This is a genomic window from Paenibacillus beijingensis (genome assembly GCF_000961095.1).
Classification (GTDB): domain Bacteria; phylum Bacillota; class Bacilli; order Paenibacillales; family Paenibacillaceae; genus Paenibacillus_O; species Paenibacillus_O beijingensis.
On record NZ_CP011058.1, the window covers coordinates 707,501 to 765,171 of the forward strand.

General features: G+C 52.0%; 54 protein-coding genes and 1 riboswitch (2 of these 55 running past the window's edge). Of the genes, 5 read left to right on the forward strand and 49 right to left on the reverse strand.

Annotated features, from left to right (window positions below):
- Positions 1–239, forward strand: the 3' portion of a protein-coding gene (locus tag VN24_RS03380; RefSeq protein WP_045669267.1) for a YgzB family protein. 160 nt of this gene lie to the left of the window's left edge; only the last 239 of its 399 coding nucleotides appear in the window; its start codon lies beyond the left edge, outside the window; the stop codon is at positions 237–239.
- A gap of 117 nt (positions 240–356) precedes the next feature.
- Here the strand turns inward: VN24_RS03380 and VN24_RS28025 are convergent, their stop codons facing one another.
- The 18 genes from VN24_RS28025 to VN24_RS27585 all read right to left on the reverse strand — a co-directional run bounded on the left by VN24_RS28025 (position 357) and on the right by VN24_RS27585 (position 18,253).
- Entirely contained in the window at positions 357–1,061 is a 705-nt protein-coding gene (locus tag VN24_RS28025; RefSeq protein WP_420798623.1) for a glycosyl hydrolase family 18 protein, read from the reverse strand.
- A gap of 245 nt (positions 1,062–1,306) precedes the next feature.
- Positions 1,307–2,086 (reverse strand): stalk domain-containing protein, encoded by a 780-nt coding sequence (locus tag VN24_RS28030; RefSeq protein ID WP_238590816.1) that lies wholly within the window; start codon positions 2,084–2,086, stop codon positions 1,307–1,309.
- 149 nt (positions 2,087–2,235) lie between these two features.
- Entirely contained in the window at positions 2,236–2,667 is a 432-nt protein-coding gene (gene perR / locus VN24_RS03390) for a peroxide-responsive transcriptional repressor PerR (protein ID WP_045669268.1), read from the reverse strand.
- Positions 2,668–2,776: 109 nt separating this feature from the next.
- Positions 2,777–4,279, reverse strand: coding sequence for a DUF4097 family beta strand repeat-containing protein (locus VN24_RS03395; protein WP_045669269.1), 1,503 nt, complete (start codon positions 4,277–4,279; stop codon positions 2,777–2,779).
- Positions 4,279–4,764 carry a DUF6677 family protein gene (locus VN24_RS26135; protein WP_052702758.1) on the reverse strand — a complete coding sequence of 162 codons (486 nt, stop codon included), beginning with the start codon at positions 4,762–4,764 and terminating at the stop codon, positions 4,279–4,281. Before VN24_RS26135 ends, VN24_RS03395 begins: the two co-directional genes overlap by 1 nt.
- Entirely contained in the window at positions 4,761–5,498 is a 738-nt protein-coding gene (locus VN24_RS03405; protein ID WP_045669270.1) for an MgtC/SapB family protein, read from the reverse strand. Before VN24_RS03405 ends, VN24_RS26135 begins: the two co-directional genes overlap by 4 nt.
- Before the next feature lie 202 nt (positions 5,499–5,700).
- Positions 5,701–7,143, reverse strand: a complete 1,443-nt coding sequence (gatB, locus tag VN24_RS03410) for an Asp-tRNA(Asn)/Glu-tRNA(Gln) amidotransferase subunit GatB (protein WP_045669271.1) — start codon at positions 7,141–7,143, stop codon at positions 5,701–5,703.
- 27 nt (positions 7,144–7,170) lie between these two features.
- Positions 7,171–8,628 carry an Asp-tRNA(Asn)/Glu-tRNA(Gln) amidotransferase subunit GatA gene (gatA, locus tag VN24_RS03415; RefSeq protein ID WP_045669272.1) on the reverse strand — a complete coding sequence of 486 codons (1,458 nt, stop codon included), beginning with the start codon at positions 8,626–8,628 and terminating at the stop codon, positions 7,171–7,173.
- Positions 8,629–8,657: 29 nt separating this feature from the next.
- Positions 8,658–8,945: an Asp-tRNA(Asn)/Glu-tRNA(Gln) amidotransferase subunit GatC gene (gene gatC / locus VN24_RS03420; protein ID WP_045669273.1), complete on the reverse strand. Its 288-nt coding sequence runs from the start codon at positions 8,943–8,945 to the stop codon at positions 8,658–8,660.
- A 221-nt stretch (positions 8,946–9,166) separates the two neighbouring features.
- Complete coding sequence (locus VN24_RS03425; RefSeq protein WP_045669274.1) at positions 9,167–9,880, reverse strand: metal-dependent hydrolase; 714 nt, start codon at positions 9,878–9,880, stop codon at positions 9,167–9,169.
- Positions 9,881–9,926: 46 nt separating this feature from the next.
- A complete protein-coding gene (locus VN24_RS03430) occupies positions 9,927–10,781 on the reverse strand; it encodes an energy-coupling factor ABC transporter ATP-binding protein (protein ID WP_045672918.1) in 855 nt (284 codons plus the stop codon).
- Between the two features lie 25 nt (positions 10,782–10,806).
- Entirely contained in the window at positions 10,807–11,589 is a 783-nt protein-coding gene (gene cbiQ, locus VN24_RS03435; RefSeq protein ID WP_045669275.1) for a cobalt ECF transporter T component CbiQ, read from the reverse strand.
- Positions 11,586–11,879 carry an energy-coupling factor ABC transporter substrate-binding protein gene (locus tag VN24_RS03440; RefSeq protein WP_045669276.1) on the reverse strand — a complete coding sequence of 98 codons (294 nt, stop codon included), beginning with the start codon at positions 11,877–11,879 and terminating at the stop codon, positions 11,586–11,588. The genes cbiQ and VN24_RS03440 overlap by 4 nt, the downstream gene beginning before the upstream one ends.
- Positions 11,876–12,637: an energy-coupling factor ABC transporter permease gene (locus tag VN24_RS03445; protein ID WP_238590817.1), complete on the reverse strand. Its 762-nt coding sequence runs from the start codon at positions 12,635–12,637 to the stop codon at positions 11,876–11,878. Before VN24_RS03445 ends, VN24_RS03440 begins: the two co-directional genes overlap by 4 nt.
- A gap of 147 nt (positions 12,638–12,784) precedes the next feature.
- Positions 12,785–12,971: riboswitch (cobalamin riboswitch) on the reverse strand.
- Positions 12,972–13,122: 151 nt separating this feature from the next.
- Positions 13,123–13,506 (reverse strand): hypothetical protein, encoded by a 384-nt coding sequence (locus tag VN24_RS03450; RefSeq protein ID WP_045669278.1) that lies wholly within the window; start codon positions 13,504–13,506, stop codon positions 13,123–13,125.
- Between the two features lie 186 nt (positions 13,507–13,692).
- On the reverse strand, positions 13,693–14,946 hold the full coding sequence (locus tag VN24_RS03455; protein ID WP_045669279.1) for a M24 family metallopeptidase: 1,254 nt from the start codon (positions 14,944–14,946) through the stop codon (positions 13,693–13,695).
- Between the two features lie 101 nt (positions 14,947–15,047).
- Entirely contained in the window at positions 15,048–16,019 is a 972-nt protein-coding gene (locus tag VN24_RS03460) for an aldolase catalytic domain-containing protein (protein ID WP_045669280.1), read from the reverse strand.
- A 53-nt stretch (positions 16,020–16,072) separates the two neighbouring features.
- Complete coding sequence (locus VN24_RS27585; RefSeq protein WP_082083596.1) at positions 16,073–18,253, reverse strand: CotS family spore coat protein; 2,181 nt, start codon at positions 18,251–18,253, stop codon at positions 16,073–16,075.
- Positions 18,254–18,571: 318 nt separating this feature from the next.
- Here VN24_RS27585 and VN24_RS03470 point away from each other — a divergent pair, with 318 nt between their 5' ends.
- The 3 genes from VN24_RS03470 to VN24_RS03480 are packed head-to-tail and all read left to right on the forward strand — an operon-like array spanning position 18,572 to position 20,434.
- Positions 18,572–19,093 (forward strand): hypothetical protein, encoded by a 522-nt coding sequence (locus tag VN24_RS03470; protein ID WP_045669281.1) that lies wholly within the window; start codon positions 18,572–18,574, stop codon positions 19,091–19,093.
- 49 nt (positions 19,094–19,142) lie between these two features.
- Entirely contained in the window at positions 19,143–20,030 is an 888-nt protein-coding gene (locus tag VN24_RS03475; RefSeq protein WP_052702760.1) for a hypothetical protein, read from the forward strand.
- A 23-nt stretch (positions 20,031–20,053) separates the two neighbouring features.
- Positions 20,054–20,434, forward strand: a complete 381-nt coding sequence (locus tag VN24_RS03480; RefSeq protein WP_052702761.1) for a hypothetical protein — start codon at positions 20,054–20,056, stop codon at positions 20,432–20,434.
- A 221-nt stretch (positions 20,435–20,655) separates the two neighbouring features.
- Here the strand turns inward: VN24_RS03480 and VN24_RS03485 are convergent, their stop codons facing one another.
- The 5 genes from VN24_RS03485 to aroC all read right to left on the reverse strand — a co-directional run bounded on the left by VN24_RS03485 (position 20,656) and on the right by aroC (position 27,533).
- A complete protein-coding gene (locus tag VN24_RS03485; protein WP_238590818.1) occupies positions 20,656–21,270 on the reverse strand; it encodes a 4-hydroxybenzoate synthetase in 615 nt (204 codons plus the stop codon).
- 14 nt (positions 21,271–21,284) lie between these two features.
- Complete coding sequence (locus VN24_RS03490; RefSeq protein WP_045669282.1) at positions 21,285–22,793, reverse strand: class I adenylate-forming enzyme family protein; 1,509 nt, start codon at positions 22,791–22,793, stop codon at positions 21,285–21,287.
- Between the two features lie 44 nt (positions 22,794–22,837).
- On the reverse strand, positions 22,838–24,595 hold the full coding sequence (locus tag VN24_RS03495; protein WP_082083597.1) for an AMP-binding protein: 1,758 nt from the start codon (positions 24,593–24,595) through the stop codon (positions 22,838–22,840).
- Between the two features lie 31 nt (positions 24,596–24,626).
- Positions 24,627–25,973, reverse strand: a complete 1,347-nt coding sequence (locus VN24_RS03500) for a phenylacetate--CoA ligase family protein (RefSeq protein WP_045669283.1) — start codon at positions 25,971–25,973, stop codon at positions 24,627–24,629.
- A gap of 390 nt (positions 25,974–26,363) precedes the next feature.
- Entirely contained in the window at positions 26,364–27,533 is a 1,170-nt protein-coding gene (gene aroC / locus VN24_RS03505; RefSeq protein WP_045669284.1) for a chorismate synthase, read from the reverse strand.
- Between the two features lie 919 nt (positions 27,534–28,452).
- Between aroC and VN24_RS03515 the strand changes: the two genes are divergently transcribed.
- Complete coding sequence (locus VN24_RS03515) at positions 28,453–28,683, forward strand: helix-turn-helix transcriptional regulator (RefSeq protein ID WP_045669286.1); 231 nt, start codon at positions 28,453–28,455, stop codon at positions 28,681–28,683.
- 386 nt (positions 28,684–29,069) lie between these two features.
- Here the strand turns inward: VN24_RS03515 and VN24_RS03520 are convergent, their stop codons facing one another.
- From VN24_RS03520 to VN24_RS03630, 26 genes are all read right to left on the reverse strand, one after another.
- The gene (locus VN24_RS03520) at positions 29,070–29,474 is read right to left on the reverse strand and encodes a DUF4279 domain-containing protein (protein WP_082083598.1); all 405 of its coding nucleotides are present in this window, start codon (positions 29,472–29,474) and stop codon (positions 29,070–29,072) included.
- Entirely contained in the window at positions 29,471–29,563 is a 93-nt protein-coding gene (locus VN24_RS28665; RefSeq protein WP_082083599.1) for a hypothetical protein, read from the reverse strand. Before VN24_RS28665 ends, VN24_RS03520 begins: the two co-directional genes overlap by 4 nt.
- Before the next feature lie 112 nt (positions 29,564–29,675).
- A complete protein-coding gene (locus tag VN24_RS03525; protein ID WP_045669288.1) occupies positions 29,676–30,008 on the reverse strand; it encodes a hypothetical protein in 333 nt (110 codons plus the stop codon).
- Positions 30,009–30,024: 16 nt separating this feature from the next.
- On the reverse strand, positions 30,025–35,307 hold the full coding sequence (locus VN24_RS26145) for an RHS repeat-associated core domain-containing protein (RefSeq protein ID WP_052702762.1): 5,283 nt from the start codon (positions 35,305–35,307) through the stop codon (positions 30,025–30,027).
- Positions 35,308–35,372: 65 nt separating this feature from the next.
- The gene (locus VN24_RS03535; RefSeq protein WP_045669289.1) at positions 35,373–38,273 is read right to left on the reverse strand and encodes a DNRLRE domain-containing protein; all 2,901 of its coding nucleotides are present in this window, start codon (positions 38,271–38,273) and stop codon (positions 35,373–35,375) included.
- A 613-nt stretch (positions 38,274–38,886) separates the two neighbouring features.
- Positions 38,887–39,372 carry a hypothetical protein gene (locus VN24_RS03540; RefSeq protein ID WP_045669290.1) on the reverse strand — a complete coding sequence of 162 codons (486 nt, stop codon included), beginning with the start codon at positions 39,370–39,372 and terminating at the stop codon, positions 38,887–38,889.
- Positions 39,373–39,405: 33 nt separating this feature from the next.
- On the reverse strand, positions 39,406–39,831 hold the full coding sequence (locus VN24_RS03545; RefSeq protein ID WP_045669291.1) for a hypothetical protein: 426 nt from the start codon (positions 39,829–39,831) through the stop codon (positions 39,406–39,408).
- Entirely contained in the window at positions 39,828–39,974 is a 147-nt protein-coding gene (locus VN24_RS27590) for a hypothetical protein (RefSeq protein ID WP_158453639.1), read from the reverse strand. The genes VN24_RS03545 and VN24_RS27590 overlap by 4 nt, the downstream gene beginning before the upstream one ends.
- 93 nt (positions 39,975–40,067) lie before the next feature.
- Positions 40,068–40,217, reverse strand: coding sequence for a hypothetical protein (locus tag VN24_RS27795; RefSeq protein WP_169751041.1), 150 nt, complete (start codon positions 40,215–40,217; stop codon positions 40,068–40,070).
- 187 nt (positions 40,218–40,404) lie between these two features.
- On the reverse strand, positions 40,405–41,304 hold the full coding sequence (locus VN24_RS03550; protein WP_052702763.1) for a hypothetical protein: 900 nt from the start codon (positions 41,302–41,304) through the stop codon (positions 40,405–40,407).
- Between the two features lie 18 nt (positions 41,305–41,322).
- Positions 41,323–42,258, reverse strand: a complete 936-nt coding sequence (locus tag VN24_RS03555; protein WP_045669292.1) for a hypothetical protein — start codon at positions 42,256–42,258, stop codon at positions 41,323–41,325.
- Positions 42,259–42,261: 3 nt separating this feature from the next.
- Positions 42,262–43,680, reverse strand: a complete 1,419-nt coding sequence (locus VN24_RS03560; RefSeq protein WP_045669293.1) for an ATPase, T2SS/T4P/T4SS family — start codon at positions 43,678–43,680, stop codon at positions 42,262–42,264.
- Positions 43,677–44,519 (reverse strand): CpaE/TadZ family protein, encoded by an 843-nt coding sequence (locus tag VN24_RS03565; RefSeq protein ID WP_045669294.1) that lies wholly within the window; start codon positions 44,517–44,519, stop codon positions 43,677–43,679. The genes VN24_RS03560 and VN24_RS03565 overlap by 4 nt, the downstream gene beginning before the upstream one ends.
- Complete coding sequence (locus VN24_RS03570; protein ID WP_045669295.1) at positions 44,516–45,241, reverse strand: SAF domain-containing protein; 726 nt, start codon at positions 45,239–45,241, stop codon at positions 44,516–44,518. The genes VN24_RS03565 and VN24_RS03570 overlap by 4 nt, the downstream gene beginning before the upstream one ends.
- A gap of 195 nt (positions 45,242–45,436) precedes the next feature.
- On the reverse strand, positions 45,437–46,033 hold the full coding sequence (locus tag VN24_RS03575) for a TetR family transcriptional regulator (protein ID WP_052702764.1): 597 nt from the start codon (positions 46,031–46,033) through the stop codon (positions 45,437–45,439).
- 31 nt (positions 46,034–46,064) lie between these two features.
- Positions 46,065–47,228, reverse strand: a complete 1,164-nt coding sequence (locus VN24_RS03580) for a YhgE/Pip domain-containing protein (RefSeq protein WP_045669296.1) — start codon at positions 47,226–47,228, stop codon at positions 46,065–46,067.
- Positions 47,229–47,635: 407 nt separating this feature from the next.
- Positions 47,636–48,025 carry a DUF350 domain-containing protein gene (locus VN24_RS03585; protein ID WP_045669297.1) on the reverse strand — a complete coding sequence of 130 codons (390 nt, stop codon included), beginning with the start codon at positions 48,023–48,025 and terminating at the stop codon, positions 47,636–47,638.
- A complete protein-coding gene (locus VN24_RS03590; RefSeq protein WP_045669298.1) occupies positions 48,022–48,750 on the reverse strand; it encodes a hypothetical protein in 729 nt (242 codons plus the stop codon). The genes VN24_RS03585 and VN24_RS03590 overlap by 4 nt, the downstream gene beginning before the upstream one ends.
- On the reverse strand, positions 48,751–49,947 hold the full coding sequence (locus VN24_RS03595) for a glutathionylspermidine synthase family protein (protein ID WP_045669299.1): 1,197 nt from the start codon (positions 49,945–49,947) through the stop codon (positions 48,751–48,753).
- A complete protein-coding gene (locus VN24_RS03600) occupies positions 49,944–50,717 on the reverse strand; it encodes a hypothetical protein (RefSeq protein WP_045669300.1) in 774 nt (257 codons plus the stop codon). The genes VN24_RS03595 and VN24_RS03600 overlap by 4 nt, the downstream gene beginning before the upstream one ends.
- A gap of 27 nt (positions 50,718–50,744) precedes the next feature.
- Positions 50,745–50,969, reverse strand: a complete 225-nt coding sequence (locus VN24_RS03605) for a hypothetical protein (protein WP_052702765.1) — start codon at positions 50,967–50,969, stop codon at positions 50,745–50,747.
- Positions 50,970–51,575: 606 nt separating this feature from the next.
- On the reverse strand, positions 51,576–51,926 hold the full coding sequence (locus tag VN24_RS03610) for a type II toxin-antitoxin system PemK/MazF family toxin (protein WP_045669301.1): 351 nt from the start codon (positions 51,924–51,926) through the stop codon (positions 51,576–51,578).
- A gap of 3 nt (positions 51,927–51,929) precedes the next feature.
- The gene (locus VN24_RS03615) at positions 51,930–52,211 is read right to left on the reverse strand and encodes a CopG family ribbon-helix-helix protein (RefSeq protein WP_045672928.1); all 282 of its coding nucleotides are present in this window, start codon (positions 52,209–52,211) and stop codon (positions 51,930–51,932) included.
- A gap of 199 nt (positions 52,212–52,410) precedes the next feature.
- Positions 52,411–53,598: an alanine racemase gene (gene alr / locus VN24_RS03620; protein ID WP_148505336.1), complete on the reverse strand. Its 1,188-nt coding sequence runs from the start codon at positions 53,596–53,598 to the stop codon at positions 52,411–52,413.
- 279 nt (positions 53,599–53,877) lie between these two features.
- Positions 53,878–55,302, reverse strand: coding sequence for a DUF4367 domain-containing protein (locus VN24_RS03625; RefSeq protein WP_045669302.1), 1,425 nt, complete (start codon positions 55,300–55,302; stop codon positions 53,878–53,880).
- A 285-nt stretch (positions 55,303–55,587) separates the two neighbouring features.
- Positions 55,588–57,671, reverse strand: partial view of a GH32 C-terminal domain-containing protein gene (locus tag VN24_RS03630; RefSeq protein WP_052702766.1) — the 3' portion only. It continues 1,735 nt past the right edge of the window; 2,084 of the gene's 3,819 nt are visible here — the last part of the coding sequence; its start codon lies off the right edge, out of view; the stop codon is at positions 55,588–55,590.

The following is a 57,671-nucleotide window of genomic DNA, read 5'->3' on the forward strand; positions in this document are numbered from 1 at the left end:
CGTTATTGCTCAGCGTAGGCATCTATTTCTGGGCAGGAATGCTGTCCACAAGCGCCGTCATCCTTGCCTGTCCCGAATGCGGCCGGCAGACGAAAATACTCGGGAAAACGGACCGGTGCATGTTTTGCAAAACGATGTTAACGTTCGACCCATCCCAAGCAACCGATGGCGCAGACAACGACATTAAATCTGAAAACGCTTCAACAGAATTGAAAAATGAATCTCTTCCTAAAATGTGAGAAAGAGCTTAAACTTTGCGATAAGTAAAACAAGCCGACCGACGGCAAATTCGCGCATTCACCCGCTGCGTAAATCCGTCGATCGGCTCTTCATAGTGTTCGGCGATCAAAGCTGCTTCAGGATCTTTTATTCAGCGCTCCTTCAATAACGCTCCAAATATCGTCGCTTTGAAAGGACCGGTTCCAGGTGGCAACGCCGGCGAGCCCGTACCGGTTGGCCAGATCCACCCGCGCTTTAATCGAAAGCGCGTCTTCGATCCATATCCGGTTAAGCGCCCCGTTCTCGGAATATTCCACATAATTTTGACCGGTTGCGGCATCATAAACAGGAGCAAGCTTTTTAGCCGCGATGATTTCACGGACCCGGTCCATTCCGACCGCTTTGGAAGAGACCTTCCTTTTTCCGTTTTGCCCGATCGTCTCGGTCCAAATTCTTGTGTAGAGGGGCATGCCAAGAATAAGCTTCGCCGGCGGTATTCCATCCTCCTCCACAAGGCGGTCCACCGCTCTTTTCACCCACGGCATCGAAGCGACCGATCCGGAATTCGGACTCGAAGCCCAGTGTTCATCGTAAGCCATGAGCATCATATAATCCACGCTCTGGATGAGCGCCGGCCGGTCGAGAAACAGCGACCACAGCTCGCTGTTGGATTTTGGCGTGACATCGATCGATACGACGAGATTTTGCTCGTGCAGCATCGGAGTCAGCTCGCGCACAAACTGGACAAGATTTGCTTTGTCGGCCGTTCTTACATTTTCAAAATCGATATTGATTCCTTGCAGCCGGTACATCTTCGCGTACGCGAGAAGCTGCTGGATCATATAAAACCGCGTTTCGACCGTAGAAAGCGCCTGGGTCGTCCGTTTCGGCTCAAATCCGTTGCTGAATACCGCCCACAGCTGAATGCCGCGGTTTCGCGCCCAATTGACATAATGACTGTCGGCCTTGCTGCGGATTTGGCCGCTTCCGTCAAGAAGCTCAAACCAGGTCGGACTGATTACATTGACTCCCGTCAGCTCCGAAAACCCGGACGGATCGGGATCTTTTTTGTAGACGGCTTCCCATGTTAAATTAATTTTACTGCCGATTGTTTTCCAAGCGATAAAAGGCGGCTCGTCAGGAAGGGACTCGAACTGCCGCACCTTGCCGAGGATGAGATCGGATTTGCGTGCATAGCCCGCATAACCGCCCGGTCCCTGCACGTAATACCAGCCGTCCCGCTCCCCCATACCCGTATGTTGTCATCTGCATCCTTGGGCGCTTCATCGACGATCGGAGCGCGGATCGTAGCCTTTTCGCGGATCAACAGGTTGTCCTTTTTTACCGCCGCCTGCTGAACGGCGTCGCCGGCTTTGAACAACGTTACCGCGCCAGTGGAAGCGGACACCGATGCTTGAATGCCGTAAAGCTCCTGCAGCGGCGTCAAAGGGATATACAGCGTGCCGTCCACGCTCTCCGGGGCAAAAGCAAGCTTGATCGTCTTGCTGTTCATTTTTGCCGTAAGAGCATCTGTCTGCATCCGCATCACTTTAGTGGTAGTCGTCAAAATAACCGATTCAGAGTCCGGTTCATATCTGATTTCCTCGTCTCCCGCCAAATCCTGCACCGCTTCAAGCGGCAGCTTCACGGAATCTTCCCGCACGAGTGCGCCTTGTTTCAAAAACTCCCCTTTATAAAATAAAGGGTGCTTTGTCCCGTAGTCGGGAACGATATGCTTATTGTTCGGAATAAACCGCAGATAACCGGCCCATGCGCCGGCAACCGCTGCAAGCAAAAAACAAATCAGTACAAACAGCCGAAATCCTCCGCCGCGGCGGCGTCTTACCCTTACCGATAGGTTTTCCATTATTTAGTAGACACTCCTTCTGCTCCCATCCTTTGTTAATACGAAAGATTAGGGCAAAAAGTTGCTCTTCAGCGACCAATAAAAAAAAGTGCAATGCTGGAAGAATCACCTTCCATCACTGCACTTTTGTAAAACAAATAATTGCCTCATTAATGTTTGCCGGTGTTGCAGTTTGTGCAAACGCCGTATATTTCCATCCGATGGCCTTCAACTGTAAATCCGGTCTCACGCGACGCCGCCCGTTCAACCGACAGCAGAGGAGGGTGATCAAAATCGACGATGTCTCCGCACACTCTGCATATCGCATGGTAATGGTCGGATAAATCCGCATCAAAGCGGCTGGAATCGTCGCCGTACTTCAGCTCCCTCACGAGCCCGGCTTCCACAAATAACCGCAGATTATTATATATTGTCGCCACGCTCATACTTGGAAAATTAGGTGATAAAGCCTTATAAATCACATCCGCGGTAGGATGAGACATGGAATTCATCAGATAACTTAATATTGCGTGACGCTGCGGGGTCATGCGGACGCCATTCATCTTCAGCTGTTCCAAAGCTTGTTCAACATTGGCTCCCATACCCTTCACGCCTTTCCTAAGTTGTTGTAAACTATTTTACGCGCTTTCTTCCGATATTGTCAATGAAATGGGAATAGAAACGCCGATCTTAGGCCGGTCTAGCCCCGATTTACCCGGATGGTGACGTGTAACGGTTAATTGCAATATCGCTGTTGGCATCGACATTGATTCGGTACGTTCCGAGACCGATGGTTCCCTCAATCGTTTTGCTGTCGTTTGCGAGCGGAAGATCCGATGAAATCGAACCGAACGTAACGGAGCCGTAAACCGAGTAATCGCCGGACTCCGGAAGCCGGATATGAATATCGCCGATCGAACTGTCGACATCCCAGGAGCCTTCCACAACCGCGCTGGCAAGATCAATTTCACCGTTTAACGTATCGGCTTGGACGTTGCCCCGCACTTCATTGATCGAGATTTTCCCGTTCTTCGTTCCGGCCTCCGTATTTCCGTCAATCTGAGACAGTTCCAAACTTCCGTTGGAAGTGGACGCAGACAGATTGCCTCCAATGCCTTTGGCATACACATTGCCGTCCTTGGCCGAGAGCTTCGCATCGCCCGTTATGGCATTCGCCGTAATGTCTCCATATATAGTATGTGCGGATACAGATCCGGTAATGTCACGAATATTTATGAGGCCGTTCACATTGTTCACCGTCAGGCCGGCTGCCAGCCGAAAGCCGCTGATTGTTACGGGCCCGTTGCCAGCGTTCACTTTCATCTCGACGTCGTCCCTCTCCTGCCCGCTGCCGGAAGGTGAGGATGAACCGGTGCCGTTAAGGACATTACCGGCATCACTGATGCCGCTCCCCTCGATCTCATTATCTCCTTGGAGCGCTCCGCCGCCAAGGTTGCCTCCGCTTGGATGGTCCGGGACACCGTCCGGGACACCGCTTTCGGGCGATACGCCGCCGGGAGCTTCTCCGAGGGACACCGTTTCGACCGCCGCGGTATTTTCCGGCAGCAAAACGGTTATATTCATGCGCGGCTTACGCTCTCCGTTCGCTCCGTACGGCTTGCCCTTCGCCTCGATGACCATCTGCTCGCCGGATGCAATCTTCACTTCCGATTCGCCGGCGATTTTGTCCGCTTCCTGCTTGTTCTCGAGATCGATCCAAACGACCGTTTTGACAACGACCGAGCTGCCGCTTCCGCGCATCACCTTTATTTCTCCGTTCGGGTTATCGATGACCACTGTTTTAACCTTTTGCTCGGGCACCGCGGTTACGTCGTTCTTCGTATATTCATAGCCCTTCTCTTCGCCAAGATTGCCGATTCCGGCAATGCCGGTGTTCCACTGATCCAGCCAGCGGAATGGCAGTCCACCGTATTGCGTGATGACAAATGCGGTGGAAGCGATAAGAAAAGCGACAAACACGCCGGCCACATCGAATAGAAGCCGGCGATGGCGGCGGCGCGTCATGAGGCTGTATGCCGTCACTTCCAGCCCGATAATGATCAGAAGGGCCGGCCACCATTCGCCCAGCAGCGAAATGTCGTTGCGGCCCTTCACTTGATCCCATAGAAGAACGGCTCCGACAAAAACGACGAGAGCCGCCGCCGACCACCGGCCGAGAAGAAAGGCGCTGCTGCGGCTTCCCCACATCAACATCAGCAATCCGATGACAAGCAGACCCGCTCCGGAAGCATAGTCGCCGATCCAGTCGAGCCTCGGTTGAACGGCTGCAGGGGACGGATCAAAAACAGCAGCAGCGCGCCGGCGCCCATAAGCGCAGCGCCTTGAACGAATGTAATTGCGCTCTTGGCCGATGCCCCCGATTCCGAATGGGACAGTTCCGCCGGATGAGCGGAAGCTTTTTGCAGCGCATCAAATACGCTGACGAAATAAAGCACGGGCAGCGCAAGCCCCAAATAGACGAGCAGCAGAGCGCGGCTTCCTCCCGTAGAGTCGGAAAACCGGATCAGCGCCGAAATATCGAGAAAAACCGCTGCTAACAGCAGCAGCCCCCGCGTGTAATAACCGGCATAAATATGTCCCGCTCCGGGAACGATAAAGGCAAGCAAGCCCGCGAGCCATCTTTTCTTAGGTGATTTCGGTGAAATCGGCGAGTTCTCTCTCTCGATGCGGTCCTTCATTCCGTACTCACGGCATGTACACCTTCCAATCGTTTAATTTCGTCTAAAAGAACGATGATATTACCCGAATTTGGATATGAGACATTCAGCTTCAACATTACCCTCGGTTCTTCCAGCTCGACGTCGCCGTATTCCTGGAGCGTAATTTTCCGGATCGTAATTTCTCGCTCCAGCATCAACGCGCTGATCGCCTGGAACAACGTTGTACGCTCGTCGGCTACGATGGACAGGTGATGTTCTTTTTTTCCTGCGATATATTTTTTCTCCAGCTTGTTCAAAAACCAGAGAATAAGAAGCACCATTATCGTTGCGGATGCTGCAGCGAACAGAAAGCCCGCCCCAACCGCAAGTCCGATCGCCGAGACCACCCAAAGCGACGCCGCCGTCGTTAAACCCGTGATCGATTTGCCGGTAAAAAGGATCGTACCCGCTCCTAAGAAACCGATTCCTGTTATAACCTGAGCCGCCAGACGGGCGGGGTCCAGCCGTACGTTCGGTTCATTGACAAATTCGGCAAAGCCGTGTTCGGACAAAAGCATGAGCAGACACGAGCCGAGACAGACGAGCGCATTCGTACGCAGTCCGGCCGCATGATTCGATTGTTCCCTCTCAAAACCGATTAATCCTCCAAGCACCAATGCCAGCACCATTCGCAGCAGAATCTCCCATTCGCTAATGAACCATGGATTATGGCTTGTTGCTTGAATTGCTGTATTGACGGCCACTTTCCGCATCACAACCTTTCCAAGTGCATATCCGCAAAAAGGATAACGATTATATAGCATACTGCATACGTACGCCAGAGCATGTTTTTACTGCAGCGAACCTAGCATCTCCTTGAGTAATTGTAACACCTTATCCGCTTCTGTAAACGCAAAAAAAGCCGCCCCCGGCGCCGTATGGCGTAATGGGGACGGCATGGTCGATCGGCCGGGGTTACTTGTTCAGCCGCTCTGCGAGCAGCTTGTTCACAAGTCCGGGGTTCGCTTTGCCCTTTGATTCTTTCATCACTTGGCCGACGAGGAATCCGATCGCTTTTTGCTTGCCGGCTTTATAATCTTCCACGGATTGCGGGTTGGCTTCCACAATGCGGTCGACGATGGCAAGAATCGCTCCTTCGTCGCTGATCTGCACCAAACCTTGCTCTTCGACGATCTGCTGCGGCAGCTTGCCCGTCTCCAGCATCGATTTAAATACCGTCTTGGCGATTTTGCTGCTGATCGTGCCCTTCTCGAGCAAACCGATCATTTCGCCCAATCCTTGGCCGGTCACTTTAACGCCGTCAATGTCTAGATTGTTCGAGTTCAAGTAGCCGAGCAAATCGCCCATAATCCAGTTGGCGACCGCTTTGGCGTCCTTCGTGTAGCGCAGGCTTTCTTCAAAGAAGTCGGCCAGTTTTTTGGAAGACGTAATAACGCCCGCATCGTAAGATGGAAGGTCGTATTCCGCTGCATAACGCGCCTGACGGGCATCCGGCAGCTCCGGAATGGTAGCGCGGACGCGCTCCTTCCATTCGGCGTCGATATGGAGACGGACCAGATCCGGATCGGGAAAATAGCGGTAGTCATGCGATTCTTCCTTGCCGCGCATCGAAAATGTCTTGCCCTGGGAATCGTCCCAGCGCCGCGTTTCCTGCACAACTTGACCGCCGCCTTCCAAAATGTCCGCCTGGCGCCACTGCTCATATTCGAGTCCGCGCTGTACGCCGCGGAACGAGTTCATGTTCTTCAGCTCGGCGCGCGTGCCGAACTTTTCCTGTCCCCATGGACGAAGGCTGATGTTAGCGTCACAGCGCAGGCTTCCTTCTTCCATTTTGACGTCGGACACATCGCAGTATTGCATGATCGCTTTCAATTTCTCGAGATAAGCTTTCGCTTCCTCCGGCGTGCGGATGTCCGGCTCGGAGACGATTTCCACCAGCGGCGTGCCGACACGGTTAAAGTCGACCAGCGAAGCGAAGCCGCCGTCCACGTGCGTCAGCTTGCCCGCATCCTCCTCCAGATGAAGGCGGGTAATGCCGATCCGCTTTGTTTCCCCGCCCACTTCGATGTCGATCCAGCCATGCTCGCCGATCGGCTGATCATACTGGGAAATCTGGTACGCTTTCGGAGAATCGGGATAAAAATAGTTTTTGCGGTCGAACTTGCTGACGTCGGCAATGGTGCAGTTCAGCGCCATCGCCGCCTTCATCGCATATTCGACAGCCTGCCGGTTCAGCACCGGCAGCACACCGGGATGCCCGAGACAGATCGGGCACGTATGGCTATTCGGCGGAGCCCCGAACGACGTGGAGCATCCGCAAAAAATTTTGCTGTTCGTATGCAGCTCCACGTGCACTTCAAGGCCGATGACCGTTTCATATCGAGTCGCTTCAGACACTGCTATCGTTCCTCCTGCTTCTAAAAATTACAGCTGCGGGCGCTGTTTATGGAAATCCGTATGCTGCTCGAAGGCATAAGCCGCGCGCAGCATCGTCCGTTCGTCGAACGCCTTGCCGATAATTTGCAGGCCGACAGGCAATCCGTCCGCAAATCCGCACGGAATGCTCATGGCCGGAACGCCTGCCAGGCTGACCGGAACCGTACAAATATCGTTCATATACATCGTCAGCGGGTCGCCGACTTGTTCCCCGATCTTGAACGCCGTCGTCGGAGCCGTCGGCCCGATCAACACGTCGTACTTTTTAAACGCCTCGTCGAAATCGCGCTTGATGAGCGTTCTTACCTTTTGCGCCTTCAAATAATAGGCGTCATAGTAGCCGGAGCTTAGCGCGTAGGTGCCGAGCATAATCCGGCGCTTCACTTCCGGCCCGAAGCCCTGGCTGCGCGACTTGCGGTACAAATCGAGCAGATTATCCGGGTTGTCGGCGCGCACGCCGTAACGGACGCCGTCGAAACGGGCCAGGTTGGAGGACGCTTCCGAAGAAGCGAGCAGATAGTAGGTCGCGATCGCATATTCCGTATGCGGCATCGACACTTCCTCCCATGTCGCGCCGAGGCTTTCGTAAACTTTCAGCGCGGCCAGCACCGCTTCCTTCACTTTCGGGTCGATTCCTTCGCCCATATATTCCTTCGGAACGCCGATGCGCAGACCTTTCACGTCCCCGGACAATGCGCTGACATAGTCGGGAATGTCGACGTTGGCCGAAGTTGAATCCATTGCGTCGTAACCTGCAATCGCCTGCAGCACATATGCGGAATCTTCAACGTTTTTCGTCAGCGGACCGATCTGGTCGAGCGAAGAAGCGAACGCGACAAGCCCGAACCGCGATACGAGGCCGTAAGTCGGTTTCAGTCCGACGATGCCGCAGTAGGCGGCAGGCTGGCGGATCGAACCGCCCGTGTCGGAGCCGAGCGCAAAATAAACTTGTCCTGCCGCCACGGAAGCGGCGGAGCCGCCGCTGGAGCCGCCCGGAACATATTCGGTATTCCACGGGTTGCGGACCGGATAATAGCTGGAATTCTCGTTTGAACCGCCCATCGCAAACTCGTCCATATTCAGCTTGCCGACGGTGACGGAACCGGCCGTCTTCAGCTTGCTTACGACCGTTGCGTCGTAAATCGGGTTATAATTGCTTAAGAATTGACTGCCGCACGTCGTCAGCAGTCCTTCCGTTACGATGTTGTCCTTCACTCCGGCCGGCAGCGCGAACAGCAGCCCGCGTTCGGAGCCGTCCTTCAGTTTGTTGTCGAGATCCGCGGCGCCGGTGCGGGCGCGTTCTTCATCAAGCGTTATAAACGCCTTGATTTTCGGCTCCGTTTCGGCAATGCGCTTGTAAGACGCATCGGTCAGCTCTGCTGCGGAAATTTCTCCGCCTTTCAGCTTGTCATGCACTTCCTGCAGGCGTAAATCAAAAATGGCCAACAGTGGCCCCCCTTTCAATCGATGCAATATTAGTCCAGCACGGCCGGCACCTTAAACTGGCCGTCTTCATCGTCGGGCGCGTTCAGCAGCGCTTTCTCCACGTCAATGGACGGCTTTACTTCGTCTTCCCGCATCACATTGGCGATCGGAAGCACATGGCTGGTCGGCTCTATGCCGTCGGTATCCAGCTCGCTGAGCTTTTCCACATATTTTAAGATCGCATTCAATTGTCCTGTGAAAATATCTTTTTCCTCTTCGCTCAAATCAAGCCGGGCGAGGCCCGCCACGTGTTCGACGTCCTGAAGCGTTATGCTCATGCAGTCATGTCCTCCTTGGAATCATTCTTTCCATTATAGCGTATATCGGGCCGCCAACTCAATGAAAACAGAGCATAACGCATCACACATTAGCATCGCTGCCGGCCTGCCTAAGGTCACTTAACGACGACAAAGCGGAAACCCGCCCGATTCTCAAGGGTCTCCGCTTTATCGGTCACGCTGCTGGAACTTCGAAAGAACAAGCGGTCGTCCGCCTCTATCTAGTCGCGGACCTCGCCTCTTACACGGATATCGAGCTTTCCGCCGGGAGCCAGCACCTGCCCTTTCATGCCGCGCTCCGTCAGCTCCCGCACGAAATCTTCGGCGTCCTGGCGAATCGGCGCAAACGTGTCGTAGTGCACCGGAACGACCAGCTTCGCGCCGAACCATTCCGCTGCCTGGAGGGCGTCCTTCGGCCCCATCGTGTACCGGTCGCCGATCGGAATGAAAGCGACGTCGAAATGATTCCGCTCGCCGATCAGCTTCATGTCGGAATACAAGGAGGTGTCGCCGGCATGAAGAATGCTGCTTCCTTCCGCACGGACAATAAAACCGGCCGGCATGCCGGCATAGATGATGCGCTGCTCGTCCGGCAGAACGATGCCGGAGCTGTGGAACGCCTGGATCATCGTCACTTGGGCAAAGCCAAGGTCAAGCGTGCCGCCGATGTTCATATCGACCGTTTTGAGCCCTTTCCAAGACATGTATGTAGCGAGCTCATGGATGGCGACAACCGTTGCGTCGTTCGCTTTGGCGATCGCTTCGGCATCCAAAATATGATCCGTATGCGCATGAGTGAGCAGTACGTAATCGGTTTTAATCTCCTCCGGCTTCGTAACCGCCAGCTCGTTCCCTCTCAAAAACGGATCAATCAGCAGCGACTTGCCTTCCGATACGATTTGCACGCAGGAATGCCCATGATAAATAAGTTCCATTCGCGCATAACCTCCTGATTCGGATATGTAGTCTAACTCTCATTATTTACCCTTCCTGGCTGTTTGTACACAAGAAAGTACGATAATTTCGTTTCAGCTCTTCTACATTCCGCGGTGCGGGACGTCCATTGCGGATCGACTCAGGCAGCGCGTTCCATACTTCGACCAGCATCGGCAGCTCGAGCCCGAGCATGTGCATCAATGCGGCGTCCTTGAATACCTGCTCCGGCGTGCCTTCCGTGACGCACCGTCCCTTCTCCAGCACAAGCACCCAGTCCGCCCAAGCGTAGACAAGATTCATATCGTGGGTTGCCATAACCGTTGTCATGCCCCGGTTATGAATACGGTCCAGCTCGGCGATAAGCCGCTTCTCCGAGCTGCGGTCCAAATAGGCGGTCGGCTCGTCCAGCAGCAGCAGCTCCGGTTCCAGCACGAGCACCCCCGCCAGTGCGACCCGTTTTTTTTGCCCCAGACTTAAATGATGAATCGGCGTATCGGCAAGCGCCCCTAGCTCCAGCAGCTCCAGCATGGCATAGGTCCGCTCATGAATGTCCGCTTCGGCCATTCCGGCATTGCGCAGCCCGTACGAAACATCCTCATACGGCGTATTCAAAATAAGCTGCTGCTCGGGATCCTGAAACACAAGGCCGATCTGCCGGCGCAGCCGCTTCAGCTCCTTCGGCTTATAAGTCAGCGGCTCGCCCTTCCAGCGAAGCGTGCCTCCGTCCGGGCGGCAAATGCCGATAGACTGCAGAAACAGCGTCGACTTTCCCGAGCCGTTATGACCGCATATCGCCGTTTTTTTTCCTTCCGGTATGGAGAGGTTCAATTCACGCAAAGCCTGGGCGGCCGATCCGGGATAAGTATAGCTGAGCCGCTCGGTTTGTAAAATCGGTTTGATGATGAGAGCCTCCTTCCTAAAGCCGTCAAAACAGCAGTTCCAGTGCCAGCAGCACGGCGATGCCCGCACAGCCTTCCGCCTTGTACCGAAACGGAATGCGTCCGCTTTTGTATGGCGCCAAATGAATTTCGTTGACAAAACCTCTGGAAATGAGTCCGTTCGACAGCCCCTTGTACCGCTGCATCGCTTTGCCGAACAGCCGGACCACCAGGATGGCAATATCGCGGATCGTTCCGGCAAAGCCGTTGTGCCCGCCGCGCGAACGCTGCGCGACCGACATCCCGTAGGCGGTATCCGCCAGCACGAACAGGAACCGGTACGTCAGCAGCATGAGCTCCACGACGAGATGCGGCAGCCGCAGCCGCTTTAACACTTGCAGCAGCTCGGGCACCGGCGTCGTGAAAATGACAAAAAACAAACACGCGGAGCATGCCGCAATCCGGTCAAACGCAAGCGCGGAAGCCTGCACGGAAGCATACGGCACGTACAGGCTCCAGCCGAAGGCTTCGGCAAGAAGCCAGGCATCACCCGCGCCGCTTAAGCCGCCGCGCGTTATTTCAAGCAGCATCGCCGGCAGGCTCATCATAAAAAAGAGGCACGTCGAGCCGAATAGAACAAAATAAAAGCGGATCGGAATTCCGGCATAATAAACGGTCCAAATCGTCATCCACGCCCAAATCGCCGCTTGCACGAGCGGGTGGGTCCAATACGACAGCACAACCATCACGGCGGCAAAGCCGGTCTTCCACATCGGCGACACGGATCTGAACCGGTTGCCATACGACAGCGTATCGATGCTTTTGATCATCGCTTGTCCTTGTTCGACGACTTGGACGATCTGCCTTTAAACAAGCCGATCACATAACCGATAAAACCGGCTCCGATGGCGGCCTGCAGCGCAAACAGCATGCTTTCCGTTTCCGCGGGCGGCTCAAGCAGCGGCGTGAACCACGGCTCGAAGGAAGGATTAATCTCCCTGATCATCTCCTCGGCAGCTCCATCCGCTCCTGTGAACTCTCCATTCACAAGCAGCAGCGGCAAAACGCCCAGCAAAATAACCGCAGCCACGATTAACCCGTTTTTGACCTTATTGTTCATTTGCTGCCAGCTCCTTTCATTTTGCGCTGCAGTAACGAAAGCTCATTTCCGCTGTACGATTGCAGCCAGTTCCAAACCAGCACCGTCAGCAAACCTTCACTAACGGCAAGCGGAATTTGAGTCAGGGCAAAGATGCCGCCGAACTTCGCAAACGAAGCGATAAAACCGCCGTCCGCGGACGGAAAAGCGGCTGCCAGTTGAATCGACGTCACGACGTAAGTCGACAAATCGGCGAGCGCCGCAGCGGTGAAGATCGACAGCTTTTGCTTGCCGGTCGATTTCATGATCAACGTATATACCGCATATCCGACCATCGGCCCCGCCACCGCCATCGAGAACGCGTTTGCTCCCAGCGTCGTCAAACCGCCGTGAGCAAGCAGCGTCGCCTGGAAAAAAAGCACGATCGAGCCGAGCACGCTCATCGGCAGCGGACCGAACATGACGGCGCCAAGCCCGGTACCGGTCGGATGCGAGCTGCTGCCCGTAACCGACGGAATCTTCAGCGCCGAAAGCACAAAGGTGAATGCGCCGGCCAGACCCAGCATCAGCTTCAGCTCCGGCGCTTCTTTCGTTAATTTGATGAGCGAGCGCACGCCCAACATAAAAAACGGAATAAATACGGCCCACCAGAACATCGCCCATGCCGGAGGCAAAAACCCTTCCATAATGTGCATCGCATAAGCGGACCGGGGCTCATTGACCCATAAATAACAAACAAAACCCGCGATCAGCAATACAGCCGATTTGTTAACCTTCACAACCATTCCTCCTCTTTATATTCACACAAAAAAAACCAATCCCGGCTTATGCAGGATTGGTTTGGGCACGCATGAACAGACGACAAAAAGAAGTTCCCGGTCGTCGGCAGCAACAAACGTACACCAATTCCTTTCCGCGAAGGTCAATATGGCGATACAAACTAGGTAGGTCTCCTGGCTTCAGATCGACGTTTTCTTTTGTCTTCCCCGGTTTTACCCAAGTGACGTTCGAAAAGAAAACTCCCTGTATACAGTGGCGGGACCGCTCGGGATTTGCACCCGATTCCCTGTTACCCTTTGCATCCGCAAAGGCACCTAGTTTATTGGAATATGATTAGCTTTTAATTAAAACTATCATTTCCCGTCGTTGACTGTCAATTGAGATTTCGAAAGAGAGACAAGCCGAAACGGCGATCGCGGTCTCAAAGGGCGTACCATTAAAAAAAACCCTGAGGATAACCTCAGGGTTATGAGTGCGGCAAATATTAAATCCAGGCTTTCAAATTGACCTGCTTGATGAAGTCTTCGCGGCTTTGCACTTCTTTCGACCCCGCATCGGCGGTCTCTTCGTCCGAAGACTTGACGTTCATAATGCGGTTGAACAGCTCCTCGTTGCGAGTGGCAAGCGCAAAGTCGATCAGCGCCTCGCGTTCAACCCGGTCGACTTCCTGTTGAATCAGTGCAGCCTCAAGCTCCACATCTTCGCCCGGCAGCAGAAAACTCCGGTTCGCAGACGGCACGCGCACAACATATTCAAATATGCTGTCCGCATTGCGGTCATAAGCGATAATATATCCGTACTCCCCGATCGGAAGGTTCTGTTCGAAATGATCGGCCACAATGACGACCTTTTCACCCAGCTTCAGCATCGTCTTCGCCCCCTATCCTTTAGCCGTTCAACGTCTGTCCAATCTTCAACAGTTATGATGGCTTCTATTAAATTTTACTAGAAAAACGGAGGGCAAGCAAATAACTCTTTACTTTTTTTTAAAACTACCTAAAAAACGACTCCCCGCGGCTATTCAAAGGGGAGCGGAACCAATACGAGACACGGTTTACGGCAATTTAATCAGACCGCGGGCAAGGCTCGTGAGCCGCTTCGGTTCCGAGGCTGTGACCAGCACCGTATCCTCAATTCCGACGACGCCTCTTCCCGGAAATGTAAATTTCGGCTCGATCGCAATGACCATCCCGGCCTCCAGCGGCTCATTAAAGCCGCGTGCCAATACCGGCCATTCATCCACTTCCAGCCCGATGCCATGGCCGAGAAATTTCGCCTGGTCTCTCCCGTATCCCATGAAATGATCCGTTAGTCCGGCTGCTTCCGCGCATTGAAGCGACGCGGCGTAAATATCGGAGGGGAGCGCTCCCGGACGCATTTGGCCAAGCGCCATGTCCAATATCGTTTCCGTGACACCGTAAGCTTCCGTTAAGTCATCGGCCAGTTCGCCAATAACGGCCGTTCTCGTCTGATCGATTACGTAACCGTCGATGCAGCAGCCTACATCGAGCAAAATCGGCTCGCCGCGGGCAAACCGTTTGCGGCTTACGCTTTGCGGGGCCGACGGTCCGAGGCCGCGGCCTCCGGCAGGCCCGTCAAAGGCGGCGGGCTCGGCCGCCGCCGCTCCCGAAGCAACCATCCCCGTCATCACCGCCTGATTGTACGCGCGCATCCGCATCAGCCCGATATGTCCCCGTTTGCGGATCTCATATTCGTAGCGGGCGATCCACTCGAGCTCGGAGACGCCCTCCCGCACATGCTCGAGACAATTGTGAAACGCTTCAGCCGCTACTTTTGCCGCAGCTTCAATCCGGCCGACTTCCCACGCCGATTTGACGGAGCGGACCCGCCTGATGAGCGCGGACCCGTCGAGCAGGGAAGAATTGCCGTGCGAATCTGCTTCGCCGCCGGCCGCAGCCAACATTTCCGAAAGCTTCTGGCAGATGGAAGCGGGCAGCACATCGAGATCGGCGGCAATGCGCCGCTTCCCGCCATCCCGCATAACTGCCGGGAAATCGGCTGTAAGCGTCTCGCCGAATTGACGGAACGCCCCGAGCGGACGAACGGCAATCGCCGCTTCCGCCTCAGCCCGCTTCACGCTCCGCCGTACGTAATAGAGAGGGTCATCATCGGCCGGAAGAAATGCGTAACCATTTTGCATGGAGCCGGTGAAGTACAGCAAATCAACATCCTGAGTAAGCAGCAAGCCGTCAAGGCCCGCTGTTTTCAGCTCCGCCTGCGCACGGGCGATACGCTCCTTTATTTCCGCTTCAGGGATCCGCGCTTCCCCTTGTATGTACTCGTTCATGCCGGCTCACTCCCGTTCTTCGTTTTCCCTTCATTACAACAAATTTCAGATCACATCGTCAAATGGGTGCGCGAAAAGACCGGGCCAAAGCCCGGCCGCTTTCAATCCTCGCTATTTCCGCCCGATGCTTTCGGCGCGGTCAGCCTATTGTAGAAATCGACGATTTTATCCTTATCGGCGGAATTGCGCAGTGCCATAGCGGAACGCGGATGCTCGCCTAACATGCCGGTGATCATATAAGGGATGATGTAGCCCCACTCTTCTTTCTCGCGGAGCGGAAACATATATTTCTCAATCATATCGAGCACCGGACCAAGGCGGTACTTTGAATTTTTCATCCGGGCAATCAGCAATTCCGTCGGGCAGTTGCCTGCGGCGCGTCCCATGCCGTAGACGGAGGCATCCAGCAGTTCAACGCCTTTATCCGCAGCCGCTACAGTGTTGGCGAATGCCAGCTGCAGGTTATTATGCATGTGCGCGCCCAGACGCTTGTTCGGCAGATGGGTTTGGAATTTCTCCACCAGGGCATTGATGTCGCTTGGCATCAGGCTGCCGTAGGAATCGACGATATAGACAACATCGACCACGCTGCTCGCAATCGCCTCGAACGCGTTCATTAATTCGTTCTCGTTCACGCCCGAGAGCGCCATAATGTTTAGCGTTGTTTCGTAGCCGCGGTCGTGAAACACCTGTACCAGCTCAAGCGCTTCATCCACCTGGTGAATGTAGCAAGCAACACGGATCAGGTCGAGAAGACTTTGCCCGCGCGGTAAAATGTCGTTCTCATCAACGCGGCCGATGTCGACGAGGGCGGACAGCTTCGTATTCTTTTTCTCAGGGATCACGGTGCGAAGGAATTCATCATTTAGAAACCGCCAAGGGCCTGCGGCGTCGGTATTTTTGAGCAGCTTCGGCGAATTTTTGTAGCCAACCTCCATGTATTCGATGCCGACTTCGTTCAGGCACTTGTACAGATGCTGAACGAAGCCGACGCTGAAATCCCAATTGTTTACAAGACCGCCGTCGCGGATCGTGCAGTCGACGATTTTAATGTGACTCGCTTTCGCATTCATAGACCTTAAGCTCCTTTTTGCAAGACAAATTATCTGATCCTGGCTGGAACGGCTTATCTGCTATTGCCGCGTCTGCGGACCGCCGGTTTTCTCAAATGCCGGCGTGGGAAGGCTTGCTTGGGCACAGGTTTTGAATTTCGTTTGATTCTCTTTTTTGATCCGCCTTTCAGCGGCCGGCGTATCTTCTTCGTGTTCGCTGCCGCTTTTCTTCTTCCGAGCGTTGACCTCTTCCTCGCTGTGCGGGAAACGATACGATTGCTTTTTGGCTGCGGCACCGGAATCAGGACCGTAACTTGCGGCTCCGGTGCTTGAATCGGCACTGGCGCCGGCGCGATTGCATGCTCCGAAGGCGCCTCGGGAGCGGTGTCCACAATGATTATCTCCGCTGCAGCCCGCTGCTCTCTGCCCAGATCTTCAATCGGAATCACGAGCGTTTCCGGTATCGAACTTGAAGCCGGTAAAGCTTCTGCAGATACGACCTCCGTATTGACCTCGGATACGACTTCAGGTACGACTTCAGAAGCTTCAGTCAGAACCTCAGATACGGCCTCCTTAGCCTCCTTAGCCTCCTTAGCCTCCTTAGCCTCCTTAGCCTCCTTAGCTTCCTTAGCTTCCTTGTCACCGCCGGAACAGTTCGACGCTTGATCTTTTTTCCGTTTGGCCGAACCTCTCTTTTTGAAAGTTTCCTGTTCACAGGTTTCCTTCTTGTCGGATTTCCGCTTCAGCGCTTTGATCTTCTTCGGTACGATTTCAATCGATACCGTCTCGGGCGCCTCAGCTTCCTTCTCCGCCATCCGTTGTTCGACGTCCGAAACAATTGGGACCGCGGGCGGCTCCTCTGCTGCGATCTCAGATGCCGGCTCCTTGACTTCGGCGGCTTCGAGCAGCTTCTCCGGAACGATTGCGTCCTCCGCCTCTTCCAGAGGCGTTTGATCAGCCTTTATCATCTCGGGCGCCGCGTCTTCTCCTTCTGTCGTCCTTTCCTTGATCTCCAAGTCTTCAATTTTTCTTTTTTTCAGCTCCTGCTGAATAAATTGTCTCCACGTCTCTTCCTCGTCAATGCTTGAAATCGTAACCGAAACGCTCCTTTCAGCTTCCCTTTCGCCGGCTTCCTCGTAATCGCCGGCTGGATACAACGATTGATCGCGTTTCAACTCGGCCAAAACTTCCCTCTTCAAAATTTCATTCATCAGCATCTTGTCGAAGACGTCCCTTAGTTCCAGCTGGAGAAATGTCTCCGGCCTGAAGATGATTTCTTTCAAGTATTTATAGCTTTCATGAGGGAAGCTCAGGTCGATCCATAATAAATCAAACGTCTCCCGATCCAGCGGATTCGTTCGATGGTAGGCTTCTATCATGCTGCGAATCCACGTTACGTCCCAGCCGCCCCGGGCCTCCATCGTACCAGAAATCAATTGCCGAAGGTCCTGGATCGGGAGGCCATAGGAGACGTCGAACAGATCGCTCATCCACAGGTCTCGGGGATTCGTCCGTCCGTTTCGTTTCGACCACTCGCAGCCATTGAAAGCAAGGCCCCAAAACGGCCCCCCTTTGGCAACCATCTTGTCGTAGGTCGATTCCGGAAAAAGCTGAAGCGTATCCCACGCTTGCTGCTCGAAAAGGTCAAGGTGGGAAAGCAGCAGCTTGCTTGCTTCGGATTCAGGCTGCAACTCGGCAATATAGCGGTACCCGCCCATTTCCTCGATGCTCTTCTCGTAAGATTCGCCCCATTGCGAGGAGTAAACGGATTCGGATGGCGGAACATATCCTTTAGAGCGACGATGAAGATCGCCAAGAGCAACGCACAGGGCTCGCGCCTCTTCCGGATCGGCTGCGGATATCGGCCCCAGCGGTTCGATCCGCTCCGTCACAATCCACAGCTTGCTTCCGGCTTCTACAAATGCATGCCCTTTCTTTGTCGGAATCAGCGCCGGTACTCGGGCCCCTTGCTTTGCAAGATAGTCCTGTGCCCCGATACTGAATAGACTTCTCTGCCGATTGCTGTAAAGCACCTTCAAGCTCCGGGGACCTTCGTTTGTCGAAAGCTTCCAGATCGCCCCCCCTTTATCCGGCTTCGCAGAAATCAGCGTCATCTCGCGCACTTCCATTTCGTAAAGCCCCAGCACTTGTCGTGCAACGCTCTCCACTACCGGCTGCACACTGTGACTATGCACACTGTCAGGGGAATCAGCTCGCATGAGATGACCCCAGTCCTCTATCCGAATATCATTCACAGGTAGTCCTCCCTGGCTTTTGTCTATATGACACTTCGTTTTCCATGTTTATGTTATGGCATGCAATCCGCTTGCGGAATGTACAAGAGCGGAATTTCCGTCCATGCTTGGAATAATGTGCTATATCCCATAGAAGCGACTACACGCACACATATAATGAGATAAGGAAGTCGTCAGGAAGCCGGATCTTCCTTGCCTTCTTACTTGATTTTCCGCCGTAACGGTACACTTGTCTAAATATTGATCACAGATGCCTAACACTTAAAATCGTGATTCCCCATACATTGTGAAATGTGATTTCCGATAGGAGGTTGATCTATGGTAGAGGACAAGGATCGCAAGCAACGATTCGAACAAGCCGTGAAGCTCCATCAAAGAGGTGTAAACGGGGAAAAAAAAGCGGCAGCAGACGCTTACAAGCTGCTGGCCGAGCTGCGTGCGGCCGAACCTTCAAATGCAAGGCTGGAAGCTTATTACGGCAGCACATTGACTCTGATGGCCCGGGATGCCCTTCAACCGTTGGAAAAAGCGGATAAAGCGCAGCAAGGATTAAATGCGCTCGATCGTGCGGTTTCGATGGATCCGGACCGGATCGAAATTCGTTTGATCCGCGCGAATGTGTGTCTGCGGCTGCCGGAAGATTTTTTTCATCGTTCGAAAACGGCTATTGAGGACTTCTCATTTTTGCTCGCCCGCTATGAAACGAATCCGGGCCTGTTTTCCAAGGAGCAGCTCATCCAAATCTTAAATAATCTTGGCGCGTCTTACCGCAATGCGGGAAAACCGAATGAAGCGAATGCCGTTTCGCAACGCTTGGCCCAGTTGGATCCGAAATCTTAACATTTTGGCGTTTAGAGAGAAAAAAGTAACACCAAAGGAGGGAGACACCTTGACAACAATTTCGTCGAAGCAAACGAGTTTTGTGGCAAATATTGTGTCATCTTTAGTGGATAAAGCGATAGACACAGCGCTTGCGCCGCTGCAAGGAGATGTGAAGACGCAGAAGAAAGAGAAGTCGGAAAGGAAAGATAGATCGGAAAGGAAAGAGAAGTCGGAAAAGAAAGCGAAGTCGCATCCGGCATCGGATGCCGCGTTCGAGACACGGCTGGCCGAAGCGATCAAGCTGCACAATGATGGTGTGGCGGGAAACCAAAACGCCGTTCAGCAAGCAAACCGTGTGCTCGCACAATTGCGCAAGGATTATCCAGGACACCCGATTGCAGATGCGTTTCACGGCAGCGTGATGGCATTGATTGCACGGGACGAGTCGAACCCGATCGAACGGCTGCAATTGGCGAGGGGCGGGTTGAAGCTTCTCGACGGAGCAGTGGCCGCCGATCCGCAGGACAGAACGATCCGCATGCTTCGCGGCAACGTCGCGTACCAGTTGCCGGAGACGTTTTTTCACCGGACAGAAACCGCAATCGAAGATTACCTCGTCCTTATCAACGGGGAACTGCGCAATCCGGGCAGCCTCGAGAAGGAAACGTACGCTAAACTGGTCTATGAGCTGGGCGATGCGTTCCACCGGATCAATCGTCAGCAGGAAGCGAAATTGTGCTGGAGAAGGCTTGTTCAAGAGAAAGATTCGAAATATTCCCGTCTCGCAATGCAAAGGCTGGGGTTGAAAGCCGACTCCGCCGGGCAGGAAACGAACGGGGAAAGCGATTTATCGGAACTGACAGCCGACAAAACGCTCGGCCTTTACGATTGGCTCGGAGCCTTGGTATGTATCGCCGGGGTATCGATCGTGCTGTGGATGAACCAACGAAAATAAACTTCAGGAGGAGATGAAAAAGTATGACAAACGAAAACCAGGACGTATCCGTTATTACAGACGAATTAAAGCAGGAATCATCTATTTTAGCGGAAAAACTTACGGCTGCCCTTAAAAGCGGGGCGCAGGTTGCAGGCGAACAAATCATGGAAGCGGTGCAGGAGCTCGTCGGGCCGTCTTCCCTTTTAGTTGAAAAGTTCGCGACAGCCGTAAAAAACGGAAAGAAATTTTCAGGCGAATCCGTCATGGAGGCGGTAGGAGAATTCGCCGAGCCGTCGTCCATATTTGCGGATAAAATCGCGGCAGCCGTCAAAAAAGGAGCCCGTCATGCAAGCGAACAAATGATGGAGGCGGGAGTGGCATTCGTTCAATCGCTAAAGGAGTCCAAAACGAATAAAGTCTAAAAACGCCGCAATATCGTTCTTATCCGTTTAACCAAAGGGAAGGCCCTAAGCCGTCAAGATCGGCTTAGGGCCTTCCCTTTAATATCTTCATTAGCCATTCCCTGATCCGTCCGGCCGCTTCGGGGAGCTTGCGGTGTTAGGAACCGTTATCTCCGGGACCGCCTCGTCCGTTTTTATGTGGAAACCATGCGCAAGTGCGGCGTATTCAGCGAGCGATCTCGCTACTCCCCTGTTCGCTGCTGTTCGTTCAGTACTTGTTTCAACCGGTGCCGGAGGAGATCCGGATTAAAGTATTCCAGCAAATAGATGCCTGGAACAGATTCGAAATAAATCGCGTATTTCTTGAATGGCGACCGCTCGTTCTCCCGGGCAAAATGAAGTTTGATCGGCTTTTGAAACAAATCGACCGCTTCCTGCTCGTTCCTCCACCCAAAATCGGCCACCTTTCGCGACGTCGGCAGCCCGAGTGCGCTTACCGTCTTCCCGATTCCCTCATGCTTGGAGGAGATCGCTTCAAACATGGGGGCCGGCACGAATTTCGAACATACGAGTGCAATATTGTGAGAAACGACGAAATGAGTTTTGTTGCTAATAAGAATAGATTCTCTAATATAGTAAGGAGCCCCCGAGGATTCGCCCAACAATCCGGCATGCTCTTCATTGATTTGTTCTTGCCGGATGACGTGAACGGACATCGTTTCATCCATCAACGTTTCCAGTATATCCGTCGTTCGTCCATCCGTCCTGAGCAGGATTTCAAACAACAACCGGTGTAAAAATTCAAAAATCGTGTTCCGATTTGGGGAGTCCATATCCATCATTTCTTTACTCGTCACGTTAAGACCCTCCTTTAACGGAATGTGCCATCTTTCTGCTTTGCAATCCATTGCGCCAGTTCACGGCGGTCGGCCTTTCCGGCGGCGTTAAGCGGAATCTCCCCGACAAACCAAATCGATGAGGGAACTTTATAACGAGCCAGGCGGCTTTCGCAGTGTGCCAGCAATTCCCGCTTCTTATCAGTCTCCGCTTCCGCATCGTTTCGATCTTGGGTACGCAAACGAACAACGGCGACCGGTTCCTGCGTTTGTTCCGGATGTTCCATCCCGAGCACAACAGCCTCCTCGACGTCCGGCGCGTCCTGCAGTACGTTCTCCACTTCTCCGGGAAAGAAATGAAATCCGCTACGATTGATAATGTCGTGCTTTCTGCCGGACAAATACAAATATCCATGTTCGTCGAGAAAGCCCAGATCGCCGGTCTTGACGTAATCGCCCGCGCACGCCCTGCTCGTCGCTTCCGGATCCTGATAATACTCTCTCATTCGATAACGGCTCTTGACCCATACTTCCCCTACTTCACGTGGGGGCAGCTCCCGCCCATGCTCGTCTGTTATTTTTACGTTAACGAAAAATGCGGGCCGCCCGCACGATCCTTCCTTGTCCGCCCATTTGTCGTCATCAATCATCGCAATCGCCGACAGCTCGCTGGTTCCGTACAAATCAGTCGTTCGCAAGTGCGGCAGCAGCTTCTTCAGTTTTTTCTTGAGCGAATGGGTCAGCGGCGCTCCGGTTGACATGATATGCTTCACGGACGGCGGAAACTTGCCGCCACCCTTCTCAAGATGATCCAGCCACCGCGTCAGGTCGCTTGGCCCCAAGCTGACGAAAAAGATGCGATGCCGCTCAATCAAATTCGTCCATACGCCAGGTTCGGCTTGCCGGGACAACACGACGGTGTTGCCTTCTTGCAGAATGTTGCAGGCTGCCGTCATGTGGGCGCGGAAAAAGAGCGGCCTGCACAGCAATTGCAGCAGCGGCTCCGCTCCAGAGCCCGCCGCCGGCAGCGCCAAATCAAACAAAGCTTTGGATACGGCAACGCCTTTCGGTTTACCGGTCGTCCCCGACGTAAAAAACACGATTTCCGTTCTGCGCCGGACCGGCAGCGCTTCAAGGGACGGATATCGGTCATAGTCAAAGTCTTCCACAAACCAAATTTGGAACGGAACTTCACGAGCAAAAGTCATAACTCCCGCGAGTGGACGAGTTGTAATCAACAATCCCGTATGGGCGGCGGCCGCCAAACTTAGAATGTCTTCCGGCGTGTATTGGGAGTTCAACACAAACGGCACGACATCCGTTCGAATGGTCGCAACCAATACTTCAATAAATTCGGCGCGGTTAGGAAGAAGCAGCATAACCCCGCTGCCCGGCGTAACGCCAGCCTCTTGCAAAGCGCCGGCCCAACGGCCCGCGCGCTCGTGCAGCTCTCCGTACGAAATGACAGCATGCTCATCAATAACCGCAAGTCGTCCCGGATTTATTGCAGCCCATCGGGCTATCGATTTTGAAACTTCGTCCATCACAGGCACCTCTTGTTCAAAGTAGGTATAATGCCGGCAGCTCCTTACTGCAAACCCGTTACTTGCTGCATCAATTCGTTCGCCCTTTCATGACCGGGCTCGCGAACCAATGCTTCCTGCAGCGCACGAACCGCTTCGTGCGGATCGTCCAGTTTCATATAACATTCGCCTAGAGAAACCCAGATGTCCGCTTCGTCCATCCCTTGATCGAGACAGTAACGAAAATCGTCCGCAGCGGCCGCGGGGTCTCCGCCCAGAACTTCCGGCGTATTCAGCAGTCTGGCTCCGTTCATTCTCCGGGCGAAAGGATGATTCGGATCGATTTCGAGCGCGGTTGCGATCTCCTTTTCCAGCAGCGGTAGCAGATTCATCTTCTCGAGCATAATCCCCGTTTCGATCAGACGGCCATATGCAGCGGACAGCCAAGCATGCGAGTCGGCGCTGTGAGGATAGAGAGCGACCGCTTTCTCGAACAGTTCCCGCGATTCCTGAAACTTGCGGGCTGCAAGCAATCTACGTCCCCGGTCGAGCAAATCGCTCATCGCCGTGGGCGCTTCGGGAACGGCTGCATCCAGCTTTTGTATATATACCGGCTTCTTCGAAGGAGCGTTGCGCACCAGATCGTCGCGGTCGAGCAGTGCATTGCCGGCAGCGATCTCTACGGTGACAGGCACGCTTAAGAGCCCCGTCAATTGAGCGCGCAGCGCTTCCTCCGTCCAGTCTGCGCCGCGATGCGAATCCAGTATAAAGTGAAGTCCGTTCCGCCCTTCGATCACTTTCCAGGCATCGGGTACGGGAGCGAGCGAATAGACGGCATCTTGAATATCCCTTGCGTCCAGCACTGCATCCCCAAACTCGATTCGGTCCCTCCGCCGGCCGAAATGAACGAGCTTGCTTCCGGTTCGCCCGCAAGAACATTTGCAAGGTTCGACGGCGACAACATCTTCGTTGAAGTACCGCAGGAGCGGCGAAGCTTGATGAGACAGTGTCGTGACCGCCGCGAATCCCTTCGCACCCGGAGCGGCATGCTCTAAGCCTTGCTCTTTCAACACTTCCACCACAAAATCTTGCTCCACGATATGCATGACGCCATGCTCGCACATCGCGGCAATGTTGCCCGTTTCCGTAGAACCGTACATGTTGAATACCGGAACGTTCCAAAGCCGTCCGATATGTTCTCTGCGACGTTCGCTCATCAGTTCTCCTGCAACGCAAATCGCCCGCAAAGCAGGAAAATCTTTAGCCGGATCCAAACCGAGTAGCCGCGCGGTCTCAGCCAGCAATTCCATCTCTCGCGGCAGTCCCGCGATGACGGTGACGCCAAGACGCTTCATCAGCTCGAGCACCCTAGGGTAAGGCGTAACGGGAGTGCGCCCGCTCGCGGGAACGACGCCCGCCCCCGTTTGCCGGGCCGCTTGCTGCATCAAGAACGCGGGCAGCGACATGGCATAAGGAAAGCGGATCAGCACCAGATCTTCCGGGGCCAAACGAACGCCGCATGCGCTCATTTGTTTTCCGCCGAGTTCCATATCCTCAATGGTAAACCAGGAGGCGGAAGGCTCCCCGGTCGTTCCGAACGATTCGTGATACTGGGCTACTTCATTAATGCCGACAGCAAGATGACCGAAGGCGCCGGCCTTCCGCAGATCTTCTTTCGTGGTCAACGGCAGCGTGAGGATTTGGTCCAGTCCGATGCTTGCCGTATCGAAATTCTTTAATTTTTCGGTATACAACGGCGATTTCGCGATACGAACCAACAATTTCCGGAATTTTCGCTCCCGCTCCCTATTGATGCCGGACATTGAGGACTCCCCCTTCATATTGATCGGCTTTTCATTTGACAATAACCCGGGTCGCTTTGCCGAACGTGCGGGGCAACCCGCGCTTGATGACCACCTGGCAATCGACGCCTGTGCGGTTCAACATATGGCTCCGGACTTTCTCCGCCAATTGTTCGTCGCTTAATTGGGTACGGAATGGCTCGGTCTCAATCGTTAACCGGCCTTGATCCAGGATGAAGTGATACCACATGCTTACATCGGGAATTTCCATCAGAAAATGTTCCAACAAAAACGGGGAGTAGTCGATGCCTTCCAGGTTCATCATATTTTCCATCCTGCCCCTAAGGTGCAAGACATCCATCGTAATCCCGCAATCGCATTGCGACTGTTGCAGAAACCCGATGTCCCCGCTCCGGTACCGCACCATCGGCATCCCTTCGCGCAGCAGCGTCGTGACAACGATTTCGCCGGTTTGGTCATAGCCGAGCGGCGCCCCGGAGACGGGATCGATAATTTCCACTTTCACATGGCCTTCCATCACGTGATAACCTTGGTGTTCCTTGCATTCGACCGCGATAACGCCGCACTCGGTCGATCCGTAAAAGAACGATACTTCGCATCCCCACCATTGCTCCAGCCGCTTGCGGAACGTGTTCGAACACCCTTCCCCGGTAAGCAATATTCGGCGCAAGCGAATATCCACGCCCGGTTGAATGCCGAACCGCTCGCTTTCTTCCGCCAAAAGAGCCGCATAAGAAGGTGTGGTGGCGAGCACGGTCGCTTGATACTCCTTCATGAGCTCGAGCGATTTGTCGACGGGTGCCATGTATCCGCCTTTGCCGAGCGACAAAATGGCGGTGCCGAAAGCAAACTGGAACAAGCGCTGAAATCCGAGTCCGGGAAGCGCAAACTCGTATGGAAGCGCGATGGCGGCGATATCGCTGTCCGACTCCGGAAACAGCTCCAAATATTTGGGCAGCAGGTCGTAAACATATTGATCGGCCAACGTGTAAGACGTGTAGATCGGCTTGCCCGATGTTCCGCTTGTCAGGTGAACCTGGCCGATGTGCTTCGGGTCGACGCACAGCAGCTTCATTTTATCTCCGCGAATGACGTCTTTCTTCAAGAGCGGCACCGAAGACAACTGGTCAAGACTGTCAATCGCCGGCTGCTGCAACCCGGCTGCCGTCATTGCGGAGCGATAAAATTCGTTATGCTTCCAAACATGTTCGAGCGTTAAATTAATGGCTTTGAGCTGGTAATCACCACGTACTTGTTGCGGCAGTTTTTCAATCGTTCTTCCTTCATCGTCCAACTGATTGTAAAAGGCTTTTAACTGTTCCAAATGCGAAGAATGCTCGTCAATGGAAACGGTCATCTTATGAGATTGAGATCTCATGGATACCCTCCTCTTATAGAACAAACTCTGGTTGCTCGCTTTATAATATTTAAATAAGTCGTCAACAACCATCGACATCCACCCAAATATACTAAACATCCCTAAAATTGGTACAATCGCTGAGGCCCGGGGCGGGTATTTGCCGGGTATTTGCCGGGTATTTGTCGGGGATTTGTCGGGGCTTTTCGAGGCTTATAGCAGCTCTTCATCCTATATCTGCCTAGTAAATCGAAAAAGGCTGCCATGTCGGCAGCCTTGATTCATTGCGATAGAAAAGCATCCTTATCAGTAGATCCGGTCGCGGAGCCCAGGCGTTAGCCGCCGGTCTAAACCCGAAACTCAGGCTTCAGCAACCGATCTAAACCCAGAGCTCAGCCGTCATTCGCCATCTCAATACCGCCCGACTTGCTTCAGGTAGTGATCCAGATTCGCGCGGATTTCCTCTATCGAGTCTCCCCCGAATTTCTCCAGAAAGGCGCGCGCCACCTCCCAGGCTACGACATGCTCCATCACGACGCTTGCTGCGGGAACCGCACAGCTGTCGGAGCGTTCCACTTGCGCGGTGAACGGTTTCTTCGTATCGATGTCCACGCTGCGGAGCGGCTTGTACAAGGTCGGGATCGGCTTCATGACACCACGCACGACGATCCGTTCGCCCGTCGTCATGCCGCCTTCGAAGCCGCCGGCCCGGTTCGACGCCCGGTGAAAGCCTCGCTCTTCCGTATACAAAATCTCGTCGTGCACCTGCGAGCCGCGCAGCCCGCCCGCCCCAAAGCCGATGCCGATCTCGCACCCTTTGAACGCGTTGATGGAAACAACCGCTCCGGCAATCCGCGCATCCAGCTTGCGGTCCCACTGCACATGGCTGCCGAGTCCGACCGGCACGCCTTCGATGATGCATTCCACGATGCCGCCGATGGAATCGCCTTCGGCCTTGATCTGATCGATGTGGGCCGTCATCTTCGCTTCCGTCTCCTTGTCGACAACCCGCACCGGCGATTGTTCGGTAGCGGAGATCAACTCGTCCACGGACAGGTTGTTCGGCGGCGCTTCGATCTCCCCGATCCGGATCACCTGGCCCGCCACCTTGATGCCGAACGCGGCCAGCAATTGGCGCGCCACTGCGCCGACGGCTACCCGGGCGGCCGTTTCCCGTGCGCTGGACCGCTCCAGCACATTGCGCAGGTCCTTCAAGTTGTACTTCAAGCCGCCGTTCAGGTCGGCATGTCCCGGACGGGGCCGATTCACCCGCCGCTTCGCTTCGTCGCCGCCCTCAATCGGCTGAATATTCATCACCGTCATCCAGTGCTTCCAGTCATTATTCGTTACAACGAGCGCCACCGGCGCGCCGGTCGTACGGCCGTGCCGCACGCCGCCGACGATGTCGGCCGTGTCCTTCTCAATCTGCATCCGTCTGCCCCTGCCGTGCCCCAGCTGACGGCGGTGCAGCTGAAAGTTCAATTCTTCGAAATCCAACTGCAGATTGCTAGGGAGCCCTTCGATAATCGCAGTCAGTTGAGGGCCATGCGTCTCTCCGGCTGTCAAAAACCGCAAACTCAATGATCAGCTCCTCCTCTCCCATACCCAAAGAAGTGACGCAACATGATCGTTTCCAAAATATGGATAAAATTTCATGAACGTCTATCTTTTTGTATATGCCGAACAAGCAGCCATAGTGCGGGCGAGATGAATTATTAGGTGCGGATTTCGAAAGAGCCGCTCAAAATCTATGAAACGAATTTCATAGATTGACCAGAACTTGAGTGTTGCGAATTCCACTTAGCAGTCACTCAAATGGACAGACCTGTTGTGTAATTCGATTTTTGCAATTAAGCCGGTTGGTTTAAATCTCAAAAAATGTCGAACAATATTGTTTGCAACGTTGTTTATCTAAACAAAGAGAGAGCAGGAAAACTTTCCTGGAGTGTTGCATCATTCCATTTGGACATAAACCCACTTCGCCAAAAAAGAAACCTTGAAAGGCATAAAGCCAATCAAGGTTATCAAAATAATACAAGGTCTAGGCTTTTCTCCAAAAGCCTTTAAATGGGAAGTCTGTAATTGCTAAAACTCATCTTTGATTACATTGTTTGCATTTATACAGTTTCTCATCATAGAATTGACTTGCACTTTCAATGCGTATTTCTTCTATGTCGTTACTTTGAACAAATTCATCTAAATATTTTCGAAATCGTTGGTATTCGATTATTGATCTGAATGAATCAATTTCTTCAAACACGTTGCAGGGACACTTTATTTGATTATCCAGTCTGGGTTGATGCTCTGTATCCATACTTGGTTTCCACCTCCTACCAATCCGCCTTGTGGTGCTGCATACCCATCAAATATTTCTGTTCCTTTTGGAACTTAAAGATTTGAGGTATACTCTCAGACTGAAAAATATCGTAGTTAAGCACCCGATGTCACAGGAGACCCCTGTGACTTTTTTTATTTACTCTTGTTAATCAGAAGGTTTACAATGAACGCAACAGCTATCTTTTCTCCCGTAACCCTGTATGTTTCAAATCGATTTGATTTTACGCAGCGAGAAGCGAAGATCTACAACATTGTCATCATGAACGGTTATTCCAATAAGGAATTTGCAACTGCGCTGGATATTAGCGAGAGAACAGTAAGAAATCATTTCCAAAGGATGATGGAGAAATCGGGCGTGGATTCAACTAAAAAAATGATGGCGATTGGAATGTAGGCGATCTCGAAATGAACTGCTGAGGAGGAACGCACTAGCTGTAACTTTACTCATAAATTTGCCAATTCAAAAAAGATGGGGCGTCCCTAAAGTGATATGCTCCCCTTATAGTAGACAAGTTAAATAATAAAACCTGCTGCTATATGGGGAGCTTTTTCATGCCTAATAAACAATATAGTCCCTATGAGCTTGCCATCATACAGGAAATCGAAAGTGGATAGATCAGCGATATGGCTGCAACAAAGAAACACGGTATTACCAAAACAACCTTAGTGAAATGGACATCGTTATGAGTTGTGCGGAATAGAGATTCGAATTCGCACCAAACGTTATTCCGCGGATCTTAAGCTTCTAGTCGAGCAGGATTACCGCCTGTAGCTTGAACATTAAGAAACGTACAGGTCAATATCGAACTCTGCTTTTATATCATGAGCAAATTCAATAATGTCGTGCTCGAAATATATAGCAGGCGTTTGATTATTTTTAATTTTTATGATAATGCTAAATAGGTAATTAAGTTGATATTTATCCTTAAGTTCTAACAATTGAACTTTTTTAGGACGAAGTATTGAAAGAAGTTCCCCAAGTTGTTGATTAACGTCAAGTGATTCTGACATGGGAGTATAAATATTCCAACTTGTTTCTTTTGCCACAGTAAACTTACCTTGTTGTCCTTTAATAGTAAAGTCCGAAGGATCTTTCTGCAAAACATTTGAAACATCATCAATTGAAAAATCATCGGCGTAGATTTTGAACCTTGCTATTATACTTGTTTTTTCCAAATTACTCACCTACTAATATAATATCCTGTTTCAATCGGTTGCCCTTTGCCGCCTTTAAGGTATCTTAATATTTCGCCCGTATGTTTATCACAATACAAATCATATCTTTAAATTTTTCCACCTACAAACATAAAGAAAAGGTTAACCAGATTAGGCTGGCTAACCTTAAAATAAGAATAGAACCAAATTCAGATACTGAATAAATGTATATTACCTTAACCTAAAAAAGTAACTACCCTCGTAATTATTCACAACATTTTCATGCGAATCAAATACAAATTTTATGTTTTCACTAAAATACTTCATATATCCCAAATCAGATAGTGACTTATTGAACATCGTTGTTATGTTATCTGAAATACCATTATTCAGATTTTGTAATACATCATTATCACTTTCGTAAAACACATAAACTTCTAACGAGAAATCAAACATAGGAATAAAATGAATTGTATAAATTCGTGCGTCGTTATCCTTTGACCAATCAATTAATATTTTCTTTGCTTTCTCAATTATCTCCCATTGCTTATCTTTCTTACTCATAACGATAGCTTCACTCCTATTTTATTGACTTCCAGATTGAACCATCTCGAACAAAGCTGTAACCCATTTCCCTGAGAAGATTTACTTCATTTGCAAAATATCCTGTTGCTTCAGCAGGATTGTGAGAAAGAATAAAAGATTTACCGGCTTTAGCTTGTTGCTTTATGAATGATTTATTAATATTCCATATATTGTTTTCTCCGACCTTACTTACAACTTCGTCCCAATTATCTAATTCAAAATATGTTGCACCTCTTTCTTGAGCCACTTTCACATAAGATACTCCACCCTGGTTATATTTTCCCAGAACAACTTCAGAAGATTTAATATTTTTTGTAGCTTGCTTAGCAAGATTGGCATAAGTTTTGGAAGCATTACCAGCTCCGATAAAACTTTTAACCCAATTTGATGTTTTATTTATACCAGATTTAACAACTGAAGGCCCGCTTGATATCGCACCTCCTACAAACCCTGAACATTGAGTATCATAAAAACAACCGATAAAAGCATCAGAAATTCCTGATTTATCACCAGTGATATGAAAAGACCCTTTTGGATACCATTTGCCCTTTGCTACTCCACCTTCGTAAATAGTCCTTCCAAAATTTATTGATATGCTGTCTTTAATATGAACTTGACCGTTTCCACTTCCATTACAATCCCCAGGGTGTGAATAATATTTCCCATTGACTGTTGCAGAACACCAATTACCTGTTGGGTCAGAATAAATCAATGGATTATTACTTACATACGTATACATATTCAAACTAAGCGGATTCCTAATCTGCCCTTCATACGTATCCTCACCAATAAAGCGTCCGATACTAGGATCATACCATCTCGCTCTTAGGTATTGTAAGCCGACGGCACCATCCTGCATCTCTCCGGAGTACTTAAACATTTGAGGTATACTCTCAGATTGAGATGATATATTACCGAAAATATCATAGCTGTACTGGTTCAAAACCGTCTTGCCCGAACTGTCCATTAAGTTGGTAATATCCCCATGGCCATTCTGAACATAATACGCTTTCCCTTGGCTATCCTCTCGAGCGACCAGACTGTTGCCCCTGATATAACGGGCTTTCATCGTTGATGACCCGCCATTGTCATACTGGATATAGTCCAATACTACATTTGTATTCAAGGAAGAAGCATTCTTTGTCCCTTTAACAACTATCTTGATGGTATGCTTTCCAAAAGATAGCGTTCCACTCGTGTAGACAAACTGCTGGAATCTATAAGAAGAAGAATATAGGTCTATATCTGTAGCAACAACTGTTCCATCAAGTACAACATCTACCTTTCCAGAATAAGCGCCTTTACGCATTGCAACATCGACGGAACTTCCTGTGAACGTGAATTCAGCGGAATTGGTTGCAACGGAGCTGTATGTTGAAGACCCGCCATAATCACTGCTGTCCGTGCTAAGCGTCCAGGCCCCGCTGTACACGATCGATGCGGATGTATTATCCACCTTCTGCTTCGCTACATTTGCCTCAGCTATGATTTGGTCTCCATCCCAATAGTAACGAACGGATTGTCCATTCTCACTTCGCTCCCACAACAGTCCATCGCCGTTATATCGATACGTGACTCTTCCGCTGCTGGCTGGCTTAACGCTTGTTAATTGGTCTCGTTTATTAAATGTCGTGGTTTCATCCGGACGGTCAAAAGGCCGGTTCGTCGACAAACTGGTACGATTGCCGCGCGAATCATAACGATACGTTTCATTAAATTGAGAGGATGTTTTAATCCGATTTAATTCATCATAGATGAAACTATTAGTCGTTCCATTTTCCGTTCTCGTCTTGAGATTCCCGTTGTTATCATAACTGTAGCTGAAACTGTTCAGTAATGAACCGTCCGATTTTTTCTCGACTAATGTACCGATATTCTTGCCATCGTAGGTATAAGAAGTGGTAACCCCATTACGCTGCGTAATTTGTTTTAACAGGTTATCATTAAAATATTGATACTTCGCATCGAAATCCGTTGCGAAGTCAATCGAGGGTCCGACGGCATCCAAGCGATTTCGGGAATCATAATGGTAATAGGTATTGAACCCAAAGGGATCATTCATTACATTTCGATTCCCATTGGCATCGTAATCGTACGTGATTTTTTTACCATCCGGGAAGGTGACGGCCTTAAGATCACCTGTTGACGAGTTGTAGGCGTATGACGTGTTGCCCGTCCCATCGCTCATACTGGTTCGTCTTCCAGCCAGGTCATAGCCAAACGAGATGGTTTCCTCGCCAGAAATCGGGTTCCAGCTGGTGTCGACAATCTCCTTTTTCTTGAGCTGGTTTCGATTATCGTACGTATACTTAAACCGGCTCCCATTACGATCGATCAACTTGGTTTGGTTATCATTTCCATCATAATAATACGATTCAATATTGTTTTTTCCGCTTACAGCTATTACCGAATTCCGAATTAGCCGCCCAAGCTCATCATACTGCTTGGTCGTGGCTTTATTATCGGGATAGGTGATTTGGGTCAGATTACCAAGCATGTTATACCCATACGAAGTCGTTTGCGTGACCCCGTCTACAACATTGCTGACGCTTTTCAACTGACTTAAAGCATCATAGCTATAGGTTGTCGTATTGGACGGGTTGACATTGTCGGTGGCCTTTATCATGTTCCCGGCATTGTCATAGGTATACATCATGAGCGTCGATGGCTGGCCGCTCTTTTTGGTCTCTTCTTTTTTTACGGTTCGACCCAGTGTATCGTAATACTCTTTCAGTACATACCCCTCGGGGTCTGTGCTGCTCATGGAATTCGAAATATCATCATAAACAACCGTTGCATTCAGCCCGCCATTCGGATACTGGATCGAGGTTTGACGGCTCCATTGGTCATACCCGTAATTGGTCCGATTCCCAAAGGCATCTTCGGTCCAAAGCAGACGTCCTTTGGAATCATAGCCGTTTTTGGTCTTCGCTTTATAGACCCCGCCCTCCAAGAAGCCCGAGTCGACCTTCCAGCCCACCGGGTTCCAATTCGTGACGGTTTTGACTCCCGTTTCATCGGCTAATGTGATCCGGTTTAAGTAATCGTTATAACTGATTGAGCTGAAGCTTCCATCCGGATGCGTGACTTTAGTGATTCGTCCCAAAGCATCATAAGCATAACGGGTTGTTGAAGGATACCCGTCTGTAAATTGAGTAAGATTGCCGTCTGCCATATTGTATTGGTACTGCTTGGTAATGGTAGAGGCATTCCCGTTAATATCACGAATCGCCGTTGTGGTCTTGGTTGGAAAGGCACTGTTATATACGGACGAATACTCGATCGCGGTAAGTGTATCATTGACCGTTCCGTTTTTGACTCGAATTTGCCCAATATTGCCTGTTGAAGGATCAATATTTTCGTAGCTCGTTTCACGCAGTGGATTGCCTGTCTGACCCGCAGAGTTACCTGCAAAAACCTGTTCCTTGATGACCGTCCCTTGGGTATTGCGGGTCAATTGGGTATACTGCCACAGCTGCGAGCCATTGATCTGCTTGGCGACCGTGGCAAGCAAATGAGAGGTGCTATTAAAGATATAACTTGTGATGGCTCCTGCTGCATCCGTTGAAGCCGTTACGTTTCCGTAATCATCATAAGAGTTGCTGGATGTTCTTACATAGGTACTGGTGGTACCGGATGAGGCATCCGTTGTCTTCGTCGTGACAGGTACAGGCCACCTTCGTGCCCGATCGTACGTATAATCGGTTGTTTTGGTATACGTTATTCCATTATAGATGGCCTTATCGGATATTTTTGTGTTATAAAACACCGGCGGGTTGTTATCATCGATGTAGTCTTTATCGTTGCTAAATGTTGTTTCTTTTGTTCCGTCATTGACCATGACCGAGAAAGTAAAGTCCGTATTGTACGAACTGCCAATATCGCTAGACGGATAGGAGATATCTTTATGATTGACAACTTCAATGGAACCGTCGGACTTGAAAATCCGATCTTCCCGGGATTTCACACGGTAAACCTGGTTTACAGCATTTGTACCAATATACCGGGTCACGGGAGAACTCTCAAACGTATAGACCGACTTTGCGCCCGTCGTATAAGTTACACCTGTTAACAGCGCATAGGGGTTACCTGTATTCGGAGTAGTTCCGAGTAAATTAAACTGCGCATTTTGGAGGCTGTAGTCATAGGTAACAGCACGACCAACCGAATCCACAACTTGCCCAAGAAGTTCCTTGCCATTTTGGGTCTTTTTGTAGTATGTAACCTTTTTATTGCTCGATGTGATGACGACAGAATCCAGAGTGTAGGAAATGTTAATGGAATTGCCAACGGGATCGGTAATTTGACTAAGTACCGAACCATAACGGGCATCATTGGCATAGTTGAAGGTTACTTTATTGTTATAGGCACCCGAGATCTGAATTAACTGTCCCTGTGCATTAAAATATTGGCTTACATTCTGAATGGATTTTAGGACATAGGCAGATGTTACGCCGTTTACCGTAACGGTCGTATCGGCAGTAAACGAAAGGTCTTTCCAAGGGTAACCAACCAGTGTGTTGTTATCCCCAATTTTGAAGACACCTGATCCTGCCAGATGAAGAAATTTCCCCGTTTCATTGATCTCAAGGAAGGAAATGTCCCAGCTCCAGCCTTTTCCGATCGGAAATCGCTTTTCTTCAAGAGGCTGTTGGGTGCCATTCGAGCCTTGGGCAATGGTCATTTGCTCGAACTGGGAAGCGTTGCTGTCATAAGTACGAGTTAAAGTAAATCCAAGACCATTCCGGCCCGGCAGCGAGAGATCGTCAGCTTGGATGGATAGACCACCTGATAAGGTAGAGACCGTTTCACTGTCCAGTTGGATCGCGAAAGGGGCCTCGTCAGGTTTGGTTTTGACGTAGCTGTAATCCGGTGCCGGAGATGACGTGGTACTAGCAGCAACCGACATCGAGAACGTTTGCTCACCGAGGGAACTCGTTATGGTACTCTTGGCACTCTTGGAGTTATTAACGGGGCGCGGCTTCACTTCATCCAACCGATCAGATAAATTGCCCCCTCGTTCTTTTTGACGCTGTAGGGCTTTTTCTACGTCTTCCAAAGTGTATCCCTGATCAAGGATATCTTGAATATCACTTTCCGGGATTAACAATTCGTCACTCAGCTTTTTTCGTTGATGATCAGACGAAGGATCCATTTGAGTGCTGTCTTGGTGCTCTTCAACAGCCGCGGCATATGTAGTCCCGCTGAATGACGGGATCGAAGGTAAAATTGAAAAAAACATCGTTAGGATGAGAACTCTGATGATTATATTCTTCAACAGCTAAGCCTCCTCTTCCGATTATCTGAGGTAGCCCTCGGACTACCTCAGCCTCCTTTTATCTTCTAGCGAACGATCGTTGTCGTTTTGGAGATAATGTTTCCATTGCTATCATATTGATAGGTGGTCTGGAACTGCAGGGTAACGCTGCTTAACGAAAAATTATAAGCGAGCGACGTGCTGTAATTCCCTCCAACCCCCACAATTTTGATGTAGTACGTACGCCCCGAAGTCACATCGAATATTTCTTTCTCCTGAAGTCCAGCTCCGTGAACGCCCGCTGTGATAAGCGCCATGGCTGAATCATAAATGTAGACATCATAATTCAATCCGGATGGAACGTTTAGAACCAGCTTATCGATGCCGGTGGTCGGAGCTGTATATTTAAAAAAGTCGACATCGGTGCCCGAGTTGATCAGAGAGCTGTAGGTCTGGTTATAATTGATGGGAAAGGCCTGGGTGTTGCTGTCATTGGGTTCAAATGCATTTGGAAGTTTCAGATTGTTGCGATAAGCAGCATTCGACCATTCAATCCCATCTTTGACAAGGATTTTAAAACTCCAAGTTCCACTTGCAAGCGGAGGTGTCGTAAAGGAAGTAGCGCTGCCACTTTTGACCCCCGAATCATATCCAATCGATGCCCAGTTATTTTGAGAACCTAATATTTGATAGTTACTCTCCGCTTGTCCATCTGTATCCGAATAGGTCCATGTAAAAGACAGAACGTTATCGGTAAGCTGTTGTCCATCGGTATAAGACGTAATCGAGGCAATAGGCAAATTGTTAATTTTAATATAATAAGCAGCTGAATACCCTGAGATTGCCCCTTTTTTATCTTTTGTCCGAACCTTCCAGTTGTAGGTGGTGTTTCGTGCAAGTAGAGACGACGGTACCGAATACGAACTTAGTGATGTTGTGACCCAGCCTGAATCTTTTACAAGCGTAGAACCGTTAAAAATTTGAACCTGATAGGCCGATTGTGCATCTCCCGCGTCCGGATCGGAGAATGTCCATTTTAGGACTGGATTAGTAACAACTCTTGTTGGAGTTGAGGAAGAAGTTGATCCTGGGTTCAGGCTGGTCGGCGCATTTGGCGCTTTGTTATGTTTTATTGTAAATGGGGCGTCAGATTGATCCCAAGGACCATAAAGAGAACCATCGTAAGCTCGTATACGGATTAATGCATTCGTTGAATCTGAGACAGAACTAAAATTATATTGGTATTGTGTCACTCCTGCTCCAGTTTGAGATACCAGATCAATCCAGTTACCTCCACCATTTGTAGAAAGCTGGATATGATAGTTTAGGCTTGTTTGCGTATTATCAGGATCGACTGCACCATTCCAAACAATATTAAACGTCGAGTCTATAGTCTCACCGCCGTTTGGACTCAGTACAGTGGGTGAAACTATCGGTGGACTATTATATGTAACCGTTAATTTAGGACGATATGCTGAATCTGTGTACTCGTGAGTACGAATAATTTTTGCGCTTTGTAAAGCCCCAGTTCTTACCATCACACCATAATTTGGGGTCCCATTTGCCCATTGCTGGACAATTGACGTGATATTAGTAACCCACCATCCTGGTTTATTAACTGAGTTTAGAACTGTACCAAGATAACCAGTAACAGTCGGAACGGAATTCGTCGAATCATATGATGGGACTTGAGTGGTTGTTTCATCCCACGCCGAAGTAACTCTATAAACGTTTCCTGTGTGAGAATTATCGGTATAACCTGAAAAAATATAAAGCTCCATCGACGCGTTATTAATTACACTATTAATTGGAATAGAGGTTAAATCAAACTGAAAAAAACCTTCATATGAATTATAGCTGCTATCATAGTAACCGCTCCATGAACCAACCGAGAATGAATCACTAGAACCATCATAACAAGAATGCCAATAATCATTACAAGTCATATCTTTCGATGTTGAAGTAGTTATCACACTTGGATCTACGTATATCGGGAATTGTAAATCGGTTGTGTCAACATCGAGTTGAATAAAGGTTTCACCATCAGCTTCATCAATGATTTGAGATACATCCCTCTTTGTTCCATTGGCATCAACAAGCCATGCGGGCTGCAGTTCAAAATTTTTTGAATTTTTTATATCACCAGCTACATGGAATCTGAAAGTGGTCGGAGCTTGGTTGTTTTTTAAAATAATCGTTTCCTTTATGCCTATATCAAGTACTTCCAACTGCACATCAGTGTTATCCCAAGCGTTGTGATATTCCGCTTTATTGCTGTAAACATCAGCTGTTACAGTATTAGCGTTATCCCTGTCGTTCTGATTTTCCGCTTTGCTATAAACAACAGCTGTTACAGTATTAGCCTTTATTGGGGTAAAGGTAAGTTTTTCCGAACCTTTACCAATGGAATATCCACTATCGAATTTTTTCGGGATCTTTACGTCGAAAGGTACTTGAGGCGCTCTGTAACTTGTTTTTGTTCGATCGATTTTTATATTTTTTCGAATCTCTTTGTTTTTCAATACAATCTTTTTCAAAACATCAGATGAGACTTGTGAAAATGGGATATTTACCATGTCTAAATCAGCCTCATCGATAAGCTCAGTGTTAATAGGCTGCCAATTACCTGTATTATCCAGGAAATTTTGAGGTCCCATCGTAATATCTGCAATAAAAGATCCATCAGAAAGCTGATAATGCTTACTATTTGCAGTCCTACGCTCTACGTCTTCCCGTACCACAGTTTTACCTAGCTTCTTTGCTTTGTCGAGCACCCCCACAGGATATCGATTGTATGTAACTTCTGCAACTCTTTTGCTGGTTTGTGGATCATTTCCATATACTGTTTCACTAACCACTTCATCCTCTTCTTTGTATGTAACAGAATTTTTCATTGAATCAGAGATATTTCGTGCTTGGACTACAGTCAGCGATAATGACTGAAATACGAAACAAAAGAGTAACAGAAAGGCCAACTTTCTCTTCACATAGATCACCTCTTCTTGTGAAATCATTCATTGCTTACTTTATTGATCAAAAAAACTAAACTAACACCTTCCCCCTTTATTTGTGATTATAACTGCATCATTTCGACAGCTAATATCATTATGAATTCACCCTATAAAATATGTAAGAGGCTTTTTTTGTCGAATTAAATGTTATATTGACTAATCAGGTTAATATACCCATTGTTATCGAAGGTCGATATACGACGGTCTTTACTTAATTTTTTCGTACCTCCACTATTAGAATTCGCTAAAAGAAATTCCTTAGATACTCTGGGATTTAAAATATCTAAATCGGCCTGATACATCCTCATAATGCTTTTTTAGAATATTTTCTACTCTCTTGGTACATTAGTAAAATAGCCAAATAAGGACTGTCTTTTCGTTCTTACACCCCTACCTCTCTAAGCAATTGTTCGACAACATCATCAATTATGCGCCTTTTTCATAAAAATAGATAAGAGGTGAAAATGTAGAGGATTTGCTTCTCAATAAAAAAGAGCACATTATTATAGTGTGCTCATAAAGTCTTTCAATTTTCATAGGTATTATAAAAAATTGAGATTTCGTAGTTTAGAGAGCCCTTCAACATCTATCAATAGCCCGTTAGCTCCGCCGTCCCTTTGATCTCCCACTCGATCGGCTCCATAACCTGGAATGCCCGGGGATAGGCGAGCCGCACAATGAGGACGACACCGGGTTTATGAAGCGTTACATCATAATCGTACAAATCGCTGCGGTACGTGTATGGAAAGGCGCGGTCGCCGTTGACGACTTCAAACGCGAGCACTTCGACGCGTTCTTTCAAAAATGATCCCGGGAGCGGGTTGCCGGCGCCGTCCAGCTGCAAATTGGCCTGCAAGTAACGCGCAGCTTGGGCGGATGCGGCGCTTTCGTCGATTATCAGCCGCCCCTCCGCCAGCTCGGCCGCATCCAGCTGCTGCGCAGCCGCATGAGCTGCGCGATTCACCGCATGCTTGCCTCGAAACAGCGTCTGCACAGCTAATTCCTGATCCGTTTGAAGCGCATGCGCGGCAAGCCATACGGTCATCATAACAATAACAAAAAGCAGCTTGTACAACGCGGTACCCCCTTTTCTTGGCCGGGGCGGCTGTTACGGCACATACTCGCTCATCTTCATGCCTGAAGCGCTCATCCGCTCGTCCGGAGCAGGGGGAGTGAGCCCGATTAAACGGTCAATCTCCAGCAGCCGCCCAAACGGATAGCTCATCGTAAGCGAAAGCCCCGTCCCTCTGAGCAGCGGCGCAGCGGGATTCGTGGCGTCTTTGCCGTCCGTTGCCGAAACGACGAATTCAATATTGTCCGGCTGCAGCCCGAACCGGCTTAACCGCTCCCGAGACTTCTCGATCATAGCCGCATCGATATAACCGTGATCGGCGTTGGCGCCGACCTCCAGCAAATAATCAACCTCCTTTTGCAGCAAGGCTTGCCTTACGATAAGCACGTGCTTGTAAATAGGCGAAAACATGATCCAGCAGAGCATGGCCGCAAACAGCACAAAAATAAGAATCTGTTTCATGGGCTCGTATTCCGAATGGAATCGGCCATCGCCTTTCCGTAGCTTGTCAGCCCCGCCTTCGTGCCGCCTTCACCTGAGGCAACCGTCAAGTAGAGTGTAATTACCGTTACAAGCAGCAGCATCGAGATCAGGATTGAACGCATCGTCCGCCCCTCTTTCAAAAGATTTGATGCCGCGGCAGCCTAACGTCAGGCCGCCGCTCGTTTGCATTCCTATTATCGAAGATCAATCCGCCTTTACGGCACAAGCGCTCCGATTTGCGTATTGGCCGAGTTGCCCTGCGTCTGGATTCGCGTGCGGGTGCCCGTCGTGCCGTCTGCGATAATGGAGTTGTAAATGACAACGACCACAACGAGCAGCATTACGGTCATCAAAATGTTTCGCATGGTTTCACCTCCTTAAGGTTTTGCCAACGGCAAAACCACTTCGTAAGCATCCACTTAAGGTTTTGCCGGAGGCAAAACCACTTCGTAAGCATCCACTTAAGGTTTTGCCGGAGGCAAAACCACTTCGTAAGCATCCACTTAAGGTTTTGCCGGAGGCAAAACCAGCTTCGTAAGCATAAGCACCGCCTCAATTCAAGGAATCGAACAGGCGCTGGCCTTCGCGCACCCAGGGATAAATAAAGATTTGAAACGTGTATAAGATCGGGATGCCTGCCAGCACAAACAGCAGGTAAGAGCTCGACTCTTTGCGGCTTTCTTTGATCAGCTCCAGCTTCTCTTTGTAATCTTGTATCCGTTCGCGCAGCAGCGTGTAATACGCTTCGTCTTCATGAAGCCGCAGCGAATCGATCGTTTCCACAAAGCTGAGCCCTTCCTCTGTGCCGAGCCGCAGCTTGAATTTCCGCAGCGCCCCTTCGGCATCGTGGTACCATTCGCCGAGCATTCGCTGCATGTCCCCCCGGATCGTCTTGGCATACGGAACGCAGCGCATCAGCTTCGTATGAACATTCAGCGAAGAGCCCGATAAATAGAGCAGCTGGGAACTGATGATATAGATCTCCTTAGTGATCCGCTGCGACCGGATCCGGCGCACATACTGAAGCGACGGCTTGTCCCAGATCAGTCCGATGCAGAGGGCCAGCGGAAACAGGTACCAAACGAACGATAATTGCGGGCCGTATCCAAAAAAATGAAAGAGCGCAGGAGCGGCCAGCAGCAGAAGCGGAATGAAGATCAGCAGCAACCGTCTTGTCAATACGTAAAGGGCCGCGTCTCCCGTAAATCCGCATCCGGCTAGCAGCGCTTGCCGTTCGGTCAGAACGGGATGCTCCCGGGAGAGAGCGAGCCGGGCAAGCCATCTGTCCGGAACGGAACGGCTTTGCCATTGAACCGCGGTTAGATGCATCCAGCGCGGGCGCCGTCTCGGAAGCAGCCGGAGCAGAGCAGAGGCAGCGATCAATCCAAACAAATACTGCGCCGCCAGGCTTAGTGCGAAGATGAAACGTGCCGTCCAATCCGGAGTGTCCAAGGAGCATAACCTTCTTTCTTACATTTTTTTGCGCGACAGCCACAGCCCCATCAAAAAAGAGGCGAATATGAGCACGATCGCATTGAGCAGCATATCGCGTCCCTGCGGGTCGAGCACGTAGTAAAGATAGGAATTGGCCCGGTTGTAATGGAAGTTGATGCCCATAAAAAAGGCCAGAAACAATACCGGGGTAAAATTGGCGATGCGGATTTCCAGCAGCTTATGGCGCTCCTGTTCGTTCGCCCGCCTCGACTTGCGCATATCGGTAATGAGTTCCTTCAGATTGCCGGTAACGGTGTGGCCTTCCGCCAAGGCAACCCGCATGATCTGTACCAAATAGTCGCCCCATATATGACCAAGCGAGGTAGAAAAAATGCGCAGGCTCGTTTCGTCATCCCCGCGGACCGAGAGGTTGCGGTACAGCTGCTCGAACACCGCCTGGACGTGCCCGAGCATCCGCTTCTCCTCCACCGTTCGCTTCAGCGCGGAACGAATGTGACGCTCGCCGGTAATGAGATAGCACTGGTAAAACAATTCGACCGCCGGCAAAAAATCCATCTGCGTCTGCAGCTGCCGGTGCACGAGCATGGAGCGGAGCGCCGCGTAGGGCAGCAAACCGAGCACAACGCCAAGCAGCAGGCTGCCTTTTACGCTCTGAAACAGAATCGCTCCGCTCGTTACCCCGGTTATCAGCAGCAGCGCCGTCATCAGGATAAATCCTTCAGGCCGCAGCGAGAGGCGAAGCGATTCGAGCAAATCGGACACATGGCGGTGCGGTTTTTCGAACCGGGCCACAAAGGCGGCCAGCCTCGCTCCGAGGCGCCGGTTCCGGTTATAATTCAGACGGCCGGCCGACTGCCTGCTGTCAGCACCGATAAGCAGCAGCCGCTGCAGGGCGATGAACAGGCAAATGAACAAGGCCGCCAAAGCGGCTCCGACTGCAATTGTCATCATCCGCTATCCCTCCTTTTCCCTCCCCGCGGCCATATAAGCAGCAACAGCAGGCGGGGGCGGCTCCGGATATATCCATTTCCCGTCCGTCTCGTTAAAGACGGCCCAATCGCGTACGCGAACTTCCCCCTCTTCCCATCGCAGCTCGCCAAGGCGCACGATACGCCTTTTATTCGCGGCAATTCTCATCTCAATTCCGACCTGCGTCACATATTCGGCAATCCGTTTGACAAGCCGCTCGGGATTCATTCCGCGATTATCCAGCATGCACATGTCCGTTACCGCTTCCGGGACGTCTTCGAGCGCGCTCGCATGAACGGTCGTCATGCTTCCCGAATGCCCCCGCGTGCAGGCGCGCACGTAGATATTGGCATCTTCATCGCGTATTTCGGCATGCACGATGCGCTCGGGAGACTGCCGCAGCGCGAGCTTGAACGCCTGCGCGGAACGGTGCATCGGATCGTCCTCCTCCATTTCATACTCGATAATATTACGCTGCGGAAAATCCCGCCCGAGCCTCATCTCCAGCCTTCCTTCGAGCGTTACGATCCGCTCTTCCTCCGGCAGCTCGGCGATGAGCGCCTTCATCAGATGGGTTTTGCCGGAATTCGTCGGGCCGATGATGACCACATTGAGCCGGGCCTTCAGCACGCCGCGCAGCATTTGGAGCAGCGGCCCGCTGATCGTCCCGTATTCCGAGGCGGCCAGCGATTCGAGACTGAACGAGCGGGCCGTATAAAAGCGCATCGTCAACGTCGGCACGGCCGTGAAGCCGAATCCGGTCATTGTCACGCGCGACCCGTCCCGCAGCATCACTTCCGCCCATCGTTTGCGGGGGTTGATGCGGTCATTGTTGTACAGAACCAGATTTTGCTGAATGCGCTCGACCTCTTTTTCCGACTCGAACGAATACGATGAACGGCTGACGGTGCCGCGCCTGACTTCGAAAATCCGGGTGCCGACAACTTGAATTTCTTCCAGCCCTTCTTTCTCCCGCAATAGGAGCTCCAATACTCCAAGCCCGATCACTTCGGCAAACAGCGCTTCGGCAAGCGTTTGATACTGACGGTGACCTCCGGGCAGCTGATGGATGCGCAGGCGGATCAGACGGTCGGAGATGAGCGCCAAAATTTCTTCCCTCTCCCGCAAGTAACCGAGCACGGCACGATTCAGCTTCTCTCCGTATTCCTTCCGCTCTTCTTCCGTCATCCCGCGCGGCGCCGCCAGGTATGCCCTCATTTCCTCGGCCAAACGTTTAAAATCTTTGGCGGGAGCAGTTTCCGCCGCGTCGCTTGCGCCGCGCTCCACTGCCGCTGTCTCCGCATTTCGGGCCATTAATGCACCCGGTTCGTGTTCCTCGGGCATAGAAAGCCGGATGCGGGCGGAATAGGCTGAAGGGGAGAAACGTTCCCGGCCGCCGCTCACAAGCCGACGCCTCCGCGGTGAGTGAGCAGCTTGCGGTACCAAGGCTGTACGGTCATGACGGTCTTCCGCTGCAGTCCGTATCGTCCCATCAGCTTTTGCGAAGTCTCTTTCATCGCCTTTTTCCCTTGTTCGTCCCCCCTCAGCCAATCTTCGTACCTGCCGCTGTCGAGCAAAGAAAAGAACGTCTCATTTAACTGCATCTCTCCGATCGGAGCAATCCCGGTCTCTTTACCGATTTCTTTCATCGAATACCCTCCAATTTTCCATGGCGGTTGAATCACCACCATTTCATATTGTTCCGGCTGTACGCCGAACAGCGGCGATACTTGCTTGATCCAGCGGTTGCCGTCTTCCTGAAAATGAGAGAGAGCGCCGGTCGTCACCAGCACGCGGCTGCCGGCCCGGCGAAGTCCGCATATCGTCGCCGCATTATCCCAGTAAGCGCCGACATCAAGCAGCGTGAGCGAAAACGTCCGCTCAGCCACATCCAGCAGATGCTCCGCTTCTTCCGGCGTAAAAAACTCCGCTTGATCCCGCATCATATTGCCGAATAATACATGCACACCCGGCAGTCCCCGAACCGTATGACAGGCGCGGATCAGCTTCTGTGGCGTCAGAGATCCCGCTCTAAGCTCCGGCCGCAGCCCGTCCAGCGTGCAGCCGGGCGTATCGACGCCGAGATACCGGTGAAGCTTGGCGCTCTTGAGATTCAGGCAAAGAAACCCGACCGGCTTGCCGCTTTCTTCCCCCAGCCGGTAAGCGGTGGCAAACGCGGCGGCGGTTGTACCGATATTCGGCGTGGTGCCGATGTAGGCGATCAAAGGCGATTGATCCGTCACGGCGCGCCTCCTTCCGCTTCCCCTTCCGTCCCCATCGTCAGCGGACGGTAAGCAATTACCAGCTTATTTGTTCCGTCTTTGCACAGGGAGTCGATTTTGAGCCACTGCTCCTCCGTCAGATTCAAATTGACAAACTCGATCATGCCGTTTGCATTGCGGCGCGAAGCGTACATTTTCTCCTTATCCCCATCGGCCAGCGAAAGCAGATTCGGATTGGTCATATCGTCCACCTCCTGATTGCCGCTCGTCTTCACGGAGGCAACCGTCACTTCTTCCGGAAACAATCTGGATGAGCGAGTGTTGTCTCCCGAGACATAAATGACGACACTGTCGCCTGCCCGTATCCCGTTGGAAACCGAGAGCACGTATTCGCGGGGGAGCTGAAAGGTCGATTCCGTTTCACGGGGAAGCAGATGATACCGGTCCAGCTTCCACTTCAGCACCGGCTCCGATTCTCCCAGCGGGACGACCGCTTCCATGCCTTCCGCTTCTTCCGCGTCGAGCAGCATCCCCTCCTTGTAGGCAGAGCCTGCCAGCGGCTTGTACGTTAAATCGTCCGCCCCCAGCCGCTCTCCCGCAGCTACAAAACGTTTCGGCACGACAACGCGCACCGAATCCTGATGTTCGATTCCCCGAAGCTGCAGCACATAAATGCTGTATACGAGTAAACCGGACATGAGCGCTGCCGCCGCGCTGATCAGCGCATTTCTCCGAACCTTCATCGCTCTCCCCTTTCCCCGCCAACGCAAAAAAAGAACGCAGCGGGGGGGCCAATTGGCCCACCCGCTTGCGTTCTTCGCAAAGCATCAGCATATTTGTATAGGTAAATAATACTACCAAGTGAGTATATATTACCAAAGACAATTTCAGATTGTCCAGCCTTTTTCAGACATTTTTTCAAAAAATAAATGCCGGTATTATCCTTCCAGTCTTTCGTAATACAAGCCGCGCAGGACGAAATCCGTCGTGTCCTCGATAAAAGTGCTGCCGGCGGGCAGCTCCTCCCCAAACAGGCCCGTCCAGTATGGATTTGAGAGCGGGTAGAGCAGAACCGATATAATGAGGCCCAGCGCCGTTTGCAGCGAGCGGAACTTGAATATCCCAAGCTCCTTGCCTTCCTGCAGCCATTGGCGAAGCGCCTCCCATACCGGATAGGCATGCTCGCGAATGATCGGGACCCGCTCGGAGTTCGTCAAAATTTCGAACTGGATAATTTTCACCAGCTCCGGGTTGTTCATGCGAAACTGAAGCACTCCCCGCACGAGCAGCCTGACGCCTTCATCCGGTGAAAGAGGCTGTTTGAGAATGTCCTTCATTTGCTCCATCGGAAAAAAATTGTTGAACAGCTCGGAAAAAATTTTATCTTTCCCGCCGAAATAGTACGATATCAAAGCCGCGTTAACGCCCGCATCCTCGCAGATTTGCCGGACGGATGTCCCTTCAAACCCTTTCTGGGCAAACATTTTTCGCGCCGACTTCAGCAGCTTATCGCGTATATTTGCGTCATCTGTCATGTATGCGCTCCTTCTTTCAACCCTGATATTTCTAATTGCTTGAAAAAGATACGGCAGCCGCGTTTGGCTTCACCGCTTCTCTGCGCAGCGCGACGGCGGCTGTGCTGACTCCAAGTGCGATCAGCGCGATAAGCGCCAGCACAAATACATCATTCGAAGTTCCTGCTCCACCGAACAGCAGGTTCATCTCACCTTCAACCGCATAAGTGGCCGGCAAAACGTTGCCAAGGCCTGCATAGAAGTCCGAAAGCAGCTCGCGCGGCACCATCGCACCCGACGTAACGAGCTGTGCGGACAACATCAATGCATTGAACAGCATGCCGGCCATACCCAGCACAAACAAGAACATTTGAGCCACGAGCATAAACGTTAACACAAACAGCGCCTGGAACGCCCATTGTACGATAAACCCGTGCTCATGCTGGCCTCCAAGCGAGATCAGCAGCAGCGTACCGACTAACGAGACGATAACGGACGCAGCTGAATTAAGAATAACACGCGCCGCAAAACGTTTCCAACGTCCGATTCCGGCCTGCTTCATCATCATCGACGACTGTTCGAAATTCATCCCCATAATCATGGCGCCCACATAAGAAGCGAGCACCAGCATCAGCGGCACCATCTGGTTGTTCATTCCATTCACCGCGTTAAGCGAGTGAACTTCGGATACAACTCTCTCGCCGAGTCCTTGCGAAGCGGCGGATACCGTTGCGGCCGGCGCCTTGAGCCCTTCCAGCAGCGCCTTCGCGCCGGCGGAAGAAGCTTGTTTGTTCACCGCTTCGGAAATGCCCGATGCCGCCGAAGTCATCATGCTCTTAATGAGAGCGGGGTTGGACTCGTTGACGGTAAACTCCAGCTTGGCCTGCTCCGTCAGCGACGACGCTTTGCGGGTGAAATCGGCCGGAATGTGGAGCACAAGCTGCAGCTTTCGTTCGTTAAGCAGCTTTGTCCCTTCCTCCTGCGATCCGATGCTCACCAGACGGAACGGAAGATTGCCCGATAAGGAGTCCGCAACCGTCTGACCGAGCTGCCGATCCTCGTTGAAAATACCGACAGACAGCTCACCGGTCCGGTCGGTAACCCCTTTATAAGCGGTCATCCAAATACATGAGAAAATAACCTGAAACAGAATGGCCGTTACAATTCCGACGATCGTTGCAGGCTTTTTCAAAAAATCTCTAATAACCGAGCTCATACCCTCATCCTCCATTTTGTTAAACAATCGGTTACGGTACACCTGGTTTAACGTTAGTTTAAAATGACTTTTTTACATGACTGATTGAAATGATTGTTTTAAATAAACGTTTTAACCATCTGTTTAAAACGGTCGTTTAAATTATAGCGCACCCTTTCCATTTTGTAAATACTTCCAATTGGAGGTCCAAATTGCTCAAGAGGCATCCAAGCTGCGCGGGTCTCTCTCGACCGGACTCTCCCCGGCTAATAGATGCGTGCCTCTGGGCACGCCAAAAACCAAAAAAACCGTCAAGGTAGTTTTCACTACTCCTGACGGCCCTTGATCGGACTTTGACTGCCTGACTTACTCTATCGCTGTTAATTGAACGGACGCTAGCCGCCGGATACCGGACAGCATACCGTACACTAAATAATTAAACTGCTGACCGCAAAGCTTGTGCCGATGAAAACGAAGCACAGCAAAATGCCGACCGCGACGTTACCGGCCTGCAAATGCTCGGACAGCTTCAAACCCGGCGTCACCCATTCGAACACCCAATATGCGGCGACGAGACATACGTAACCGACCGCGAACCACAGCATCATATGCCAGATGGAGTTGTTCGTATATGCGGCGACGCCGAGCACAATAGCCGTTGCCAGAAACTTGCCTCCTATGGCAAGCCCAACGGCCGTATTGCCTTTTTTCAATTCATCCAAATCGTTGAACGGCGTCATCAAGCTGAAGACAACCATTCCAAGCAGCTGCAAAATAATAATAACAATGACGCTGATCAGCAGATCGACCGCAATCATGACGCCCACCCCCTGAATTTGGCATAAGCCATATCATAATTACTGTAGTCGTGCACTTCTTCCAAAATGACATTCGCTTTCTTCAGCGGCTTCAGCTTCGCATACCGCTCCTTATCGATCGGCTGCTTGATCGTCTGGCCGGAAGGAAGCGTAAGCACGGCAAATTCCCGTTCCTTCCCTTGATACGTCGTCTTGTAGACGCCGACCAGATCGATCTCCGTTTTCAGGCTCACCTTCAATTTGGCGATGTCCTGCTCTGCCGCCTGTTTCGTTCGATACGATTTAATCGGCTTCCACGAAGTAAGCCTTATGTCGTTGCGGTTATTGTCGGTAGTCTTCATGACGGCTTCCATATATTCAAGCGCCCATACTTTATCCCCGGTCCCATAGTTGTCGTCGTTCGGCAGCAGTTCATTGCCCGGAAGCAGCGTCATGTCTCCGCCGATCAAATCGCCGACCGTCCCCTCGACGAGACGGTAGTCCCACGGCACCGTACTGGGCGCTTGTTGCGGCTGGGCATTCGCATACGAAGAAGAACTTGCAGATGACGACGATGAACCGGACCAGGACACCGACGAGTTTTCCCATGATCGGGCATCGTTCGAACACGAATTCGCCATAATGCCGAAGATGAATACTGCAATCGCCCCGAAAATAATGAACGGTGCAATCCGGCCGGCTGGCGAATCCTGTTTCACCGGCCTTCTGCGGTTCCAATTATCCATTCACTTCACCCCCATCGCCACGAAATGGCTTGAATTTCCCGTTATCAGGCCGCCGGCGCGCCCAAGCAGACCGCAGCAACCCCCGTTCAAGACAAACATGCCGGTCAGTAAATGAAACTCCCCGTTTGCTAGCCGCACTTTGGCGAGCTCGGCCCGTTTCTGATAAACGAGAGGAAACATGCCGCTCGTGTCGTAACCGTGTTCATCCTTCTCCTCCAGCCGGCCGCCGGCATCGAACAGCGAGACGGAACCGCCTTCCCGGCCGAACATCGATTTGGAAACGAAGCTTCCGTCGAAGACGGCTTTGTTATAGGTGGGCAGCATATAACTTCGAATCGTCTCTCTTTCCTCGGCGGTGAAAACGAGCTGCAGTTCATACAGCCCCCAGATCAGCGCCTGAAGCCCTTTGGACTGCAGTATGATGGCATGCGGCGAATTGAACAGCTGCAGCCTGCCCGTTTCGATCGAATAGGCAAGCGCATCGCCTCCCTCGTCCACCGCCATCCACTCCTTCGGGTACAATGCGAACAACCGCCGGATTTCCCGGCCTTCTTTTCCCCGTAAAATGCCATGGTCCACCCACAGATCGAGGCAGTCCTCGCACCCGATGCCAAGACCGGAATGCTGCACGAGCATATCGATCGTCCCCGAATCTTCCAAATGTCCGCCGTATCCGACGCAGGCGGCACGATCCGGCCGCTCTTCCTCCCAAGCTTCGCGCACGAGCCGCTTCATTCCGATATTCGGGGACGGTATCCCGTATTGCTCGCACTGCCAAGGAGTGACGACCGAAGCCTCAACGTAACCGGTCGGCGTGTCCGCGTTCAATTCCAGCAGCTTGATGTCTCCGCCGTCCGACACGGCGAAGTCGAACCGCGCATAACGGCTGATCCGTCCTTCCGGAGGAATGGGCACCGTATCCAAACTGTTCCACAGCACCTCGGGAATTCCGATCATCGCGTATAGATCGCGCTTGCCCAAGGCAAAACGCGCCGCTTTGTCGAATATGCGCCACAGCCGTTCGGATGCCCGTTCCAGCTCGGTATAGACCTCTTTTGTCATGACAACGAGTTGATCCGTCCAGTACGGCTCCCCGTCCATATCGGCCCAGCCGAAGCCGAGCTTCCGCAGTTCTTCCACCCGCTGCTTCCGGTCCGGATGAGGAGTGCCGATAACTTGGAAAGCTCCGGAGCTCATCCTCCGAACCCTCCGGAGGAGTGGCTGGAGCCGGAAGAGGTAAACCCGCTGGAGCGGCCGCCGATTCCTCCCGGCGATGATGAAGTGGAGCGGCGAGTGATAGTGCCGGATGATTCGGATGTCTTAGGCCGGACGGCGGAGCCGACGACCGGCTTGTTCTGGAAAGCGTCCCGGCCGTAACTGCGCGGGGTATAGGCTGTCCCGCTTCTGGCATCGTAGGCGGAATGATTGTTATGCCAAGCGCCGGAAGAATAGGATCCTCCGCGATTGAAGATGAGATGGTACAGCATCAGATCATCCCAACCGAAGCCGGATGAAGTATGGACTATGGTCCCGCCCCCTCCGGAGCCTCCAGACCCTCCCGATGCCGCTCCCGCAGCGGATCCACCGCCAGCTTGCGTATCCTCCTGCGATTCTTCGTCCTCCGGCAGCGGAATGTTCCAATCAACGGACGGATCGAAGTACGCTTTCACTTCTTCCGAGGACCATTCGACCAGCACCGGGCCGGCTGCGGTGGTGGATGCTGCGGATGAGGCGGATGACGCGGTCGCTGCGGATGACGCGGATGACGCGGATGACGCGGTCGTTGCGGATGACGCCGCGCCTGGGTTGTCCGGTTCAGCCGCGGCCGGCTGAGGATCGCCTGCGGCGTAAAGCGCGTTGGCGAGCAGGGCAATTCCGAGGGAAGTGGACAGCACTCGCAGCGGCTTGCCCTCCGGTGTAAACAAACGGAGCTTTATAGGACCGTTCTTATTTTCTTCTGGGCTCATGGGAACGGATCCCTCCTCTTAAGTTCTTCATATCGGATTTCGGTTGCGCACGGCGACAACGAGCAGCTCGAACGTCTGACTGTCCACGTTAAGCCGCCCTTCCACTGTCTCGTATTCGCGGCCGCCAACGGTTAAATAGTTTACGTGATGAAGCGCAGCAATCATGTCCATCGTCCATTCGCGTTCGTCAATGCTGCGAAGCTCTCCCGTAGACTGCTTCTCGAGCAGATGAACGGTCATCCCTTTTTCCACATCAATACCTCCTCTTCCAGAAAAAGCTTACGTCAATGATACGTATCATACCGTCCGCATGTTTCACCGCCTGGCAAAAAACAAACCCGGGAAGGCGTGCGGCGTAAAGATTGAGGCGGTGGAGAGGCGCAAAAATCCGAGACGGCCCGGCAGTTCAGATGCCGCAGCGACGGAGGCTGCAGTAAACACCGTGACAGCGGGGCTTACGTACGCCCCAAGACACCGCGGATGCCCTACAATCCCCGACAAGAAGGGGAAACGCATTAAATCGGCCGCTGGCGCAAGCCGTTAATCGATGTTCCATAATAGAATTTTTTGAAAAAGATGCATCCGTGCATCTTTTTACTTTTTATTTATCGAACGTGTAAAAATTCCTGTAAAAATACATTTTTTTGCTAGTCCAATCTCATATTCAGTCAATAAAGCTTTAAATACCTGTAAATTCGCAGGTTTTCCCTCTCGACAAGCGATTTCGACCGATAAAAACTGCACATTTGCAGGTTTTGAGAGGCACTAGTTTGCGCGGACTGAAACCCGGGGCTTGCGGACTGAAGCGGGCTCCACCCAAGCAGAAAAAAACGGCGGGAAAAAGGCTTCCCGCCGCTGTTAAAAATCGATCAGTCCGACGCTGATTTGCAGCGCATCGTCGACGCTTCGCATCGTTTCGTCGTCCAAATGAGTAATTTTGTCTGTTAGGCGCTGCTTGTCTATGGTCCGTATTTGCTCGAGCAGAATGACCGAATCACGATCAAAACCATGGGCAGCCGCGTCGATCTCGACATGAGTCGGCAGCTTTGCTTTTTGAATCTGGGCGGTAATGGCTGCCACTATAACCGTCGGGCTGAAACGGTTGCCGATGTCGTTTTGCAGAACGAGAACCGGACGGACGCCTCCCTGCTCCGAACCTACTACCGGAGACAAGTCCGCGAAAAACACATCGCCGCGTTTTACGATCAAATGCTACACCCCGCTAACGAGACGGCCGAGCGCACGGTCGGCATCTTCCTCCGCATGAAAAGCTTCCGAGGCCATATTCAAGTTGATTTTTGCCATTTCCAGATACCCGCGCTGCATTAATTCCCGAATATGTCTTTTTTTGCGCTCAACAAGATACAGTTTCATCGCCTGGCGTATAAATTCACTTCGGTTCGAGTTCTCCTTGGCGACAATGCCGTCCACTTCTTTCAATAAATGGTCCGGTAAACTGATCATGATTCTTTTGGTATTCTGCATATTGGCCACCAAACCCGCACCTCCAAAACTTTTCCATTAACACTGTTACCAGTATGGCATTAATATTCCTGCGCTATACCCCAACCTAGCTTATGACTGCCCGCAAATGAATATGCAAGCCGGCATTTGCTTCTAATTGCTGTATTAACTATTCGCGGCATACGACAGAATTCCTTCCATCTTTCCGCAAAAAATGACGATCTAAAAATTAATCTGTCTCCCTGCCGAGCGGATTAGACACTTCGACAACCGCACCGCCGCGCAAATAGACGCGCGGAACGCGCGAAGCGATCATGCACGTTACCTCGTAGTTGATCGTGCCCAGCTTGGCGGCGACTTCCTCGGCCGTAATGCGCTCCGTTCCCTGCGTCCCGATCAGCACCGCTTCCTCCCCCGGCTGGACCGGGTTTCCCGGCAAATCCGCGGCGTCCAGCCCGACCATGCATTGATCCATGCAGATCGTTCCTCTGACAGGCACCCGCCGTCCGCGGATGAGCGCTTCCGCCGATCCCGTCAACATCCGGCTGAAGCCGTCGGCATATCCGACAGGAAGCGTGCCGATTCTCTCTTCGGAAGCGGCAACGTAACGGGTTCCGTAGCTGATTCCCCAGCCAGGGGGCACCGTCTTGACCATCACAACCTCGGTCTTGAGCGACAGGACGGGCTGCAAATCGATCCGCGAACGGTTCACTTCCGCAGACGGATACAAGCCGTACATCCCGATGCCGAGCCGCAGCATACCGCCTCCCCATTCCGGCGTATCGATGCCGGCTGCAGTGTTTGCGCTGTGAATAAGCGGTATCGGAAGATCGTTGGAGCGCACATACCGGGCGATGCCGTCGAATCGGTCGAACTGCAGCTGCGTATACGTTTTGTCCGCTTCATCCGCTTTTGCAAAATGGGTGAATAACCCTTCCACGTCCAGCTGCGGCACCTTCAGAGCGCGTTCCAGAAACCGCTCCGCTTCTCCTCCGGCACGCTTGCCGAGTCTACCCATTCCCGTGTCGACCTTGATATGAACCTTTAGACGCTTGCCGACCGCCGGAAGTTGCGCCGCCGCTTCCAAAATATCTTCGCGGAACAGCGCAAGCGTCACGTCGTGCCGACGCGCAAGCTCCAACCCTTCCGCCGGCACGTAACCGAGCACCAGAATCGGTGTGCCGATTCCGGAGCGCCGCAGCTCAAGCGCTTCGTCCAGAAAGGCAACGCCCAAATAATCGGCGCCGCAAGCTTCCGCTACGCGGGCCGTTTGGACGGCACCGTGACCATACGCATTCGCTTTGACCGATGCCATCAGCTTCATCGAATCCGGAACGGCATCGCGAAAAGCCTTCATATTGGCCGCTAACGCGTCAAGGGAAATCTCTGCCCTGGTGGGGCGGTAATAGACGTCCAAGTAAGTCACCTTCTTCTCTTCCCTGTAAAAACGCGGTGAAAAAGAAGTGCGCTGACGCGGTAAAGTGTAAAACATTCGGGGGCAGCAGCTTTTCGAGGTCGTCCCCGCCGCACAGCGGCCGCTTTGATCCATCCGCGCCTTATAAATTCAATGCTTTTAATGTTATACGTTGCTGCCGGCACTGTCAATGAAGAGAAGCACCTTCCGCTCTGGCACCTAATGGAAAAAAGGCATCCGTCCGGCACCCGGACGAACGCCTCCAGTATCAAGCTTGGAGCTTCACTTGGTCATCTCTTCCATAACAGACTGCGCGACGGCGATCATTTCCTGATCCGGCATATCTCCGCTTGTCAGGCGGTATTCCGTACCCTGGTAAGTCCAAGTAAGCGTATGCTGCTCATCCCCGCTCAGCAGGCCAAGCGTGTAGCCGAGGTCAACCATCGTGCCGTCGACGATAGAAGCCGCGTTATCCATCGGCTGCGTTTCGATCAACGAATAATTGTACGTTCCTTCATAGCGAAGCATGACACCCGCGTTGCCGCCGAACACAATTTCGTTCATATCTTTCAGCGCAACGCCTTCCGGCAGGTAGGACGGCTCCATCGCCACGAACGCTCCCGGCGCGCTCGTCTCGATCCCGGCCGCCGTATCCTGCGCTTCTTCGTCCGGGGAAGCGTTGTCTCCGCTATTTCCCGATGCGCCGTCCGCTTCGGTGCCGGCGTCGGAATCGTCGCCTGCGGCGTTTGTACCGGCGTTGGTATCGTCGCTTGACGCGTCTGCACCCGCATTCTGACCGTCCTCTGCAGCGTTCTCGCTGCCGCTGTCGTCACCCGGCGCAATCGTGCCGTTGTCGCTTGCGGCTGGATCGCCGTCTTCGGAATCGGCGGCTGACGACTGGCCGCTTGCGGCATTGCCGCTTTCCGTGTCGCCCGCGCTTCCGGTATCATCGGCCGTTCCGCCGCTGCCGATATCATCGGCGCTTCCGCTGCTGCCCGCCGCATTATCCGGCGCAGCGATGCCGTCGCTCTCCGGAATGGCCGTTGTCGGCTGTTCGTTTTCCGTGCCGCCGGCAGGGGTTTTCAGATTCGCCTGCGTGTCGAAGACGCTTTTGTCAAACTTTGGGTTGAAATCGAACTTGTCGAACTTCACGTCGACCATAACGGCCGCGTTGGAGTCGCTCACTTCCACCTGCCTCGGCGCGTAATCCGACTTGCTGAGCCAAATTTTTTGCCGCGCAAGCGACGCGTTGGTGTAATTGGCCATCACATCGAACACATAGCTGTCTTTATCGACCGCGAACTGGCGCGAATTATCGAGCAGAATGCTCTGCAGCAGCGTCTGGTACAAATAGACCTGGCCTTGATTTTCCGGCCAGTCGCTCTGGAAGCGGAACACTTTGTTCAGCTTCGGCGTCAGCACGAACACCCCTTCGTCGTTGCGCAGCACAATTTGGGTGATATCCTTTTTCTCGTTCGTTAACGCAATCCGGTAGTAACTCGGCTTCTGAAATTTGATATCCACTTTGTATTCCAGCGGCTGCTCGCCGGTATGAAGCGTCATGACTCCGCTTCCCTGATAGCTTTCCGTCTTGTCAGCGACCTTGCCGAGCTCCTTCACGACCGAACCTGCGTCCTTGGTGCCGCATCCGGCCAACACCATCGATATGCACGCAATGATGGCCGCGATCCAAGTGATGCGACGCATGAAATCATCCCCTCTGCACAATGTTTTTCCAGGCTGATAACATGTCTATGTGGGAACTTGGCCGATTATGCAGACTGGCTCCGGCTTGGCCGAGGGGGTAGCGAAATTTATCCTTGCCTGGCATCGGCCAATGGAAAATAAAGCTTATTTGCCCCGGTTTTTCGCGCGCGATTTACCTGAAACCAACATACCATGGACTTGATATGCCGTTACTTCCAACGTGAAGTTATCGAAAAAAGAGCCTGCTGCGACCGGAATCTTCAGTCGCGGCAGGCTCCTTGCATGTTATGAAGTTACGTTTACATCCTGATAATACGCGGTGCCGCCGAATACGTTCACTCCGAAATAACCTTGGCTGAACGTCGAATCGTTGAGATCGATGACAGGATTCGGATTATCGTCCACATAAACCTTCATGTTCGTTCCGCTGGTCACGATTTTAACATGGTACGTTTTGCCGGCCTGAATCATAATCGGAATGTTCGCCAGCATCTGGCTGTCGGTAAAGCTGCCGTTCAGTTTATAGAACAGGCGTATCGCTTTCAAATTCGGATCGACGTTCAAATAATAGCCGCTGGAGCCGTCCGCCGATGCCCGGTAAATCATCGAACCGGCGCCGCCGGCAGTGTCCAGCTTCACATCCGCTTCATACGTAAAGTTGCTGCCGGTAACTTGCGACATATAGTTGCTGTCTTTGTCGAACGTGCCGGCGATGCCGTCCGCCGTCACCGCCCACCGGCCGTTCGGAACCGGAGCGAACCCGGTCAGATTGGTGCGGAACGAGCCGACACGGACGATCGTCGACCCGACGATTCCCCCGTCCTGCGTCGTCGCCGTAATGACCGCAAGTCCAGGAGCGACCGCCGTTACGTCGGCACTGCGGGCATCGGCGCTTGCCACGGAAGCGACCGCCGTATTGCTGGAGCTCCAGGTGACCGTTTTGTTTGACGCCGTACGGGGAAGAACCATCGAGTACAGCCGCTGCACCGCCCCTGGCGCAAGCTCGAGGCTGCTTTGGCCCATGACGACCTTTTGCGGCGAGGAGCCTGAAACCGGTCCCTGATTCCATACGTTAGACATCGAATAAACGGTGAGCGAAACGACTTTCACATCGCCTCCCGTCGCATAGAAACTCATGCCGTCGCGGGCCGCATCCGGGAAAATCACGTCCGAGATGACGGCTTTCCCGTCGTTGCCGAACGCCTCCACCGACGCTTCGTCTACAAAAATGCGCATTTTCACCCGTCCCGACTCCGGCGCCAGCGCCGCTTCCTGCCGGGGCAGGAACTGCTCCGTGAAATTATCCACGCCCGCATCGGTCCGGTCCACGAACATTTTGGCGGTGCTCACGTTATAGCCGACTACCGTCTTCTGATCGCCGAGCTCCCGCAGCCTGAAGCCGAATTCAGTCGCCGGGTTCGAAGCAGGCAGCTCCAGCTCCGCCTCGATTTCATACGCGGTGCCGGACAGCGACGATAGCAGATTGGCGCTTGACGGGGAAACGGTTACATCGTTCCAGACGTTGGCCCCCTGATGCAGTGTCTGCAGCTCGGCGATCGGCATTTCGGTCAGCCGCACCCCTTGTCCCGCTACCGTTTTCAGCGACAACACGCGCGGTACCGACATTTGCCCTTTCCAAGGCGAGGTCGGGAAGCTGAACGGATAATTCCAGTTGGACATCCACCCGATCGAGATGCGCCGTCCGTCGGCTGCGGGAATGCCGTCAAATGTCATGGCGGCGTACATATCAGCTCCCGACTCGCTCCGCAGCACCGTAGCAGCCGGATTATCGCTTGTGAACGTCGTGCCGTCGAAGCTGCCGACGAAGTACTCCGAGCTGGAGCCGTTCGTCTGGGGCACGGCGCCGGTGCTGATGATGAGCACCCATTTCTTGTTGCCGGTATCTCCATCGACAGGAAGCTGGAACAAATCCGGACATTCCCAAACCCCGCCGTGCAAATAATCGCCGTATCCGAACGAGCTGGCAAACGTCCACGTCAGCAGGTTGGTGGAAGTGTAGAAGCGGATATGGTCCCCGCCGGAGATAACCATGATCCATTTGGAGTGGTCCGCATCCCATACGACCTTCGGATCGCGGAAGTCCCACCCTCCGTCGGCGCCGGGATTCGGAACGACCGGATTGCCGCTGTAAAGCTGCCATGTCCGTCCGCTGTCCGTGCTGTAGGCGGCCCCGACTTTCTGATTCCCGTTCGGCTTGTCGGGATTGTAGGAGGTGAAATAAGCGATCAGCCCCGATCCCCCGTTGAACAAGCCGGACACATCGTGCTCGTCGACAACGGCGGATCCGGTCCATGTATGGCCCATGTCATTGAAGGGCAGAGCTATTGGCAAGCGCTTCCAATGAACCA

Bases quoted from the DNA above. Each gene is read 5' to 3' on its own strand.
- VN24_RS03395 (WP_045669269.1), bottom strand. From the start codon at position 4,279: ATGTTGATGTGGGGAAGCCGCAGCAGCGCCTTTCTTCTCGGCCGGTGG.
- VN24_RS03470 (WP_045669281.1), top strand. From the start codon at position 18,572: ATGGTAGAGGACAAGGATCGCAAGCAACGATTCGAACAAGCCGTGAAG.
- VN24_RS03495 (WP_082083597.1), bottom strand. From the start codon at position 24,595: ATGTCCGGCATCAATAGGGAGCGGGAGCGAAAATTCCGGAAATTGTTG.
- VN24_RS28025 (WP_420798623.1), bottom strand. From the start codon at position 1,061: ATGATCCAGCAGCTTCTCGCGTACGCGAAGATGTACCGGCTGCAAGGA.
- VN24_RS03590 (WP_045669298.1), bottom strand. From the start codon at position 48,750: ATGGATAATTGGAACCGCAGAAGGCCGGTGAAACAGGATTCGCCAGCC.
- VN24_RS03525 (WP_045669288.1), bottom strand. From the start codon at position 30,008: ATGAGTAAGAAAGATAAGCAATGGGAGATAATTGAGAAAGCAAAGAAA.
- VN24_RS03585 (WP_045669297.1), bottom strand. From the start codon at position 48,025: ATGATTGCGGTCGATCTGCTGATCAGCGTCATTGTTATTATTATTTTG.
- VN24_RS03425 (WP_045669274.1), bottom strand. From the start codon at position 9,880: ATGGAACTTATTTATCATGGGCATTCCTGCGTGCAAATCGTATCGGAA.
- VN24_RS03440 (WP_045669276.1), bottom strand. From the start codon at position 11,879: ATGAACAATAAGGTCAAAAACGGGTTAATCGTGGCTGCGGTTATTTTG.
- VN24_RS03575 (WP_052702764.1), bottom strand. From the start codon at position 46,033: ATGACAGATGACGCAAATATACGCGATAAGCTGCTGAAGTCGGCGCGA.
- VN24_RS27590 (WP_158453639.1), bottom strand. From the start codon at position 39,974: ATGCGTTCAATCCTGATCTCGATGCTGCTGCTTGTAACGGTAATTACA.
- VN24_RS28030 (WP_238590816.1), bottom strand. From the start codon at position 2,086: ATGGAAAACCTATCGGTAAGGGTAAGACGCCGCCGCGGCGGAGGATTT.
- VN24_RS27795 (WP_169751041.1), bottom strand. From the start codon at position 40,217: ATGCGAAACATTTTGATGACCGTAATGCTGCTCGTTGTGGTCGTTGTC.
- VN24_RS03595 (WP_045669299.1), bottom strand. From the start codon at position 49,947: ATGAGCTCCGGAGCTTTCCAAGTTATCGGCACTCCTCATCCGGACCGG.
- VN24_RS03480 (WP_052702761.1), top strand. From the start codon at position 20,054: ATGACAAACGAAAACCAGGACGTATCCGTTATTACAGACGAATTAAAG.
- perR (WP_045669268.1), bottom strand. From the start codon at position 2,667: ATGGGAGCCAATGTTGAACAAGCTTTGGAACAGCTGAAGATGAATGGC.
- VN24_RS03455 (WP_045669279.1), bottom strand. From the start codon at position 14,946: ATGAACGAGTACATACAAGGGGAAGCGCGGATCCCTGAAGCGGAAATA.
- VN24_RS03570 (WP_045669295.1), bottom strand. From the start codon at position 45,241: ATGAAGGTTCGGAGAAATGCGCTGATCAGCGCGGCGGCAGCGCTCATG.
- VN24_RS26135 (WP_052702758.1), bottom strand. From the start codon at position 4,764: ATGAAGGACCGCATCGAGAGAGAGAACTCGCCGATTTCACCGAAATCA.
- VN24_RS03405 (WP_045669270.1), bottom strand. From the start codon at position 5,498: ATGCGGAAAGTGGCCGTCAATACAGCAATTCAAGCAACAAGCCATAAT.
- VN24_RS03555 (WP_045669292.1), bottom strand. From the start codon at position 42,258: ATGATGACAATTGCAGTCGGAGCCGCTTTGGCGGCCTTGTTCATTTGC.
- VN24_RS03625 (WP_045669302.1), bottom strand. From the start codon at position 55,302: ATGCGTCGCATCACTTGGATCGCGGCCATCATTGCGTGCATATCGATG.
- VN24_RS03500 (WP_045669283.1), bottom strand. From the start codon at position 25,973: ATGAGATCTCAATCTCATAAGATGACCGTTTCCATTGACGAGCATTCT.
- VN24_RS03580 (WP_045669296.1), bottom strand. From the start codon at position 47,228: ATGAGCTCGGTTATTAGAGATTTTTTGAAAAAGCCTGCAACGATCGTC.
- VN24_RS03515 (WP_045669286.1), top strand. From the start codon at position 28,453: ATGAACGCAACAGCTATCTTTTCTCCCGTAACCCTGTATGTTTCAAAT.
- VN24_RS03490 (WP_045669282.1), bottom strand. From the start codon at position 22,793: ATGGACGAAGTTTCAAAATCGATAGCCCGATGGGCTGCAATAAATCCG.
- cbiQ (WP_045669275.1), bottom strand. From the start codon at position 11,589: ATGATCAAAAGCATCGATACGCTGTCGTATGGCAACCGGTTCAGATCC.
- gatC (WP_045669273.1), bottom strand. From the start codon at position 8,945: ATGAGCATAACGCTTCAGGACGTCGAACACGTGGCGGGCCTCGCCCGG.
- VN24_RS03460 (WP_045669280.1), bottom strand. From the start codon at position 16,019: ATGAATGCGAAAGCGAGTCACATTAAAATCGTCGACTGCACGATCCGC.
- VN24_RS03450 (WP_045669278.1), bottom strand. From the start codon at position 13,506: ATGCTGAAGCTGGGTGAAAAGGTCGTCATTGTGGCCGATCATTTCGAA.
- VN24_RS03545 (WP_045669291.1), bottom strand. From the start codon at position 39,831: ATGAAACAGATTCTTATTTTTGTGCTGTTTGCGGCCATGCTCTGCTGG.
- VN24_RS03600 (WP_045669300.1), bottom strand. From the start codon at position 50,717: ATGAGCCCAGAAGAAAATAAGAACGGTCCTATAAAGCTCCGTTTGTTT.